This window comes from Shigella sp. SIG3 (genome assembly GCF_053555855.1).
The window spans coordinates 1-57,671 of sequence record NZ_JBQZXE010000006.1; the positions used below are offsets into that span (position 1 = coordinate 1).

50 protein-coding genes, 1 tRNA gene and 3 pseudogenes (1 of these 54 running past the window's edge) are annotated in these 57,671 nt (G+C 50.9%); 25 read left to right on the forward strand and 29 right to left on the reverse strand.

Annotated features, from left to right (window positions below; all coding sequences use genetic code 11):
• Positions 1 to 248 (forward strand): annotated as a pseudogene (locus tag ACUU1I_RS02615) (serine-type D-Ala-D-Ala carboxypeptidase); the annotation flags it as partial.
• Positions 249 to 294: 46 nt separating this feature from the next.
• On the opposite strand, the gene deoR reads toward ACUU1I_RS02615, so the two are convergent.
• Both deoR and ybjG read right to left on the reverse strand, forming a co-directional pair.
• Complete coding sequence (deoR, locus tag ACUU1I_RS02620) at positions 295 to 1,053, reverse strand: DNA-binding transcriptional repressor DeoR (RefSeq protein ID WP_000450128.1); 759 nt, start codon at positions 1,051 to 1,053, stop codon at positions 295 to 297.
• 57 nt (positions 1,054 to 1,110) lie between these two features.
• A complete protein-coding gene (ybjG, locus tag ACUU1I_RS02625; protein WP_001612704.1) occupies positions 1,111 to 1,707 on the reverse strand; it encodes an undecaprenyl-diphosphate phosphatase in 597 nt (198 codons plus the stop codon).
• Positions 1,708 to 1,991: 284 nt separating this feature from the next.
• Here ybjG and mdfA point away from each other — a divergent pair, with 284 nt between their 5' ends.
• Positions 1,992 to 3,218 (forward strand): multidrug efflux MFS transporter MdfA, encoded by a 1,227-nt coding sequence (mdfA, locus tag ACUU1I_RS02630; protein WP_001180095.1) that lies wholly within the window; start codon positions 1,992 to 1,994, stop codon positions 3,216 to 3,218.
• A 40-nt stretch (positions 3,219 to 3,258) separates the two neighbouring features.
• Here mdfA and ybjH read toward each other — a convergent pair.
• From ybjH to ACUU1I_RS02645, 3 genes and pseudogenes are all read right to left on the reverse strand, one after another.
• Positions 3,259 to 3,544 (reverse strand): annotated as a pseudogene (ybjH, locus tag ACUU1I_RS02635) (protein YbjH).
• Between the two features lie 85 nt (positions 3,545 to 3,629).
• On the reverse strand, positions 3,630 to 4,445 hold the full coding sequence (ybjI, locus tag ACUU1I_RS02640; protein WP_005067284.1) for a 5-amino-6-(5-phospho-D-ribitylamino)uracil phosphatase: 816 nt from the start codon (positions 4,443 to 4,445) through the stop codon (positions 3,630 to 3,632).
• Complete coding sequence (locus ACUU1I_RS02645; protein ID WP_000217836.1) at positions 4,445 to 5,653, reverse strand: MFS transporter; 1,209 nt, start codon at positions 5,651 to 5,653, stop codon at positions 4,445 to 4,447. The genes ybjI and ACUU1I_RS02645 overlap by 1 nt, the downstream gene beginning before the upstream one ends.
• A gap of 83 nt (positions 5,654 to 5,736) precedes the next feature.
• On the opposite strand from ACUU1I_RS02645, the gene rcdA reads away from it, so the two are divergent.
• A complete protein-coding gene (rcdA, locus tag ACUU1I_RS02650) occupies positions 5,737 to 6,273 on the forward strand; it encodes a DNA-binding transcriptional regulator RcdA (RefSeq protein WP_001297003.1) in 537 nt (178 codons plus the stop codon).
• A 174-nt stretch (positions 6,274 to 6,447) separates the two neighbouring features.
• Here the strand turns inward: rcdA and ACUU1I_RS02655 are convergent, their stop codons facing one another.
• The gene (locus ACUU1I_RS02655) at positions 6,448 to 8,133 is read right to left on the reverse strand and encodes an aspartate:alanine antiporter (RefSeq protein ID WP_001024866.1); all 1,686 of its coding nucleotides are present in this window, start codon (positions 8,131 to 8,133) and stop codon (positions 6,448 to 6,450) included.
• Positions 8,134 to 8,402: 269 nt separating this feature from the next.
• Here ACUU1I_RS02655 and ACUU1I_RS02660 point away from each other — a divergent pair, with 269 nt between their 5' ends.
• The gene (locus ACUU1I_RS02660) at positions 8,403 to 8,780 is read left to right on the forward strand and encodes an inner membrane protein YbjM (RefSeq protein WP_000681108.1); all 378 of its coding nucleotides are present in this window, start codon (positions 8,403 to 8,405) and stop codon (positions 8,778 to 8,780) included.
• A 29-nt stretch (positions 8,781 to 8,809) separates the two neighbouring features.
• Here ACUU1I_RS02660 and grxA read toward each other — a convergent pair whose 3' ends face one another.
• Positions 8,810 to 9,067: a glutaredoxin 1 gene (grxA, locus tag ACUU1I_RS02665; protein WP_001195240.1), complete on the reverse strand. Its 258-nt coding sequence runs from the start codon at positions 9,065 to 9,067 to the stop codon at positions 8,810 to 8,812.
• Between the two features lie 159 nt (positions 9,068 to 9,226).
• Here grxA and ACUU1I_RS02670 point away from each other — a divergent pair, with 159 nt between their 5' ends.
• The 10 genes and pseudogenes from ACUU1I_RS02670 to rlmC all read left to right on the forward strand — a co-directional run bounded on the left by ACUU1I_RS02670 (position 9,227) and on the right by rlmC (position 17,961).
• Positions 9,227 to 9,514, forward strand: a complete 288-nt coding sequence (locus tag ACUU1I_RS02670; RefSeq protein WP_001201564.1) for a DUF1418 family protein — start codon at positions 9,227 to 9,229, stop codon at positions 9,512 to 9,514.
• A pseudogene (gene nfsA, locus ACUU1I_RS02675) lies at positions 9,498 to 10,221 on the forward strand (nitroreductase NfsA). The gene ACUU1I_RS02670 and the pseudogene nfsA overlap by 17 nt, the downstream one beginning before the upstream one ends.
• A 60-nt stretch (positions 10,222 to 10,281) precedes the next feature.
• Entirely contained in the window at positions 10,282 to 11,184 is a 903-nt protein-coding gene (gene rimK / locus ACUU1I_RS02680; protein ID WP_000684330.1) for a 30S ribosomal protein S6--L-glutamate ligase, read from the forward strand.
• An 87-nt stretch (positions 11,185 to 11,271) separates the two neighbouring features.
• Positions 11,272 to 11,748, forward strand: a complete 477-nt coding sequence (locus ACUU1I_RS02685) for a type III secretion system chaperone family protein (protein ID WP_005067293.1) — start codon at positions 11,272 to 11,274, stop codon at positions 11,746 to 11,748.
• Positions 11,749 to 12,099: 351 nt separating this feature from the next.
• Positions 12,100 to 13,212, forward strand: coding sequence for a spermidine/putrescine ABC transporter substrate-binding protein PotF (gene potF, locus ACUU1I_RS02690; RefSeq protein ID WP_000126079.1), 1,113 nt, complete (start codon positions 12,100 to 12,102; stop codon positions 13,210 to 13,212).
• Between the two features lie 94 nt (positions 13,213 to 13,306).
• Positions 13,307 to 14,383 carry a putrescine ABC transporter ATP-binding subunit PotG gene (potG, locus tag ACUU1I_RS02695; protein WP_000996037.1) on the forward strand — a complete coding sequence of 359 codons (1,077 nt, stop codon included), beginning with the start codon at positions 13,307 to 13,309 and terminating at the stop codon, positions 14,381 to 14,383.
• A gap of 66 nt (positions 14,384 to 14,449) precedes the next feature.
• Positions 14,450 to 15,403: a putrescine ABC transporter permease PotH gene (gene potH / locus ACUU1I_RS02700; RefSeq protein WP_001093858.1), complete on the forward strand. Its 954-nt coding sequence runs from the start codon at positions 14,450 to 14,452 to the stop codon at positions 15,401 to 15,403.
• On the forward strand, positions 15,400 to 16,245 hold the full coding sequence (gene potI / locus ACUU1I_RS02705) for a putrescine ABC transporter permease PotI (protein ID WP_001061673.1): 846 nt from the start codon (positions 15,400 to 15,402) through the stop codon (positions 16,243 to 16,245). Before potH ends, potI begins: the two co-directional genes overlap by 4 nt.
• Before the next feature lie 59 nt (positions 16,246 to 16,304).
• Positions 16,305 to 16,793 (forward strand): YbjO family protein, encoded by a 489-nt coding sequence (locus ACUU1I_RS02710; RefSeq protein ID WP_000389260.1) that lies wholly within the window; start codon positions 16,305 to 16,307, stop codon positions 16,791 to 16,793.
• A gap of 40 nt (positions 16,794 to 16,833) precedes the next feature.
• The gene (gene rlmC, locus ACUU1I_RS02715; protein WP_001149748.1) at positions 16,834 to 17,961 is read left to right on the forward strand and encodes a 23S rRNA (uracil(747)-C(5))-methyltransferase RlmC; all 1,128 of its coding nucleotides are present in this window, start codon (positions 16,834 to 16,836) and stop codon (positions 17,959 to 17,961) included.
• A gap of 174 nt (positions 17,962 to 18,135) precedes the next feature.
• Here the strand turns inward: rlmC and artJ are convergent, their stop codons facing one another.
• The 6 genes from artJ to ACUU1I_RS02745 all read right to left on the reverse strand — a co-directional run bounded on the left by artJ (position 18,136) and on the right by ACUU1I_RS02745 (position 22,760).
• Positions 18,136 to 18,867 carry an arginine ABC transporter substrate-binding protein ArtJ gene (gene artJ / locus ACUU1I_RS02720; RefSeq protein ID WP_001295905.1) on the reverse strand — a complete coding sequence of 244 codons (732 nt, stop codon included), beginning with the start codon at positions 18,865 to 18,867 and terminating at the stop codon, positions 18,136 to 18,138.
• Positions 18,868 to 19,158: 291 nt separating this feature from the next.
• The gene (gene artM, locus ACUU1I_RS02725; protein WP_000464491.1) at positions 19,159 to 19,827 is read right to left on the reverse strand and encodes an arginine ABC transporter permease ArtM; all 669 of its coding nucleotides are present in this window, start codon (positions 19,825 to 19,827) and stop codon (positions 19,159 to 19,161) included.
• Complete coding sequence (gene artQ / locus ACUU1I_RS02730) at positions 19,827 to 20,543, reverse strand: arginine ABC transporter permease ArtQ (RefSeq protein ID WP_001001691.1); 717 nt, start codon at positions 20,541 to 20,543, stop codon at positions 19,827 to 19,829. The genes artM and artQ overlap by 1 nt, the downstream gene beginning before the upstream one ends.
• A 6-nt stretch (positions 20,544 to 20,549) precedes the next feature.
• The gene (gene artI, locus ACUU1I_RS02735) at positions 20,550 to 21,281 is read right to left on the reverse strand and encodes an arginine ABC transporter substrate-binding protein ArtI (protein ID WP_000756575.1); all 732 of its coding nucleotides are present in this window, start codon (positions 21,279 to 21,281) and stop codon (positions 20,550 to 20,552) included.
• Positions 21,282 to 21,298: 17 nt separating this feature from the next.
• The gene (artP, locus tag ACUU1I_RS02740) at positions 21,299 to 22,027 is read right to left on the reverse strand and encodes an arginine ABC transporter ATP-binding protein ArtP (protein WP_000027205.1); all 729 of its coding nucleotides are present in this window, start codon (positions 22,025 to 22,027) and stop codon (positions 21,299 to 21,301) included.
• 217 nt (positions 22,028 to 22,244) lie between these two features.
• Positions 22,245 to 22,760: a lipoprotein gene (locus ACUU1I_RS02745; protein WP_001270662.1), complete on the reverse strand. Its 516-nt coding sequence runs from the start codon at positions 22,758 to 22,760 to the stop codon at positions 22,245 to 22,247.
• Positions 22,761 to 23,408: 648 nt separating this feature from the next.
• On the opposite strand from ACUU1I_RS02745, the gene ACUU1I_RS02750 reads away from it, so the two are divergent.
• The 3 genes from ACUU1I_RS02750 (at position 23,409) to amiD (ending at position 26,539) form a co-directional block, all read left to right on the forward strand.
• Entirely contained in the window at positions 23,409 to 25,178 is a 1,770-nt protein-coding gene (locus ACUU1I_RS02750; RefSeq protein ID WP_005067311.1) for a pentapeptide repeat-containing protein, read from the forward strand.
• 210 nt (positions 25,179 to 25,388) lie between these two features.
• The gene (locus ACUU1I_RS02755) at positions 25,389 to 25,712 is read left to right on the forward strand and encodes a heavy metal-binding domain-containing protein (protein WP_001160737.1); all 324 of its coding nucleotides are present in this window, start codon (positions 25,389 to 25,391) and stop codon (positions 25,710 to 25,712) included.
• Positions 25,709 to 26,539 (forward strand): N-acetylmuramoyl-L-alanine amidase AmiD, encoded by an 831-nt coding sequence (gene amiD, locus ACUU1I_RS02760; protein ID WP_001255158.1) that lies wholly within the window; start codon positions 25,709 to 25,711, stop codon positions 26,537 to 26,539. The genes ACUU1I_RS02755 and amiD overlap by 4 nt, the downstream gene beginning before the upstream one ends.
• Here the strand turns inward: amiD and ACUU1I_RS02765 are convergent.
• The 8 genes from ACUU1I_RS02765 to aqpZ all read right to left on the reverse strand — a co-directional run bounded on the left by ACUU1I_RS02765 (position 26,536) and on the right by aqpZ (position 36,805).
• On the reverse strand, positions 26,536 to 27,549 hold the full coding sequence (locus ACUU1I_RS02765; protein ID WP_005067316.1) for an NAD-dependent epimerase/dehydratase family protein: 1,014 nt from the start codon (positions 27,547 to 27,549) through the stop codon (positions 26,536 to 26,538). The genes amiD and ACUU1I_RS02765 overlap by 4 nt on opposite strands.
• 98 nt (positions 27,550 to 27,647) lie before the next feature.
• Positions 27,648 to 29,078 (reverse strand): SDR family oxidoreductase, encoded by a 1,431-nt coding sequence (locus tag ACUU1I_RS02770; RefSeq protein ID WP_001136549.1) that lies wholly within the window; start codon positions 29,076 to 29,078, stop codon positions 27,648 to 27,650.
• Positions 29,079 to 29,088: 10 nt separating this feature from the next.
• Positions 29,089 to 30,090: a low-specificity L-threonine aldolase gene (gene ltaE / locus ACUU1I_RS02775; RefSeq protein ID WP_000566361.1), complete on the reverse strand. Its 1,002-nt coding sequence runs from the start codon at positions 30,088 to 30,090 to the stop codon at positions 29,089 to 29,091.
• Positions 30,091 to 30,126: 36 nt separating this feature from the next.
• Complete coding sequence (gene poxB, locus ACUU1I_RS02780) at positions 30,127 to 31,845, reverse strand: ubiquinone-dependent pyruvate dehydrogenase (protein WP_000815384.1); 1,719 nt, start codon at positions 31,843 to 31,845, stop codon at positions 30,127 to 30,129.
• A gap of 132 nt (positions 31,846 to 31,977) precedes the next feature.
• Complete coding sequence (gene hcr / locus ACUU1I_RS02785; protein ID WP_000178655.1) at positions 31,978 to 32,946, reverse strand: NADH oxidoreductase; 969 nt, start codon at positions 32,944 to 32,946, stop codon at positions 31,978 to 31,980.
• An 11-nt stretch (positions 32,947 to 32,957) separates the two neighbouring features.
• A complete protein-coding gene (gene hcp, locus ACUU1I_RS02790) occupies positions 32,958 to 34,610 on the reverse strand; it encodes a hydroxylamine reductase (protein ID WP_000458819.1) in 1,653 nt (550 codons plus the stop codon).
• 143 nt (positions 34,611 to 34,753) lie between these two features.
• The gene (gene lysO, locus ACUU1I_RS02795) at positions 34,754 to 35,653 is read right to left on the reverse strand and encodes an L-lysine exporter LysO (RefSeq protein ID WP_000491142.1); all 900 of its coding nucleotides are present in this window, start codon (positions 35,651 to 35,653) and stop codon (positions 34,754 to 34,756) included.
• Between the two features lie 456 nt (positions 35,654 to 36,109).
• The gene (gene aqpZ / locus ACUU1I_RS02800; protein WP_005067324.1) at positions 36,110 to 36,805 is read right to left on the reverse strand and encodes an aquaporin Z; all 696 of its coding nucleotides are present in this window, start codon (positions 36,803 to 36,805) and stop codon (positions 36,110 to 36,112) included.
• A 424-nt stretch (positions 36,806 to 37,229) separates the two neighbouring features.
• Between aqpZ and ACUU1I_RS02805 the strand changes: the two genes are divergently transcribed.
• Positions 37,230 to 38,888, forward strand: a complete 1,659-nt coding sequence (locus ACUU1I_RS02805) for an ATP-dependent endonuclease (protein WP_000599806.1) — start codon at positions 37,230 to 37,232, stop codon at positions 38,886 to 38,888.
• On the opposite strand, the gene ACUU1I_RS02810 is transcribed toward ACUU1I_RS02805, so the two are convergent.
• Positions 38,885 to 39,841, reverse strand: coding sequence for a VirK/YbjX family protein (locus ACUU1I_RS02810; RefSeq protein WP_005067329.1), 957 nt, complete (start codon positions 39,839 to 39,841; stop codon positions 38,885 to 38,887). The two genes, ACUU1I_RS02805 and ACUU1I_RS02810, sit on opposite strands and share 4 nt — an antisense overlap.
• 150 nt (positions 39,842 to 39,991) lie before the next feature.
• Here ACUU1I_RS02810 and macA point away from each other — a divergent pair, with 150 nt between their 5' ends.
• Both macA and macB read left to right on the forward strand, forming a co-directional pair.
• The gene (gene macA, locus ACUU1I_RS02815; protein WP_000746448.1) at positions 39,992 to 41,107 is read left to right on the forward strand and encodes a macrolide transporter subunit MacA; all 1,116 of its coding nucleotides are present in this window, start codon (positions 39,992 to 39,994) and stop codon (positions 41,105 to 41,107) included.
• Positions 41,104 to 43,050, forward strand: coding sequence for a macrolide ABC transporter ATP-binding protein/permease MacB (gene macB / locus ACUU1I_RS02820; RefSeq protein WP_000188162.1), 1,947 nt, complete (start codon positions 41,104 to 41,106; stop codon positions 43,048 to 43,050). The genes macA and macB overlap by 4 nt, the downstream gene beginning before the upstream one ends.
• Before the next feature lie 72 nt (positions 43,051 to 43,122).
• Here macB and cspD read toward each other — a convergent pair whose 3' ends face one another.
• Positions 43,123 to 43,347: a cold shock-like protein CspD gene (gene cspD, locus ACUU1I_RS02825; protein ID WP_000410785.1), complete on the reverse strand. Its 225-nt coding sequence runs from the start codon at positions 43,345 to 43,347 to the stop codon at positions 43,123 to 43,125.
• A 149-nt stretch (positions 43,348 to 43,496) separates the two neighbouring features.
• Between cspD and yljB the strand changes: the two genes are divergently transcribed.
• The 3 genes from yljB (at position 43,497) to clpA (ending at position 46,297) form a co-directional block, all read left to right on the forward strand.
• Positions 43,497 to 43,571 carry a protein YljB gene (yljB, locus tag ACUU1I_RS02830; protein ID WP_001406719.1) on the forward strand — a complete coding sequence of 25 codons (75 nt, stop codon included), beginning with the start codon at positions 43,497 to 43,499 and terminating at the stop codon, positions 43,569 to 43,571.
• Between the two features lie 98 nt (positions 43,572 to 43,669).
• Positions 43,670 to 43,990: an ATP-dependent Clp protease adapter ClpS gene (gene clpS, locus ACUU1I_RS02835; RefSeq protein WP_000520781.1), complete on the forward strand. Its 321-nt coding sequence runs from the start codon at positions 43,670 to 43,672 to the stop codon at positions 43,988 to 43,990.
• Positions 43,991 to 44,020: 30 nt separating this feature from the next.
• Entirely contained in the window at positions 44,021 to 46,297 is a 2,277-nt protein-coding gene (clpA, locus tag ACUU1I_RS02840) for an ATP-dependent Clp protease ATP-binding subunit ClpA (RefSeq protein ID WP_000934041.1), read from the forward strand.
• Between the two features lie 402 nt (positions 46,298 to 46,699).
• Here clpA and ACUU1I_RS02845 read toward each other — a convergent pair.
• The 6 genes from ACUU1I_RS02845 to trxB form a co-directional block, all read right to left on the reverse strand.
• Positions 46,700 to 46,787: transfer RNA gene (locus ACUU1I_RS02845), tRNA-Ser, on the reverse strand.
• 253 nt (positions 46,788 to 47,040) lie between these two features.
• Positions 47,041 to 47,259 (reverse strand): translation initiation factor IF-1, encoded by a 219-nt coding sequence (gene infA / locus ACUU1I_RS02850; protein WP_001040187.1) that lies wholly within the window; start codon positions 47,257 to 47,259, stop codon positions 47,041 to 47,043.
• 284 nt (positions 47,260 to 47,543) lie between these two features.
• On the reverse strand, positions 47,544 to 48,248 hold the full coding sequence (gene aat / locus ACUU1I_RS02855; RefSeq protein WP_001241678.1) for a leucyl/phenylalanyl-tRNA--protein transferase: 705 nt from the start codon (positions 48,246 to 48,248) through the stop codon (positions 47,544 to 47,546).
• 41 nt (positions 48,249 to 48,289) lie between these two features.
• Positions 48,290 to 50,011, reverse strand: coding sequence for a heme ABC transporter ATP-binding protein/permease CydC (gene cydC, locus ACUU1I_RS02860; RefSeq protein ID WP_001202237.1), 1,722 nt, complete (start codon positions 50,009 to 50,011; stop codon positions 48,290 to 48,292).
• Positions 50,012 to 51,778, reverse strand: a complete 1,767-nt coding sequence (cydD, locus tag ACUU1I_RS02865; RefSeq protein WP_001043574.1) for a heme ABC transporter permease/ATP-binding protein CydD — start codon at positions 51,776 to 51,778, stop codon at positions 50,012 to 50,014.
• A 122-nt stretch (positions 51,779 to 51,900) separates the two neighbouring features.
• Positions 51,901 to 52,866 carry a thioredoxin-disulfide reductase gene (gene trxB, locus ACUU1I_RS02870; protein ID WP_000537402.1) on the reverse strand — a complete coding sequence of 322 codons (966 nt, stop codon included), beginning with the start codon at positions 52,864 to 52,866 and terminating at the stop codon, positions 51,901 to 51,903.
• 544 nt (positions 52,867 to 53,410) lie between these two features.
• On the opposite strand from trxB, the gene lrp reads away from it, so the two are divergent.
• On the forward strand, positions 53,411 to 53,905 hold the full coding sequence (lrp, locus tag ACUU1I_RS02875) for a leucine-responsive transcriptional regulator Lrp (protein WP_000228473.1): 495 nt from the start codon (positions 53,411 to 53,413) through the stop codon (positions 53,903 to 53,905).
• 134 nt (positions 53,906 to 54,039) lie between these two features.
• Positions 54,040 to 57,671: the 5' portion of a DNA translocase FtsK gene (gene ftsK, locus ACUU1I_RS02880; protein WP_000077023.1), read on the forward strand. 475 nt of this gene lie beyond the right edge of the window; only the first 3,632 of its 4,107 coding nucleotides appear in the window; its start codon is at positions 54,040 to 54,042; its stop codon lies beyond the right edge, outside the window.

Here is a 57,671-nt window from a genome sequence, read left to right on the forward strand (position 1 = left end):
CCGTGACCATACCGCGTGGGCAGCTGAAAAACCTGAAGGCGAGCTACACGTTAACGGAACCGCAGCTTACCGCACCGCTGAAAAAAGGTCAGGTTGTCGGGACCATTGATTTCCAGCTTAACGGTAAATCCATTGAGCAGCGTCCGCTGATCGTGATGGAAAATGTGGAAGAGGGCGGATTCTTTGGTAGGATGTGGGATTTCGTGATGATGAAATTCCATCAGTGGTTCGGCAGCTGGTTCTCTTAATCTTCTGATAACCGGATGGCGCGAAACGTCATCCGGTTATACGTCATTAATACATCAACTTAATACGGTGCGTCTGCGCGTACTTCACATACTCATCTTCCGGGCAACAATCACTCACCACAATATCAAAGCGTTTCAGGTCACCCATGCGCGCCGGACGCACCTTGCCAAATTTACTGTGGTCGACAACCAGCACATGCTTTTGCGCCATCGACATGGCCCAGTGTTTTACCGGCAACTCTTCAAGATTAAAACAGGTAGCGCCTTTACTGACATGCACGCCCGCCGCGGAATAAAAAGCGATATCCGGGCAAAAATTATTCAACGTTTGCTGAAAATCGATGGGTTTGAAAATGGCGTTGCTGGCGTGAAATTCACCACCGCACAGAAATGCGCGGCAATGGGGTTTCTCTTTCAGCGCCAGAAAGGTATTTAGCGAATAACAAACGGCGGTAAAAGGGATTTCATTATCAATCGCTTCAATAAGCCACGGCGTGGTGGTGCCACAGTCAAAAAAGAGGGTCTGATCGGGTTCTACCAGTGTCGCAGCCAGTTTTGCCGCCCGGCGTTTTTCTTCCACCAGGCGGGATTTTTGATCGCTTAACAGGTAATGGCTGGCACTGCGCGGTTCCAGAACAATATAGCCGCCGAGCAAAACGACGGGCGCACTGTGGTTGTTCAGATCGCGACGAATCGTCATCTCCGAAACCCCAAGCAGGGCGGCGGCGTCTTTAAGATGTAACTTATCGCTGCGTTTTAATTCTTGCAGCAGCTGCCCGATACGCTCTTCGCGACGTGTTTCCATAATCCCTCTGAATAGTTATTGAAGCGAGCCGCTCAATACTACACTTTTTAGCAGAGATCAGTCACGCACCCAGCCTTTGCGGATCGGTAATGCAAAACAGACGCGATACCACGATTGCAGACGTTGATAGAGTTTATGCCCCATCGCTTGCCAGATAATCTGGGCACTAAGGCAGCCAATCATACCTGCCAGCAATCCACCGAGCATATCCAGCGGCCAGTGGACGCCAAGATAAACGCGCGACCAGGCAATGACGACGGCCAGCACCATTAAAAGTGAGCCGGACCACAGGCGATGCCAGCATAAAAATGCCAGTGCAAAGGTGAAAATCACCGTACCGTGATCGCTCGGGAATGAGTCATCCGCCGCATGATGCAGGAAGTTATAGCCGATATTTTCGACAAAGGGTCGGTCGTGCGGAAAAAGATGTCCCATCGTCCAGGACACAAACAGGCTGACCGCCAGCGCGATAGCGATTTTTATCACCAGTTGCCGTTGTGCTGTAAGCCCCCACAACCAAAGTACCGCGGCCAGCAACGGCACCACGGTAATCAAATCTTTAGCAATAAAAATCGCCAACGAGATCATCCACGGAGCCGAGTCTGGCGTCGCGTTAATAAGAGAGAATAGAGAGAGATTCAAATTTTCCAGCATAACTTCCCGACGCAAAGTGATTAAAAGGGAGCCAATACAGGCAAGTCGTTGAGAATAAAGTGCAGGTTAAACTGGGTAAAGCGGCATCGTCTTATTTCCCTCAAGCGGCCTGTTTACGGTGGGTGATTGTAACGGGCATAGGTTAAATAAAACTTAAAGAAAGCGTAGCTATACTCGCAATAATGTAAGAATGTGCTTAACCGTGGTTTCAGCTACAAAATTCGCTTTCTCGTTAGCTGCGCTTTTATTAAACTCTGCGCGATTATTATTGGCGAAGAAATTGCATGCAAAATAAATTAGCTTCCGGTGCCAGGCTTGGACGTCAGGCGTTACTTTTCCCTCTCTGTCTGGTGCTTTACGAATTTTCAACCTATATCGGCAACGATATGATCCAACCCGGTATGTTGGCCGTGGTGGAACAATATCAGGCGGGCATTGATTGGGTTCCTACTTCGATGACCGCGTATCTGGCGGGCGGGATGTTTTTACAATGGCTCCTGGGGCCGCTGTCGGATCGTATTGGTCGCCGTCCGGTGATGCTGGCGGGTGTGGTGTGGTTTATCGTCACCTGTCTGGCAATATTACTGGCGCAAAACATTGAACAATTCACCATGTTGCGCTTCTTGCAGGGCATAAGCCTCTGTTTCATTGGCGCTGTGGGATACGCCGCAATTCAGGAATCCTTCGAAGAGGCGGTTTGTATCAAGATCACCGCGCTGATGGTGAACGTGGCGCTGATTGCTCCGCTACTTGGTCCGCTGGTGGGCGCGGCGTGGATCCATGTGCTGCCTTGGGAGGGGATGTTTGTTTTGTTTGCCGCATTGGCAGCGATCTCCTTTTTCGGTCTGCAACGAGCTATGCCTGAAACCGCCACGCGTATAGGCGAGAAACTGTCACTGAAAGAACTCGGTCGTGACTATAAGCTGGTGCTGAAGAACGGCCGCTTTGTGGCGGGGGCGCTGGGATTCGTTAGCCTGCCATTGCTGGCGTGGATCGCCCAGTCGCCGATTATCATCATTACCGGGGAGCAGTTGAGCAGCTATGAATATGGCTTGCTGCAAGTGCCTATTTTCGGGGCGTTAATTGCGGGTAACTTGCTGTTAGCGCGTCTGACCTCGCGCCGCACCGTACGTTCGCTGATTATTATGGGCGGCTGGCCGATTATGATTGGTCTGTTGGTCGCTGCTGCGGCAACGGTTATCTCATCGCACGCGTATTTATGGATGACCGCCGGGTTAAGTATTTATGCTTTCGGTATTGGTCTGGCGAATGCGGGACTGGTGCGATTAACCCTGTTTGCCAGCGATATGAGTAAAGGTACGGTTTCTGCGGCGATGGGAATGCTGCAAATGCTGATCTTTACCGTCGGTATTGAAATCAGCAAACATGCCTGGCTGAACGGGGGCAACGGACTGTTTAATCTCTTCAACCTTGTCAACGGAATTTTGTGGCTGTCGCTGATGGTTATCTTTTTAAAAGATAAACAGATGGGAAATTCTCACGAAGGGTAAAAAAATGCCTGATTGATTTGTGCGATCAGGCATTCTCGAATTAATGGTGATGGTCGTCAATCTGGTGTTCGATAACCATCCCTTCACCTACGCTGGCAAGATGGCGAACATAAGGATGCGGGCGGTAAGCCGGAGCTGGCACAGGAGCCACATAGACGGTTTGCGGCACAGTCGCGACGCTGACACGCTTGTGGAACGCTGACTGAATCAGGAACCACAACCACTTTGTATCCACTCGGCACATCGACGGTGACACTTTGCGCCATCGCCACACCAGTAAAGCCCATTAAAAGCGCGCCCAACAGTAGACAATTTTTCATAATCATTTCGCCTGAAATAATGCAGCGGGTTAATTTCCGCGAATTATGCAGCCTTCATTCAGGCATTGTGTTGCCGGGCGTGCTGCCGTTTTTATTGGTCAAATGGCGCTTCGTGTTTAAGAACTTTATCGATCACATCCAGTACGCCTTCACGGTTATTGGAGCCTGCCCGGTATTTTGCCGCTGCGACGACCGCGCTGCCGGCATTTTTCATTGCAAAACTAAAGCCTGCCTGACGCAGCATCTCAATATCGTTACCGCCATCGCCAAAGACCACCACTTCGCTGTCGTCTATTCCCCATAATTTCTGCAGTTGGCGAAGGCCATTGGCTTTATGTACGCCGGGGATAATCAGATCGATGCTGCCGTTGCCGGTGTGGACTGGCACCATAATATCGCCGATGGCCTCATGTAATGCTTTTTGTACTTGTGGAATCAGTTCATCGGAAAGATTCAGGCCAAACTTAAAGAAAATATCTTCTAAGTTGTCAAAGTTATCGACGTATTCCAGACGGTGATAATACATTTCCGCCACCGTTTTCATGGCATCGTCATATTTTTTGAGTGTATAGGCGCTATTTTTTCCGCAGGCAATAATTTCCACTTCCGGGCGCGTCAGCAAATGTTCCACGACAGTAGCAAACGCATCCTTCGACAGCTCGCCATTAAAAACATCTTTGCCTTCACTCACTACCCAGCCGCCGTTTTCAGCCACAAAGGCAATTTCATTCGCAATTTCAGGGAAGAAAGAGATCAACTGATAATATTGATTCCCGCTGGCGACCACAAAGCGAATGCCTTGTGCTTTCATTTGCTGATACTGAGCCATAAACCGCTCACGGTTATAGGTTTTTTGATCGCTTAAGAAAGTACCATCCATGTCTACCGCAATTAATTTAATACTCATCAACTATTCTCCATCGCCGTCTGCGTTTTGGTATCGGGTTTGGCGACGGCTTTCGCGACAATAGCCGCGAGAATAACCAGCGCCAGTACAACCAGCATTGCACTACGTAATCCATAATGTTCGCCGAGATAGCCCAGCAGCGGCGGCCCGACGAGGAAAGCCAGATAACCGGTCGTTGCTACCACACTGACGCGGGTTGGTGCATCGGGGCCGGTATCGCTGGCGGCAGAAATGGTCAGCGGGAAGCCCAGCGAGGCACCCAGTCCCCAAAGTACAACAGACACTCCTGCGACCCAGGCGCTATCGACAAAAATAATCAGCCCAATACCCAACGCCCCCATTAGTGCACTGGCCCGAACCACGGCAACGCGACTGTAACGGTCGATGAACCAACCGCCGGTGAAGCGTCCAACGGTCATCCCCAGGGTAAAACCGGCATAAATCAGTGAGCCGGAAGTGGGGCTAAAACCGTGACCATCAACCATTAATAAGGGTAACCAGTCGTTGGCAGAACCTTCGGCAAAGGCCATCGCCAGCACTACAACACCAATCAACAGCAACTGGATATCGCGATAAAAAGGAATGCCTTTTTCGCCATGCTGGGTGCCATCGGCAGCATTTTTGCCCGTACCGTCAGGGATTGCCTGAATGGCGATATAAATAGGCGCGATACCTACCAGCGCCGCCAATAAAATGTGCACCGTTGCCGGAACGCCAAAGGCCGTCAGTGCCATCCCGACACCAGCGCCTGCCAGCGTGCCCAGGCTATAAAAACCGTGCATCATCGGCAAAACCGTTTTATTCATTTCTCGCTCAACGGCGGCACCTTCAACGTTTATCGCCACTTCCGCAGAACCAAAACTTGCCCCAAAGACGCCGAGACCAACGGCAAAGAGCAGGGGCGATGTCAGCCAGAGTGCCAGACTTAATATCATCATCCCGATCAATGCGCAGGACATCGTGACCAGGATGACATTACGTGTCCCAAAGCGTTTCACTAACCACGCCGAGCAGAGAATACCGCTCATCGAACCGATCGACAGACCAAAGAGAACACCGCCCATTTCAGCGATCGAGACAGAGAGAATATCGCGGATAGCAGGCGTACGGGTTGCCCAGGACGCCATTAACAGGCCTGGCAAAAAGAAGAACATAAACAGCGCCCTGGTTCGGCGTTTCAATGCATTACGTGAAGAATTTACGGTCATAGATCACGTCAAAATAAGAAGAGGGAAGACAACATTAGCAAGGTTGTGTACATTTGTACACAATTGCAGACAGAGGAAATGACATGCGTCGCGCTAACGATCCGCAACGGCGAGAAAAAATTATCCAGGCCACGCTGGAGGCGGTGAAACTTTACGGAATACATGCTGTTACGCACCGCAAAATTGCTACCCTTGCCGGGGTACCGTTGGGATCGATGACCTACTATTTTTCAGGAATTGATGAGTTGTTGCTGGAAGCGTTCAGCAGTTTTACTGAGATTATGTCCCGGCAATATCAGGCATTTTTTAGCGATGTTAGTGATGCTCAAGGCGCATGCCAGGCTATCACCGATATGATCTACAGCTCACAGGTTGCAACGCCGGATAATATGGAGCTGATGTACCAGCTCTACGCGCTGGCTAGCCGAAAACCGCTATTAAAAACGGTAATGCAAAACTGGATGCAGCGCAGTCAGCAAACGCTCGAACAATGGTTTGAACCCGGAACCGCCCGCGCGCTTGATGCGTTTATTGAGGGGATGACGCTGCATTTTGTCACCGACCGTAAGCCGCTATCGCGCGAGGAGATTTTGAGGATGGTTGAGAGGGTTGCAGGGTAGTAGATAAATTTTAGATAACAAAAAACCCATCAACCTTGAACCGAAATGGCGGGGTTGATGGGCTCCACAAAATGGGGACATCAAAGAAAAGCAGTGGCACTAATTAAGACTGATGCCCTGCGGAAAAGTTCTGCGGTTGTGCAAAAAAATTTCATTTTCAGGGCAACTTCAGTTTTATCCTAATCCTGGCCATACCATGACGATGATTGTCCCTGCCAGCGTCAGCAGGACGTTGGTGATTGCGTAGGTGCCCGCATAGCCCAGCGCAGGGATGTTACTGCGAGCTGTATCACTGATGATCTCCATTGCCGGCGCGCAGGTGCGTGCGCCCATCATTGCGCCGAACAACAGTGCGCGGTTCATTCGCAATACATAAGCACCGAACAAGAAACAGATAACCACGGGCACAAGACTGACAATTAATCCGGCAATCAACATCTGACCGCCAATCGCGCCCAGGCCGTTATTAATACCGCTACCGGCGCTCAGACCAACGCCTGCCATAAACACCATCAAGCCGAACTCTTTCACCATGCTTAATGCACCTTGCGGAATGTAACCGAAGGTCGGGTGGTTAGCACGCATAAAGCCCAGCATAATTCCGGCGAATAACAACCCGGCAGCGTTCCCCATGCCGAAACTGAATGTGCTGAACTGGAAGGTGATCATCCCGATCATCAGCCCAATAACAAAGAAGGCGCAAAATGCCAGCAGGTCAGTGACCTGGCTGTGAATCGAGATAAAGCCGATGCGATCGGCGATGGTTTTTACGCGACGGGCATCACCGCTGACTTGTAAAACGTCACCTTTGTTAAGCACGACGTTGTCATCTATCGGCATCTCAATCTGGCTACGAATGACGCGGTTAAGGAAGCAACCGTGATCGGTCAACTTCAGTTGTGCGAGACGTTTACCTACAGCGTTATGGTTTTTAACGACCACTTCTTCAGTGACGATACGCATGTCGAGAAGGTCACGATCGAAAACTTCTTTACCGTTACGGAAGCTGGGATCGAGTCGGGCATGGGCGTCGGGATAGCCTACCAACGCTATTTCATCGCCCATTTGTAGCACGGCATCACCGTCTGGATTTGCCAGAATCCCGTTACGTCGAATACGTTCAATGTAGCAGCCGGTTTGTCGATAAATACCCAGTTCACGCAGATTTTTGCCGTCGGTCCAGGCCACCAGCTCCGGGCCGACGCGATAGGCGCGGATCACCGGTAAATAAACCTTACGGTTGGCATCAGTGTCCAGGCCACGTTCGCGGGCGATTTGCTGGGCGCTGGTCTGTAAGTCCTGATGCTGCAATTTCGGCAAGTAACGCGCACCAACAATCAAACTCACCAGACCGATTAAATAGGTTAAGGCATACCCGAGGCTCAGATTATCCAGTGCCAGTGAGAGCTGCCTGCTTTCCATGCCGGAATGATGCAGTGTATCGCCAGCACCGACCAGAACCGGTGTCGACGTCATAGAGCCTGCTAACATACCGGCCGTCAGGCCAATATCCCAGCCAAACAGCTTACCTAACCCTAAGGCGATCACCAGCGCACTGCCAACCATCACCAGTGCTAACATTAGGTAATTTTTCCCATCGCGAAAAAAAATGGAAAAAAAGTTCGGTCCGGCTTCGACCCCGACGCAGAAAATAAACAGCATAAAGCCAAGATTAAGCGCATCGGTGTTAATGCTGAAATGTTGTTGGCCTAATAACAGCGATACGACTAAAACGCCAATGGAATTACCCAGTTGGATCGAACCAAGTCGTAACTTTCCGAGACATAGCCCAAGCGCGAGGACCACAAATAATAACAGAATGTAATTCCCATTTAACAATTCGGCGACGTTTATATTCACGGAGGCTAACTTCTTGTTTACTAGTAAGCTGTTGAAAGAAATGGTAATTTACGATAATGTGTTTTACCAGAATTCAGGGTGCAGATTCATTCAGCGCACCTAAACGATAGTAAAGTAACAATATATTTTACTAGTGTAATCACATTAGGTATCAACGGCTATATGAATTGCGTTGGCCTATATTAGCATGGAATGCGAAGCGGCTTTATCTTACTGAACGCCACACTGGCGAAAAATGTGTTCGATAGACGCAGTGTCAGGAGGAACGAGTGAAACATAAACAACGTTGGGCGGGGGCAATCTGCTGTTTTGTCCTCTTCATTGTGGTGTGCCTTTTTCTGGCGACGCACATGAAAGGCGCTTTTCGGGCTGCCGGGCATCCTGAAATCGGCTTGCTGTTTTTCATTCTTCCTGGAGCAGTTGCCAGTTTTTTTTCACAGCGTAGAGAAGTCCTGAAACCTCTATTTGGCGCAATGCTGGCGGCACCCTGTTCAATGCTCATTATGCGGCTGTTTTTTTCACCGACGCGCTCATTCTGGCAAGAGCTGGCATGGTTACTAAGCGCGGTGTTCTGGTGTGCGCTGGGGGCACTGTGTTTCTTATTTATCAGTAGTTTGTTTAAACCACAGCACAGAAAAAATCAGTAAAGCCCTCAACGCGAGGGCTTGTCAGACGATCAGGCGTCCAGATTTTCTTTCACCCATGCAGCAAAATCGGTATAGCCGCCGATATGTTGCTGATCGACAAAAATCTGCGGCACGGTTTCTACGGGTTTACCTGCCTTTTGTTGTAGATCTTCTTTAGTGATCCCTTCCGCACGAATATCTACATACTGATACTGAAAATCATCGCGTTCATTGCTCAATTTCTCAGCCAGATCTTTTGCACGCACACAGTAAGGGCAACCCGAACGACCAAAAATAACGGTTTGCATTATTTCTCTCCTCATAGATTTATGCCTGTAATGATCACGCTAAAATGTATTCGCTGAAAGTAGGTTTAACCTGTTGCATTAATTGCTAAAAGCTATAACTGTTAAACACAATACAGTGAAAAGTTTTAGACTGAAGGCTCACTTTGCAGAGGGAAGCGTATGCGCGCGATCGGTAAATTGCCTAAAGGCGTGTTGATACTGGAATTTATCGGAATGATGCTACTGGCGGTGGCGCTGCTGTCGGTAAGCGACTCCCTGTCGCTGCCTGAGCCATTTTCTCGGCCAGAAGTGCAGATTCTGATGATTTTTCTCGGTGTTTTGCTCATGCTTCCCGCTGCGGTGGTGGTTATTCTTCAGGTGGTAAAACGTCTTGCCCCACAGCTGATGAACCGTCCACCGCAATATTCACGTTCAGAAAGAGAAAAAGATAATGACGCCAACCATTGAACTTATTTGTGGCCATCGCTCCATTCGCCATTTCACTGATGAACCCATTTCCGAAGCGCAGTGTGAGGCGATTATTAACAGCGCCCGTGCGACGTCCAGTTCCAGTTTTTTGCAGTGTAGTAGCATTATTCGCATTACCGACAAAGCATTACGTGAAGAACTGGTGACGCTGACCGGCGGGCAAAAACACGTAGCGCAAGCGGCGGAGTTCTGGGTGTTCTGTGCCGACTTTAACCGCCATTTACAGATCTGTCCGGATGCTCAGCTCGGCCTGGCGGAACAACTGTTGCTCGGTGTCGTTGATACGGCAATGATGGCGCAGAATGCATTAACCGCAGCGGAATCGGCTGGGATTGGGCGGGGTATATATCGGCGGCCTGCGCAATAATATTGAAGCGGTGACGAAACTGCTGAAATTACCGCAGCATGTTCTGCCGCTGTTTGGGCTGTGCCTTGGCTGGCCTGCGGATAATCCGGATCTCAAGCCGCGTTTACCGGCCTCCATTTTGGTGCATGAAAACAGCTATCAACCGCTGGATAAAGACGCACTGGCGCAGTATGACGAGCAACTGGCGGAATATTACCTCACCCGTGGCAGCAATAATCGCTGGGATACCTGGAGCGATCATATCCGCCGAACAATCATTAAAGAAAGCCGCCCATTTATTCTGGATTATTTGCACAAACAGGGTTGGGCGACGCGCTAAAACCGCCACGTCGATGTATGATACGCGGGCTTTTGACCAGGTCTGACAGAGAGGTGCAGGGTGAAAATTGCCATATTGTCCCGGGATGGAACGCTCTATTCGTGTAAGCGGCTGCGTGAAGCCGCTATACAGCGCGGTCACCTGGTTGAAATTCTTGATCCGCTTTCTTGCTACATGAACATAAATCCTGCGGCGTCTTCTATTCACTACAAAGGCCGCAAGTTACCCCATTTTGACGCAGTGATCCCGCGTATTGGCACCGCCATTACCTTTTATGGGACGGCGGCACTGCGCCAGTTCGAGATGCTGGGGAGCTATCCGCTCAATGAGTCGGTCGCCATTGCCCGGGCGCGTGACAAATTGCGTTCCATGCAACTGCTGGCGCGTCAGGGCATCGACCTGCCTGTCACGGGCATTGCGCATTCGCCGGATGATACCAGCGATTTAATCGACATGGTCGGTGGTGCGCCGCTGGTGGTCAAGTTGGTTGAAGGCACGCAGGGAATTGGCGTCGTGCTGGCGGAGACTCGTCAGGCGGCGGAAAGCGTGATTGACGCTTTCCGCGGTCTGAACGCGCATATTCTGGTGCAGGAATATATCAAAGAGGCGCAAGGGTGCGATATCCGCTGTCTGGTTGTTGGTGATGAAGTGGTCGCTGCGATTGAACGGCGGGCGAAAGAGGGCTATTTTCGTTCCAATTTGCATCGTGGCGGCGCGGCAAGCGTCGCCAGTATCACACCACAGGAGCGTGAAATCGCGATAAAAGCCGCGCGAACGATGGCGCTGGACGTTGCTGGTGTGGATATTCTGCGTGCTAATCGCGGGCCGTTGGTGATGGAAGTGAATGCGTCGCCGGGGCTGGAAGGAATAGAAAAAACCACCGGTATCGATATCGCGGGTAAAATGATCCGCTGGATCGAACGCCACGCTACGACAGAATATTGCCTGAAAACGGGTGGTTAGTCGCAATCACATTACTGATCATGGTTTTGCCTGCGCTTTTTGCGTAAGCTGTGCCGGTCTTTTTATCGAAAGAGGTTGTACAAAATTATGACATCGCTGGTCGTTCCTGGTCTGGATACGCTGCGTCAATGGCTCGATGGCCTGGGGATGAGTTTTTTTGAATGTAATAACTGTCAGGCTCTGCATCTGCCCCATATGCAGAATTTCGACGGTGTCTTTGATGCCAAAATCGATCTGATCGATAACACGATCCTGTTTTCTGCCATGGCGGAAGTCCGACCTTCAGCCGTATTGCCGCTGGCGGCGGATTTATCTGCCATCAATGCCAGTTCGCTGACCGTGAAAGCATTTCTTGATATGCAGGATGATAATCTGCCAAAGCTGGTGGTTTGCCAGTCTTTATCCGTTATGCAGGGCGTAACCTATGAGCAGTTTGCATGGTTCGTGCGTCAGAGCGAAGAGCAGATTTCGATGGTCATTCTTGAAGCTAATGCCCATCAACTGCTGTTACCGACTGACGATGAAGGGCAAAACAACGTTACCGAAAACTATTTTCTCCACTGATAATTCCTTTCGAGCACGCAGTCGCTGCCGCAGTGACTGCGCGCTGCAAAATTATCTGCTGTTTTTAACCTTTTCTTAAAGATTATTTCACTTCTCTTGTGTCGATTTGGCTTTATCACATAGAGCAAATACGCATAAAAATTTGTTAAATACCGTTTTTTAATCCGAGCTATAGTCTCAAACCCTGGCTAAAGTTATTCTTGCGATGCTTCTATATAGCGAGCAGTGCTGGCCGGGAGAGAGTTCTCTTTTCTTACACCGCGCCGATAAAAAAATATGCACGTTTATTGCATATCTTTCAGTGTGACAACTTTTGTTCGTTTGTTAACGAACTTTCAGAAGGAAAGAGATGTGACCGCCTTAAATAAAAAATGGCTATCGGGTCTGGTTGCGGGTGCTCTGATGGCCGTCTCTGTCGGCACGCTCGCGGCTGAACAAAAAACACTCCACATTTATAACTGGTCTGATTATATCGCCCCTGACACGGTGGCCAATTTTGAAAAAGAAACCGGTATTAAAGTCGTCTACGATGTTTTCGACTCTAACGAAGTACTGGAAGGCAAATTAATGGCGGGTAGCACCGGCTTTGACTTGGTGGTTCCATCTGCCAGCTTTCTTGAACGCCAGTTGACTGCGGGAGTTTTCCAGCCGCTGGACAAAAGCAAATTGCCGGAGTGGAAGAATCTCGACCCGGAGCTGCTGAAGCTGGTCGCCAAACACGATCCCGACAATAAATTTGCTATGCCCTATATGTGGGCGACGACCGGGATTGGCTATAACGTTGATAAAGTTAAAGCTGTGCTGGGCGAAAACGCGCCCGTCGATAGCTGGGACTTGATCCTCAAACCTGAAAATCTGGAAAAACTGAAAAGCTGCGGTGTCTCTTTCCTGGATGCGCCAGAAGAAGTTTTTGCTACCGTGTTGAATTATCTCGGCAAAGATCCCAACAGCACTAAAGCGGATGATTACACCGGACCGGCAACCGATCTGCTGTTAAAGCTGCGCCCGAACATTCGTTATTTCCATTCATCTCAATACATTAACGACCTGGCAAACGGCGATATTTGCGTCGCTATCGGCTGGGCAGGTGATGTCTGGCAGGCGTCAAACCGCGCGAAGGAAGCGAAGAATGGAGTGAATGTCTCGTTCTCGATTCCAAAAGAAGGGGCGATGGCGTTCTTTGATGTATTCGCCATGCCTGCGGATGCCAAAAACAAAGACGAAGCCTATCAGTTCCTGAATTACCTGCTGCGCCCGGATGTAGTAGCGCATATTTCCGACCATGTGTTCTATGTCAACGCCAATAAAGCAGCCACGCCGCTGGTGAGTGCGGAAGTCCGTGAGAACCCGGGTATTTATCCGCCTGCGGATGTTCGTGCGAAGCTGTTCACTCTGAAAGTGCAGGACCCGAAAATCGACCGTGTGCGCACCCGCGCGTGGACCAAAGTGAAGAGCGGAAAATAATCCGCAGCCTTAGATGCCGGGCGGGCGCACCACACCCGCCGGCAATTCGCACCATCATGGTGCGCTTGCACACATTCAATGCCGGAGAGCAGCCGTGAATGACGCTATCCCTCGCCCGCAGGCGAAAACCCGTAAGGTGCTGACGCCGCTATTAGAAATCCGCAACCTCACCAAATCCTACGATGGTCAACATGCGGTGGATGATGTCAGCCTGACCATCTACAAAGGTGAAATCTTCGCGCTGCTGGGCGCATCCGGCTGTGGCAAGTCCACGCTGCTGCGTATGCTGGCAGGTTTCGAACAACCTTCTGCCGGACAGATAATGCTTGATGGCGTCGATTTGTCACAGGTTCCGCCTTACCTGCGCCCCATCAATATGATGTTTCAGTCTTACGCGCTGTTTCCGCATATGACCGTGGAACAGAACATCGCTTTTGGCCTGAAACAGGACAAACTACCGAAAGCGGAAATTTCCAGTCGGGTCAATGAGATGCTCGGCCTGGTGCACATGCAGGAGTTCGCCAAACGTAAACCGCATCAGCTTTCTGGTGGTCAGCGACAGCGTGTGGCCCTGGCCCGAAGCCTTGCCAAGCGCCCGAAACTATTACTGCTCGACGAGCCGATGGGCGCGCTGGATAAAAAGCTGCGTGACCGGATGCAGCTTGAAGTGGTGGATATTCTGGAGCGCGTCGGTGTGACTTGTGTGATGGTCACCCACGATCAGGAAGAGGCGATGACCATGGCGGGGCGCATCGCCATTATGAATCGTGGGAAATTTGTCCAGATTGGCGAACCGGAAGAGATCTACGAGCATCCGACTACCCGCTATAGCGCCGAATTTATTGGCTCGGTAAACGTCTTTGAAGGCGTACTCAAAGAGCGTCAGGAAGATGGCCTGGTGCTTGATTCGCCGGGGCTGGTGCATCCACTGAAAGTCGACGCGGATGCCTCGGTGGTCGATAACGTGCCGGTACATGTGGCGCTGCGCCCGGAAAAAATCATGCTTTGCGAAGAGCCGCCCGCCAATGGTTGTAACTTCGCGGTGGGGGAGGTGATACACATTGCCTATCTCGGCGATCTTTCGGTGTATCACGTTCGTCTGAAAAGTGGGCAGATGATTAGCGCCCAGCTACAAAACGCCCATCGTCATCGTAAAGGGTTACCGACCTAGGGCGACGAAGTGCGTTTGTGCTGGGAAGTGGACAGCAGTGTGGTGCTGACGGTTTAAGGAGCAAAGATGAATACACTTGAACCTGCTGCCCAGTCGAAACCGCCGGGCGGATTTAAGCTGTGGTTGTCACAGCTGCAAATGAAGCATGGGCGCAAACTGGTCATTGCGTTGCCATATATCTGGTTGATCTTGCTGTTTCTGCTGCCATTTCTGATTGTCTTTAAAATAAGCCTGGCGGAGATGGCGCGCGCTATTCCACCTTATACCGAACTGATGGAGTGGGCTGACGGGCAACTGTCCATCACTCTTAATCTCGGTAATTTTCTGCAACTGACCGACGATCCGCTCTATTTCGATGCTTATCTCCAGTCGCTACAGGTGGCTGCGATTTCGACATTTTGCTGTTTACTGATCGGCTATCCGCTGGCGTGGGCGGTGGCGCACAGTAAGCCTTCGACCCGTAATATTTTATTACTACTGGTGATCCTGCCGTCGTGGACCTCGTTTCTGATCCGCGTTTATGCCTGGATGGGAATATTAAAAAACAACGGTGTGCTGAATAATTTTCTGCTGTGGCTGGGGGTTATCGATCAACCGCTGACCATTCTTCATACCAATCTGGCAGTTTATATTGGCATTGTTTACGCCTACGTGCCGTTTATGGTGCTGCCGATTTATACCGCGTTGATTCGTATTGATTATTCGCTGGTGGAAGCAGCGCTGGATCTCGGTGCACGACCGCTGAAAACGTTCTTTACTGTGATCGTGCCGCTGACTAAAGGTGGGATTATTGCCGGATCGATGCTGGTGTTTATCCCGGCTGTGGGCGAGTTTGTGATCCCGGAACTGCTCGGTGGCCCGGACAGCATCATGATCGGGCGCGTGCTATGGCAAGAGTTTTTCAATAACCGCGACTGGCCGGTGGCCTCGGCGGTAGCGATCATCATGTTGCTGCTGCTAATTGTGCCGATAATGTGGTTCCACAAACACCAGCAAAAAAGCGTGGGAGAACACGGATGAATAATTTACCGGTAGTTCGTTCGCCCTGGCGGATTGTGATTTTGCTGCTGGGCTTTACCTTTCTCTACGCGCCAATGCTGATGCTGGTTATCTATTCGTTTAACAGCTCGAAGCTGGTGACGGTGTGGGCCGGCTGGTCAACGCGCTGGTATGGTGAGTTATTGCGCGATGACGCGATGATGAGTGCGGTTGGTTCAAGCCTGACAATTGCTGCCTGTGCGGCAACGGCGGCGGCGATCCTCGGGACTATTGCGGCGGTGGTGCTGGTGCGCTTTGGCAGGTTTCGCGGATCAAATGGCTTTGCCTTTATGATCACCGCGCCGCTGGTAATGCCAGATGTCATCACGGGCTTGTCGCTGTTGTTATTATTCGTCGCGCTTGCTCATGCCATTGGCTGGCCTGCGGACCGCGGTATGCTTACCATCTGGCTGGCGCATGTCACTTTCTGTACGGCTTATGTGGCGGTCGTTATTTCGTCGCGTCTGCGGGAACTGGATCGCTCGATAGAAGAAGCCGCGATGGATCTCGGTGCGACGCCGCTGAAAGTGTTTTTCGTCATTACGCTACCGATGATCATGCCCGCGATCATTTCTGGCTGGTTACTGGCTTTTACTTTGTCGCTTGATGATCTGGTGATCGCCAGCTTTGTTTCCGGGCCGGGAGCCACCACGTTACCGATGCTGGTCTTTTCCAGCGTGCGGATGGGGGTGAATCCGGAAATCAACGCCCTGGCAACATTGATCCTCGGCGCGGTCGGAATTGTCGGATTTATCGCCTGGTATCTGATGGCGCGCGCAGAAAAACAGCGGATACGCGACATCCAACGTGCAAGACGTGGCTGAAGACACTAAAATTTGCCAACCTGGCTACATAATGCTGCGCATGTCGCGGCATTGTTTTCATGGAAGACGAAACGTTGGGATTTTTTAAGAAAACATCTTCATCTCATGCTCGCCTGAATGTGCCTGCGCTGGTGCAGGTGGCGGCGCTCGCCATTATTATGATCCGTGGCCTCGACGTGCTGATGATTTTCAATACGCTGGGCGTGCGCGGTATTGGCGAGTTCATTCATCGCAGCGTACAAACCTGGAGTTTAACGCTGGTCTTTTTAAGCAGTCTGGTGCTGGTTTTCATTGAGATCTGGTGTGCGTTTTCACTGGTGAAAGGGCGTCGCTGGGCGCGCTGGCTATATCTGCTGACACAAATCACCGCCGCAAGTTACTTGTGGGCGGCTTCGCTGGGGTACGGTTATCCGGAGCTGTTCAGCATTCCCGGTGAATCAAAACGTGAAATCTTCCATAGCCTGATGCTGCAGAAGCTGCCGGATATGCTCATCCTGATGCTGCTGTTCGTTCCCTCGACCAGTCGGCGGTTCTTCCAGTTGCAATAATGTGTATAATCGTCGCCCCTGATGATGTGAAGGTCAATGTATGCAGTGCGCACTTTACGACGCGGGTCGCTGTCGTTCCTGTCAGTGGATAACGCAGCCGATTCCAGAGCAACTCTCCGCTAAAACCGCCGATCTTAAAAATCTGCTCGCCGATTTTCCGGTTGAGGAATGGTGCGCGCCGGTGTCAGGCCCGGAACAAGGGTTTCGTAATAAAGCCAAAATGGTGGTGAGTGGTAGCGTTGAAAAAACACTGCTCGGTATGCTGCATCGCGATGGCACGCCGGAAGACCTTTGTGACTGCCCGCTTTATCCAGCCTCATTTGCGCCCGTTTTTGCGGCGCTAAAACCGTTTATCGCCCGAGCGGGGTTAACGCCCTACAACGTGGCGCGTAAGCGTGGCGAACTGAAATACATTCTGCTGACTGAAAGCCAGAGTGATGGCGGCATGATGCTGCGCTTTGTACTGCGTTCTGATACCAAGCTGGCGCAACTGCGTAAGGCGCTGCCGTGGTTACACGAACAACTACCGCAGCTGAAAGTTATTACCGTCAATATTCAGCCGGTACATATGGCGATTATGGAAGGGGAGACGGAGATCTACCTGACCGAACAACAGGCACTGGCGGAGCGTTTTAATGACGTACCGCTGTGGATCCGTCCGCAAAGTTTCTTCCAGACTAATCCGGCGGTCGCCAGCCAGTTGTACGCCACCGCGCGCGACTGGGTACGACAGCTGCCGGTTAAACATATGTGGGATCTGTTCTGCGGTGTGGGGGGCTTTGGTTTACACTGCGCGACGCCTGACATGCAGTTAACCGGGATCGAAATTGCGCCAGAGGCCATTGCCTGTGCAAAGCAGTCAGCCGCTGAACTGGGCTTAACTCGTTTACAATTTCAGGCGCTGGACTCCACTCAGTTTGCCACTGCTCAGGGGGAGGTGCCGGAGCTGGTGCTGGTTAACCCGCCGCGCCGCGGCATTGGTAAACCGCTGTGTGATTATCTTTCAACGATGGCACCGCGTTTTATTATCTACTCCAGCTGTAACGCCCAAACCATGGCGAAAGATATCCGCGAACTGCCAGGTTACCGCATCGAACGGGTACAGCTTTTTGATATGTTCCCGCACACCGCGCACTATGAAGTGTTGACGCTGCTGGTGAAGCAATAAAAAAGCCACAGGTGCGGCTTCAGATTGCTGATCAGGTGCGCTTTGTTCATGCCGGATGCGGCGTGAACGCCTTATCCGGCCTACAAAATCATGCTAAATCAATACATTGCAGAGTTGATGTGGGCCGGATAAGCGCAGCGCATCAGGCAATCTTACTTTTGTCATCAGTCTCAATTACTGCGGAAACCACTGGTCATTGATTTTCTGATATGTACCGTCAGCTTTAATTGCTGCCAGCGCGTTATTCAGTTTTTCCAGCAGAGCTTTGTTATCCGGACGTACAGCGATACCCAGGCCGGTGCCGAAGTATTGCGGATCGGTCACTTTTTCAGTCGCAACGCCCAGTTGCGGATTGGTTTTCAGCCATTCGTTTACCACCGCGGTGTCACCAAATACCCCATCAATACGACCATTTTTCAGATCGATAAAGGCATTCTGATAACTGTCATAGGAGACAGTTTTCACTTCCGGGTGCTGATCCTGAATATATTTCTGGTGCGTCGTACCGTTTTCCATCCCAATGCGTTTGCCTTTCAGGTCGGCAAACGTTTTGTAGGTATCTTTTTTGGCAATCACGACGGCTGAGTTTTCATAGTAGGGTGTGGTAAACGAAACCTGCTTGCTACGCTCCGGGGTGATATCCATACCGGAGATTACGGCGTCATATTTTCTGAATTTCAGTGACGGGATCAGGCTGTCGAACGCGTGATTAGTAAAAGTACATTCTGCCTGCATTTGTTTGCACAAGGCTTTTGCCAGATCGATATCAAAGCCGACAATCTCATTATTAGCACCTATAGATTCAAAGGGTGGATAGGTGGCTGAAACGCCAAAATTGATTTTCTCTGCGGCAGAAGCACCGAAAGTAAAGGAAGCAAGTAAAGCGGCAAGAACTAACTTTTTCATGATGGAACTCCCGTCTGTCAATCTTATGATTTTTGGCCGTGTCTGCGGCATGGGATAACAATGCCACCAAGTGAATTTATATGCAATAAACATGATTAAATAATTTAAATGAAATAAAAAAAGACGGATAACTTAGTTAGTTGTCCGTCTTCATTATAAGAATTTATGCACTATGTAGGCCGGATAAGGCGTCCACGCCGCATCCGGCACAGGCACCGTGCTGATGTCTGATGCGACGCTGGCGCGTCTTATCAGACCTACAAATCCCCCCGGCGAATGTACGCAGCTACATTAATTCCGCCGTTCGAATGCCAGTGCTTTGCGCTCGATCAGACGCATCATCAGCGTCAGCAGGCCGTTGACGACCAGGTAAATAATCCCTGCCGCACCGAACACCATTACATCGTAGGTGCGTCCGTACAACAACTGGCTGTATCCCATCACTTCCATCAGCGTAATGGTGTAAGCCAGAGAGGTACTTTTGAACACCAGCACCACTTCGTTGGAATAAGAAGAGAGCGAGCGTTTAAAGGCATACGGCAGCAGGATCGCCAGCGTATCTTTTTTGCTCATTCCCAGGGCGCTACAGGACTGCCACTGACCTTCTGGGATCGCACGAATTGCACCGTAAAACAGCTGCGTGGTATACGCCGCACTGTTCAGCGATAACGCAATCAGCGCACATAACCACGGTTCTGACAACAAATGCCACAGTGCCGGATACTCCTGCAACGTCGGAAACTGGCCCGGCCCGTAATAAATCAGGAAGATCTGCACCAGCAGCGGCGTACCGGTAAACAGCGTGATATAACCCCGCACCAGCCACACCAGCACCGGCGTTTTCAGCGTCAGGATGATGGTAAAAATCAATGCCAGAATCAGTGCCACAATCAGCGAGGCAACGGTTAGCGTCAGGCTGGTGTGCAGCCCTTTCATCAGCTCGGGTAAATACTCAAACATTAGCTGGGCCTCCGCTCAAAACGTGTCGCGCGCAGGTCAATGCGTTTGAGAATGTACTGACTGAGCAGGGTGATCACCAGGTAAATCGCCGCCGCCACAATGTACCAGGTAAATGGTTCCTGGGTACGAGTAGCAATGCTTTTGGTTTGTAACATTAAATCATTCACACTAATCAAACTGACCAGCGCGGTATCTTTCAGCAGCACCAGCCACTGGTTACCGAGGCCAGGCAGCGCATGACGCCACATCTGCGGCATCACCAGACGGAAAAAGATAGCCGATTTCGACAGCCCCAGCGCCTGACCAGATTCCCACTGGCCCACCGGTACAGCTTTCAACGCGCCGCGCAGCGTTTGCGAGGCATAGGCGGCATACAGCAGTGACAGAGCGATGACACCACAAAGGAACGGACTCACGTCGAAGTTCTCAATGTCCATCTGCACCGGGATCTGCACGAACCCAAGATTGATAGTGAAGCCATCCGAAAGCGTCAGCAGTAACTGCGAGGAGCCAAAATAGATAAACAGCACTACCAGAATTTCTGGCAGGCCACGCAGAATGGTTACCAGCGCTGAACCTGCCCACGCGACAGGACGCCATTTCGCTGACTCCCATACCGCAAAGAACATCGCCAGCGCCAGCCCGACAATCAATGCACAAACGGCAAGGCCGACGGTCATCCCGGCGGCGCTTGCTAAAGGAAAAAATTCATTCATCAGGAATTACTTCTGGAACCATTTGTTGTAGATGGTTTCGTAAGTGCCATCTTTCTTCACTTTTTCCAGCGCAGTGTTGAGTTTCTGCTGCAGTTCAGTGTTGCCCTGACGTACCGCGATGCCGAGGCCAGTACCGAAATAATCTTTATCGGTCACTTTATCGCCCACTGCCGCCAGTTTTGGGTTATCTTTCAGCCACTCAGTGACCACTGCGGTGTCACCAAATACGCTGTCGATACGCCCGTTTTGCAGATCCAGTTTTGCGTTCTGGTAGCTGTCATACGGAACGGTGGTGATTTCCGGGTGCTTATCCATAATGAACTTCTGGTGTGTCGTCCCGTTCTGAACGCCGACTTTTTTGCCTTTCAGCTGATCAACACTGGTGTATTTGCCTTGCTGACCCACAAACAGGGCAGAGTTGTCATAGTACGGGGTAGTAAACAGTACCTGCTTTTCACGCTCCGGAGTGATATCCATGCCCGCCATCACTGCTTCTACGCGACGGAATTTCAGGCTTGGGATCAGGCTGTCAAACGCCTGGTTAGAGAAAGTACAGGTTGCATCAATCTCTTTACACAGTGCCTGTGCCAGGTCGACGTCAAAACCAACGATCTGGTTGTTTGCATCAATCGATTCAAACGGAGGATAGGAGGCTTCGGTAGCAAAACGAATGGTTTCGGCAGCTGTGGCGGAAAGACTAAAACCTGCAATTAACGCGGCAATCAGAACTTTTTTCATTGTTGTTATCCCGAATCTTAGTGAGAGAGATAGTTTTTAAATGCTTCGGTTTGCGGCTCGGTAAAGCAGCTCGCGTCGCCTTGTTCTACGATATGACCATTTTCCATATACACCACTCGGCTGGCGGTTTTACGCGCCACTTCAACTTCGTGGGTGACGATCACCTGGGTAATATTCGTTTCTGCCAGCTCACGAATGATGCTGACGATTTGTGCCGTAATTTCCGGGTCCAGTGCGGCGGTCGGTTCATCGAACAGCAGTACCTGCGGTTCCATCATCAACGCACGGGCAATAGCAACACGCTGCTGCTGACCACCAGAAAGATGCAGCGGGTAACGATCGCTATAAGGTTTGAGACGCAGACGTTCCAGCAGTTTTTCTGCACGGGCCAGCGCCTGATCTTTACTCAACCCCAGTACACGGCAGGGCGCTTCAATCAGGTTTTGCTGCACGGTCAGATGCGGCCACAGGTTGTATTGCTGAAACACCATGCCAACGTTACGACGCAAATCGCGAATCGCTTTGTCAGAGGGTGTTTTGGTGAAATCGAAATGGTTGCCTGCAATGTTGAGCGTACCGGAGCGCGGCATCTCAAGCAGATTGAGTACACGCAGCAGCGAGCTTTTACCCGCGCCGCTGGGGCCAAGTAACACCAGCGTTTCGCCCTGTGGGCAATCCAGCGTGATATCGAACAGCGCCTGATGCGCGCCGTAGAAGCAATTAATGCCGTTTAATTGAATACTCATTGACACTCGTATACTGGCAGTCTGATAGCTATTGAGGTCGAAGATAGTACCTTTGACAGAATAATTATGCAATATTTATGCTTTAAAAGTTAAAAGCAAAGCGCATTATTCAATAAACATAGCACAAAATAACGGGGGCGGTGGTCGGTGAGCATAAATGTCGGCATTCCTCACGAAATGCCGGATAATTTACGTGGTTTATTGGTTGATCAAGGCGTTAGCGATTCTCGATGGACTGACGGAGCGTACCCGCCGTGGCATGAACGCTACCGCCTAAGTAGCGCACATCGTCGATGACCCAACACTGGCCTTCCTGAATCATTAACACTTCATCCTGCCAGCCCTGGTCACCCTGTTTGAGATCCACCCGCAATGGAATGTTACGGGCATCACGATTAGGGATAGTCGATGCACTGGCAACGTGGGCGCTGTCTGGCAAGGTGGTTCGACTGGAGAACGGATCGCTGCTTAACAATTCACGATGACTATTATCGCGGCTGGCATCGCTAAGTTGGGTTGCCAGTTTGTCACTCAAATAGGGGCGCAGGGCGGTAATGTCATTGCTGCGATGTTGAATGCGGTAGTCGTAGAATTGTTGAGCCACACTGTCAGGCCCTCCCTGGACACAGGAACCGGTGCGGGGGCCGTTATCTTTATAAGCTGGCGTGACGGTGGTACAGGCACTCAGCAGCAGTGCACATGGAATAAGTAGAGATAGTGAACGGTAGCGCATAATCATTTCCTTATTAGCTTGCTGTCTGCGTCACACTACGACCAAACGCTATCAGATTATTTAATACATTGTTTTTAATACAATTCTGAAACAATCTGAACACCTGATTGGGTTTGAGTCCATTGCTGGCTACCCACTCAAGGTTGCTCGTAGCTGACTTACTTAAATTACCCAAACAATAGACAGTGTAAACCATTTGTGAGGTTGAGCGTGTTATATGGCTGAAATGATCATTTAAGGTAAATATGATAGTTCTGAAATGGTGGTATAAATCCTCCTGTAGAGGTTAAGAGCATCTGCAAGAAGCCAGTTTCACATTTATAACGCGTGATAAATGAATGCGGTTATTGTCTAATCATTACAAAATTTTTCACATGCGATAAGAGATCCTGCGATTAAGATGATTGCCAAAATTACGTTGTATTTTTGAAAATGAGCGAAATTTGATAGTCCCAGCTTTGACTCTCGATAATATTATTTATGCTACAATTGTGGGTAAAGAATTTAAGCTAATGAATTTGAGTGAAGAATAAATTAAATTGCTTCAGTATTTCGTTAATTAATATGAATACAAAAGGTGTTGTGCTTTTATAATTATAAAGCGCGAGGAGTTCGGTGGATTATCGTTTTTCTTGGATGATTTTTAATATGATAAACAATATATCTGATCAAGCATCATCATTTCCAGGCACACAACTAAATCAAAGTGATAATTTCCTGGATTCACTGAGGGAATTTTTCGCGATATTAAATTCCAGTCGTAAGGGTGAGTTGTCTACATGGGATACCATCTACTTGCATCTGATATTAGCAATAAATGCTGACAGTGATCTCATAAAAAATGATGTGTTGCTCGCGGAAAATATTCCATCAGCGAATTACCAATTTAATACATTTTTTAGCAATGCTTTCGAGATTGATGTTAAAAAATATCTGGGTAAATCAGAAGATAACGAAGTTGAAATAAAAGCGGGTAATGAAAGAATCTCTATTGGAATACGTAATGTATCGAATGGAAAACTTGAAAGACAACAGTTTCTTTTCCCACTGGACTATGAGAATAAATTACAAGAACAATTAGATAAGTATTTTACGATTGAATCGCACCCATTATTATACAGGTATACCATTGGTAGTAAGATTGCGAATGTGATTTTTGAAAAGTTATACAGTCGTATTGACTTTAACAAAGAACAATATATATCCTTTATAAAGGACGCATTTATTCATTTTTATGATTATAGCAGGCGATATGCTATTAGTGAGAATATCGATAAAGACGCTGTAACAAACAATATCGCATTGATGAGCACTTTTTATGACAGTGATAATACGTCAGGTGAGGTTTTAAATAATGATTTTACAGAAGAAGAGTCATTTGAAACTGCGTTAGATGTAGAGCATGCAATAGTGCTTGGATTTGCTGATGATAATTTTGAAACAAAACCTGTTCATTATCAGGATTTATTAACACGATTTAGTGCCTTTCAAGATACCGTGTTTAATCTGTTTCCTGAAATGCACTCTTCGCATTACCACGATATTTGTAGCGTAAGTGTGGATATGACAAAGGGAACGCAATGCATGATTCACTTGATGGTGAATGAAGAAGTTTTCATGTCTCTGCCTGTTCCAGTTGCCACGATGGTACGTGAAGATGCAAGTAATTTAGTCAATCTTAAAACACTACTCAATGATGGTTGTTTCATTAAATATAGTCATTTTAATGACGTGGCATTAATAAAGCAAAACATAAGTAATCTCTATTTATCACACACTGTTGTGAATGAAAGCATATTGAAAAAATGTTGTTTTGAAAACGGCAGTTTAGGTGATGTTAAAATAACAAATAGCAATGTAATAAACAGTGCATTCAAAAATATTTCGTTTAGATCTGTTAAAATTAATAACGTAAATACTCATTCTTTAAAATTTATTAACTGCAATTTTTTCAATGTTGATATGATAAGAGTTAATCTCAGCAAATGTCTTTTTCATGAATGTAGTATGCATGGTGTCAAGATAAAACCCTGGTTGCCTGTAAAATGGACAAAAGAATTAATAAGTGATTATTTGTATGGCTGTTTACTATCTCTGTACTCTATCTGTGCAAGGGATATATATAATATGAACGCCGGGAATAACGTGAAGGTTGCTGCGGATGCTTTCCTTGAAATTATTTTCTCTCTTAAAAATAAATATTGTATTAAACTATTAAGCGCTCAGGATCGGGCGTTTATATACGAGTTTGCAAGAATGATCTTCGCTTATATTAATGACAAAAGCATTGAGATCTTATTACTTTCTTGTTTTGCGGCGGCTGACCAAAAAGCAATCCAGCGGTATAGACCTCAGTCACAAGATGGGGAAGACTTTAGGAGTCATTTACAATATAAGTTGCCTCTTTCCGCTCATTAATGTTGTTGGTGCAACATAATAAGACAGGTAAGCGGTACCCTATAATGAAACCAATATCGGGTTATGCAACGGATAATCGTAAAGACTTAAGTGGGTGTTTTTGACACAATGAGATGATTTCCTAAACTGATCAAAACCTTCTTCCCAACATGGCATATCAGTCCGATAATGCTTTAGAGATCGAAGGCTTAACAAACAAGGAGATCGATCATGCAATTTTCTACAACCCCAACTCTGGAAGGCCAGACCATCGTTGAATATTGCGGTGTGGTGACCGGCGAAGCGATTTTAGGTGCCAATATTTTCCGTGATTTCTTTGCCGGTATCCGCGATATCGTTGGCGGACGTTCCGGTGCGTATGAAAAAGAACTGCGTAAAGCACGGGAGATCGCCTTTGAGGAATTAGGCTCCCAGGCGCGGGCGCTGGGGGCCGATGCCGTAGTTGGTATTGATATCGACTACGAAACGGTCGGGCAAAACGGCAGTATGCTGATGGTTAGCGTCAGCGGTACGGCGGTGAAAACGCGTCGATGAGAAGAGTCTTCTGGCTGGTCGCTGCCGCTCTGTTACTGGCAGGGTGTGCAGGCGAAAAAGGCATTGTCGAGAAAGAGGGATATCAGCTTGATACCCGACACCAGGCGCAGGCGGCGTATCCGCGCATTAAAGTGCTGGTGATCCACTACACCGCAGATGATTTTGATAGCTCGCTGGCGACACTGACTGATAAGCAGGTCAGCTCGCATTATCTGATCCCTGCGGTGCCACCGCGATACAACGGTAAACCGCGCATCTGGCAACTGGTGCCGGAACAAGAACTGGCCTGGCATGCGGGGATTAGCGCCTGGCGCGGGGCAACGCGCCTTAACGACACCTCTATTGGCATTGAGCTGGAAAACCGTGGCTGGCAAAAATCATCCGGAGTGAAATATTTTGCCCCGTTTGAACAGGCACAGATTCAGGCGCTTATTCCGCTGGCGAAAGATATTATTGCCCGTTATCACATCAAGCCGGAAAACGTAGTGGCACATGCGGATATCGCACCGCAGCGCAAAGACGATCCGGGGCCATTATTTCCCTGGCAGCAACTGGCGCAGCAGGGGATTGGTGCCTGGCCGGATGCGCAGCGGGTGAACTTTTACCTTGCCGGGCGCGCGCCGCACACACCGGTAGATACCGCGTCATTGCTGGAGCTTTTGGCGCGCTACGGTTATGACGTAAAACCTGATATGACACCGCGCGAGCAGCGGCGCGTGATTATGGCATTCCAGATGCATTTCCGCCCGACGTTATATAACGGCGAAGCGGATGCAGAAACTCAGGCGATTGCCGAAGCATTGCTGGAGAAATACGGGCAGGATTAGCGCGGCAGTTTTCCGTGGTCGCGTAGCCAGGCGGCAGTTTTCTCGATGCCTTCATCCAGGGTGATGACCGGCTGATAACCTAACTCTTCCTGCGCACGCGTAATATCCAGCGTAAAGTCAAAATTCAACTTGGAGACGCCGTAGTGGGTCAGCGGCGGCTCTTTTGCTGACTTGCGGCCTAAACGCTCCATGCTGTGGGCGATCATATCCAGCATCGGGTAAGGGACGGAACGAATACGACAGTCAATATTCAACTCGTCGATCAGCTTCTGCACGATGCTGCGCAGTGTGCGATGCTCGCCGTTGGTGATGTTGTACACACGCCCGGAAGGTAGCTTATCGCAGGCTTCCTGGCTTGCCAGCCACATTGCGTGCACGGCATTTTCATAGTAGGTCATATCGACCAGCGCACTGCCGCCATGCGGTAACAGAATACTGCCGTAGTGGTGCATCATATGCGCCAGACGGGGAATAAAGACTTTATCGTGCGGTCCGAACAGACTTTGTGGGCGCAGAATAGTAAAGCGCGTTTGTGGATTCGCCTGCGAAAGCATATTGATCACTTCTTCGCTGGCTGCTTTGCTGCGGGCAAACTCGTTGGCGAAGCGGTGAGGGCGAAAATCTTCTTTAATATCGCGATGGTGGTGATAATCGAAGTACAGGGAGGGGGAAGAGATATGAATAAAGTTACGCACACCCCAGGCGACAGCCCATTCACCCAGGCGGCGAGTGGCGCGAACGTTAGCCAGATCGAAAGCCTGTTGTGTCCCCCAGGGTGAGGTAAAGCTGGAGCAGTGCCACAGCGTATCAATGCCCGCGAGCATCACTTTAGCTTGTGATGAAACCAGCTCGGTCAGATCCGTCAGAACAAACTCTGCGCCCATTTTTTCCAGCAATTTACCCATTGCTTCGTTGCGACCGCTCGCACGCACGCTGATGCCTTTCTGGCATAAAAACTCTACCGCGTTTCGACCTAAGCCGCTGGTGGCGCCGGTAACCAGTACCTTCATATCAATCCACTGTTGTTGAGAAAATGACGTGCGCATTCTTCCGTGATTTCCCCCATGATGCAATGGGAAACATGAAAGAATAACGCAGGTTTTGTCGATTAATCTGTGCTTTGTTCTGCCAGTCTGGCGATTTGTTTTGCCATTCCGCGAAAAATAAACAGATGCGCGGGGATCATCAATAACCAGTAAAACAGCCCCGGCATACCGTGCGGATGCCAGAAAGCGCGGACATCGATAGTACGATAGTCACCTTTATCTTCCAGGGTAAAACACAGTCGTCCCAGCCCCGGCGCTTTCATGCCAAATAACAACGTAAGTTGCTTTTTCGGTTCAACGACAATCACTTTCCAGCTATCCACCGCATCGCCGGTCTGTAAATATTCGCGCTCCGGGCGGCCTTTCGCCAGATTATGACCGATCGCGCGGTCCATCAACGCCCGTGTCTGCCACAAAATATTGCCAAAGAAATAACGCTCTTTACCGCCGATTTGGTTCACCACCAGCCATAAAGCCGCAAGGCTGGCGGACGTTTTAACGGTAAACCCCGCCTGTTTGGCGAAATAACCGTACTCCGGTCGCCAGCGGGCAAAGGCCTGAGCGTCGTAGCCCCAGTCGCTGGAGTTGACCAGTTTTTCTTCCTCTTTCAACGTGCTACGTACCGCGTCATCGAAAGCGATCAGCCGTTGTGGGATGAGTGCACGTAGCGCGGTATCATCTGCCAGCAGATCGTGTTTCAGCCCCTGAATCAACGCCCTGGCGGTGGTGGGCGGTACGGAAGTAATCACATTGAGAAACCACACCGAAATCCAGCGGGTGGGGAGGGGGATGGGGATCAACCAGCGGCGCTTACCGCTCACCGCCATAAAATGTTCAAACTGTTGCTGATAACTGAGCACCTCTGGTCCGGCGGCTTCGAAGATGCGGTGTTTGTTGGCTGGATGGTCTAACAGCGCCACCAGATAGTGCAGCAAGTTTTCCAGCGCGATGGGCGTGGTGCGTGAACGTACCCAGCGTGGCGGCGTTAACACTGGCAGGTTGTAGACCATATCGCGCATGACTTCGAACGCCGCTGAACCTGCGCCAACGATAATTCCGGCCCGAAGTTCGGTCACTGGTACATTCGCTTCACGAAGAATGTCCGCCGTAGCCTGACGAGCTCGCAGATGATCCGACTGCTCATGTGGCGGGGCCTGCAACGAACTGAGAAAGATTAATTGCTTAACTGGTACTTCACGTAGCGCATCGCGGACGTTGAGAGCCACCTGGCGCTCCTGAGCGATAAAATCGCCGCCTTCGCCCATGCTGTGCACCAGAAAATAGACGGTATCGATATCCTGCAACAGGGCAGGAAGGTTATCCGGCCAGCTGAGATCGACTTTATGGCAACTGACGTTTGCCAGTTGCAGCTTTGCAAGCCTGTCGACATGACGTGCCGCCGCCAGGATCTGATGCCCTTGCTGGCTGAGTGTGCGCACCAGATGCTGACCAATGTAGCCACTGGCACCGAGAACTAAAATGCGTTGCGGCACGTCTCTCTCCTTAACGCGCCAGGAATGCGCGCCAGTGGGCGGCGACTTCCGCCAGTTGTTCGCGCGAGACGTCAAGATGCGTCACCAGGCGGACAATCGGCGAGGCGTTAATCAGCACGTTTCTCGCTTTCATGTATTCGCCTAACGCGGCAGCATTTTCTTCCCCGACGCGAACAAACAGCATATTAGTGTCCTGACGCATCACATCCGCGCCTGCTTCACGCAGTTGCTCCGCCATCCAGGCGGCGTTGTCGTGATCTTCCTGCAACCGTGCGACGTTATTTTTCAGGGCATACATCCCGGCGGCAGCCAGAATCCCGGACTGACGCATCCCGCCACCGGCCATTTTCCGCCAGCGGATGGCACGTTTAATGTAATCACGATTACCGACGAGTAATGAACCGACTGGCGTCCCAAGACCTTTCGACAGGCAAATGGTGAACGAATCACAATATTGCGTGATCTCTTTCAGTTCGCAGCCGTAAGCCACCACGGCATTAAAGATGTGCGCACCGTCAACATGCAGCGCCAGATTGCGCTCGCGGGTAAATTCCCATGCTTCTTTCAGGTATTCACGCGGCAGCACTTTGCCGTTGTGGGTGTTTTCCAGACTGAGTAATTTGGTGCGGGCGAAATGGATATCGTCGGGTTTGATTTTCATCGCCACTTTATCCAGCGGTAGCGTGCCGTCGGCAGCCGCGTCGATGGGTTGCGGCTGAATACTGCCCAGCACCGCTGCGCCACCGGCTTCAAACAGATAGTTATGCGCGGCCTGACCGACAATATACTCTTCGCCACGTTCGCAGTGACTGAGCAGAGCGACCAGGTTGGCCTGAGTGCCGGTAGGCAGAAAAATGGCGGCTTCTTTACCGGAAAGCTCTGCTGCATAGTCCTGCAGAGCATTAACGGTAGGGTCGTCTCCGTAAACGTCGTCCCCAACCGGGGCGGCCATCATCGCTTCGAGCATGGCGCGGCTCGGTCGGGTAACGGTATCACTGCGTAAATCAATCATGGCATGTCCTTATTATGACGGGAAATGCCACCCTTTTTACCTTAGCCAGTTCGTTTTCGCCAGTTCGATCACTTCATCGCCGCGTCCGCTGATAATTGCGCGCAACATATACAGGCTAAAACCTTTGGCCTGTTCGAGTTTGATCTGCGGTGGAATGGCTAATTCTTCTTTGGCGACCACCACATCCACCAACACCGGACCGTCGATAGAGAAGGCGCGTTGCAGGGCTTCATCAACTTCAGAGGCTTTTTCTACACGGATACCCGTAATGCCGCACGCTTCGGCAATGCGGGCAAAGTTGGTGTCGTGCAGCTCAGTACCGTCTGTCAGGTAACCTCCGGCCTTCATCTCCATCGCCACAAAGCCCAGCACGCTGTTATTAAAGACGATAATTTTCACCGGCAGTTTCATCTGCACTACTGAGAGGAAATCGCCCATCAACATGCTAAAACCGCCATCGCCGCACATGGCGACCACCTGACGTTCCGGCTCGGTTGCCTGCGCACCCAACGCCTGCGGCATGGCGTTAGCCATCGAACCGTGGTTAAACGAACCTAACAGGCGACGCTTGCCGTTCATTTTCAGATAACGTGCCGCCCATACCGTTGGCGTGCCGACGTCACAGGTAAAGATGGCGTCATCGGCGGCAAAATGACTAATTTGCTGCGCCAGATATTGCGGGTGAATGGCTTTCTCGCTCGGTTTAGCTAAATCGTCCAGCCCTTTGCGGGCATCGCGGTAATCTTCCAGCGCTTTATCCAGAAACTTGCGATCGGTTTTTTCTTCCACCAGTGGCAGCAATGCGCGCAGGGTTGATTTGATATCGCCGACCAGCGCCATATCTACCTTGCTATGTGCGCCGATGCTGGCTGGATTAATATCAATCTGAATAATTTTGGCATCGGTCGGGTAGAACGCACGGTAGGGGAACTGAGTACCGAGTAGCACTAACGTGTCGGCGTTCATCATGGTATGGAAACCTGACGAGAATCCGATTAACCCGGTCATTCCAACATCATACGGATTATCGTATTCGACATGCTCTTTACCGCGTAGGGCATGAACAATAGGTGCTTTAATTTTCCCGGCAAACTCAACTAACTCTTTATGCGCCCCCGCGCAGCCGCTGCCACACATCAGGGCGATATTGCTGGAATAACGCAGCAGTTGCGCCAGTTTGCGTAACTCTTCTTCTTCCGGCGTCACGACTGGCTGTGGCGCATGATACCAGTGCGTGGTTGCCCCTTCTGGCGCAGGTTTTAACGCCACGTCGCCCGGTAACACAACAACGGAAACGCCACGGTTAAGCACCGCTTTGCGCATAGCAATTGCCAGCACTTGTGGGATCTGCTCCGGGCTGGAAACCAGCTCGCAATAGTGACTACATTCGCGGAATAGCTCTTGTGGGTGGGTTTCCTGGAAATAGCCGCTGCCAATTTCGCTGGAGGGAATATGAGCGGCAATCGCCAGTACCGGAACGTTATTGCGGTGGCAATCGAATAGGCCGTTGATCAAGTGCAGGTTGCCTGGGCCGCACGATCCGGCACAGACCGCCAGTTCTCCTGAAAGTTGTGCTTCAGCGCCAGCGGCAAACGCCGCCACTTCTTCATGGCGGGTGGACATCCACTCGATGGTGCCCATGCGATTAAGACTGTCGCTAAGACCGTTCAGAGAGTCGCCCGTGACTCCCCAGATGCGTTTCACGCCTGCCGATTCGAGTGTTTTGGCGATATAAGCTGCAACCGTTTGTTTCATGGTTCTCCATCTCCTGAATGTGATAACGGTAACAAGTTTAGTTCATCTGACGGAGGGGGAAGGGATGGGAGAGAAAGGAGGCACTAACGGTTAAATAGCCCGATGAAAGGAATATCATCGGGCATAAGGCGATTATGCGAGAACCAAATCCCCCTGCGGATGGCAGGAGCAGGCCAGTACGTAACCTTCAGCGATTTCGGCGTCGGTCAGCGTCATTGTACTGCTCACCGTATATTCACCGGAAACCACTTTTGTCTTACAGCAGCCGCAAACACCCGCACGGCAGGCAGCGACAACCGGAACGTTATTGCTTTCCAGCGCCTCCAGTAGCGTGGTGCCAACCGGGGCGTAAAATTCTCGTGCCGGTTGCAGTTTGGTGAATTTCAGACCGCTGGTCGCCGCTTCTGCTACTGGGGTGAAGAATTTCTCTTTAAAGAAACGCGTCACGCCGAGCGCTTTCACTTCCTGCTCTACCCAATCCATATACGGAGCCGGGCCGCAGGTCATCACGGTACGTGAAGCTAAGTCAGGTACATCTGCCAGCAGTTCGCGAGTGAGACGACCAGCGATAAAGCCTTCGGTAACGTTATTTTCTGCCACCAGCGTTACCGGATAGTTACGCCACTCATCGGCGAAAATAACATCCTGCGGCGTACGCACGTTGTAGATCACCCGCACATCGGCCTGTGGACGGTTCTTCGCAAGCCAGCGACGCATCGACATAATCGGCGTGACGCCGCAGCCTGCCGCCAGCAACAGGAATTTATCTTCTGCTTTATCGTCGCAGGTAAATTCCCCCATCGCGTCCGAAAGCCAGAGATAATCACCGCGTTTTACATCGCGCGTCAGCCACTGGGAGCCGACACCGTCATCAATCCGCCGCACGGTCAGGGTGATATATTCACTCACGCCTGGCGTGGAGGAAATGGTGTAAGCACGCAGCGTTTCCGCTGAGTTTCGCACGCTGACCAGTGCATATTGCCCGGCGCGATATGGGTAGTGATCGTGGCAAATCAGGGAAATCGTCCACACATCCGGCGTTTCTTGCGTAATGTGATGAACCTGCATCCGCCACGGGCATTGATTCGTTGGCATCGTCATCGACAAACTCCTTACGCGCTCAACAGTTGCTTCATGTCTTCTTCAACAGTGGTGATAGAACGCAGGCCGAATTTCTCGTTCAGCACCGCCAGCAGGTCTGGTGTCAGGAAACTAGGTGCAGTCGGGCCGGTGACGATATTTTTCACGCCCAGAGAAAGCAGCGTCAGCAGAATGACAATCGCTTTCTGTTCAAACCAGGAGAGCACCAGCGACAGCGGCAGATCGTTCACACCACAGCCCAGTTTCTCTGCCAGAGTGACAGCCAGAATAATTGCTGAGTAAGCATCGTTACATTGACCTGCATCTACCAGACGCGGCAGACCTTCGATATCGCCAAACTCAAGTTTGTTAAAGCGATATTTACCACAGGCGAGGGTCAGGATCAGGCAGTCATCCGGCACGCTGGTGGCGAAATCGGTGAAGTAGTGGCGCTCGCCGCGTGCGCCGTCACAGCCACCAAGCAGGAAGATATGACGCAGTTTTTCACGGCTAACCAGATCAATCAGCGTATCGGCTGCACCAAGCAGCGTCTGGCGACCAAAGCCCACGGTGATCAGGTGAGGAATTTCGCTGTACGGGAAGCCCGCCATTTGTTGCGCCTGGGCGATGACCGCAGAGAAATCTTCGCCATCCAGATGACGCACGCCAGGCCAGCCAACGATGCTGCGGGTCCAGATACGATCGTCATAAGCGCCTACGGTTGGGTCGATGATGCAGTTCGAGGTCATCACGATGGGGCCAGGGAAACGAGCGAACTCCACTTGCTGATTCTGCCAGCCGCTGCCGTAGTTACCGACCAGATGCTTGAATTTACGCAGCTCCGGGTAGCCATGCGCAGGCAGCATTTCGCCGTGGGTGTAGACATTAACGCCCGTGCCTTCGGTCTGTTCCAGCAGGTTGTAGAGATCTTTGAGATCGTGACCGGAAATCAGAATGCATTTACCCGCCGTCGCTTTGACGTTGACCTGGGTTGGCGTCGGGTGACCGTATTTACCGGTTTCGCCTGCATCCAGAATGCTCATCACTTTGAAGTTCATCTGGCCGATTTCCATTGAACACTCAAGAAGCGCGTTCATATCGGCAGGCCAGGTCCCCAGCCACGCCATGATTTTATGGTACTGGGCATAAATATCGTTGTCGTATTGACCGAGAACATGCGCGTGTTCCATATAGGCCGCCGCACCTTTCAGGCCATACAGGCACAGCAGACGCAGGCCGAGAATGTTTTCGCCAATCGCCGCTTTATCTTTGTTAGGGGTAAATTCTGCTGCCTGACGTTGCAGCTCGCCGAGATCATCGCTCACCAGTTGCAGGTCAGCCATCGGGTTATCGACGCGCGCGTTGGCATCTACAGCCAGGCATTGTGCTTTCAGCGCCTCGCGCAAGGCAATCGCTTCACGAGCGTAGCCGACAATACGCGGAGAATCGAAGTTAACGTTGGTCAGGGTTGAGAAAAAGGCACGTGGCGCGAAGCTGTCAACATCGTGGTTGATGATGCCGTATTCACGCGCTTTTACCGCCCAGGCAGAAAGCCCTTGCAGCGCCGCGATGAGTAAATCCTGAAGGTCAGAAGTTTCCGCCGTTTTACCACACATCCCCTGCGCGTATGAGCAGCCGTTTCCTGCCGGAGTACGGATAGTTTGTTCACATTGCACACAAAACATGATCACACCTTTTAAAGTTATATTTAATATACATGTTTAAGGTTAAGACGCTTAACGCGGGGATAAAAGGGATTTTTCATGCAACTTTAAGGGAGATTGATTTAGCGCAATTTTGGCGGCAGGGATCTACCGCCAGAGAGGTATTACGCAGAGAAAAAGGCGATGAGGATCGGCACTAACAGGCTAAGAATAAAACCGTGAACAATTGCCGCCGGGACCATATCCAGCCCGCCAGTACGTTGAAGAACGGGCAGGGTGAAATCCATTGATGTGGCACCGCATAAGCCCAGTGCAGTAGAGCGGCTGCGGCGAATCAGCCCAGGGATCAACATAATAGCAATCAGTTCACGGGCCAGATCATTAAAAAACGCCGCGCTCCCGATTACCGGACCAAAAGATTCGGTCAATAAAATACCGGAAAGAGAATACCAGCCGAAACCGGAGGCCATTGCCAGCGCGGTATTGATGGGGAGATCAAGAATAAAGGCGTTAATTAAACCACCAATTAATGAACTGACAACCACCACCACGGCGACAATCATTCCCCGGCGATTAAGGACAATCTGCTTTAAGGTCATGCCATTATTGCGCAACTGAATACCAACGAGGAAAAGTAGCAAAATTAACGTGTATTCACTGGCTTCGGTCGCGTGTTGTAAGAAAGCCAGTCCACTCAGACCAATGGCAAAACCAATCACTACTACGCCGCACAGTTTTAGCGACTCCAGCGCCATCGCAATACGCGACGGGAGTTTTTCTTGCTGATGGTGGTTGCGCCACGGCAGGCCTCGCTCCAGCCACATCAGGGCGGCAATATTACACAGTAAAATAACGGTAATACTGACGGCAGAATAATGCAGAATCGCCAACAGGTTACTGGCGAGGTTATCGAGAAACGCCAGACTGATACCCATAAAAAAGAGAATAAGGTAAACCATCCAGCTTAATAGCTGATTAATAACTTTTAACGCAGCTTGTTGGCGAAGCGGAATGAGGTAACCCACAATCAGGGGAACCAGAATGATTAACAGCCCAGAAAACATGAAAATCCAGTCCTTGCAAAGAAGAAGTCGAAATGCGCGATGACACACTACTGAAAGCGGAAGGACGAGTAAAGTTGCAATTAAAAGGAAATGTTATGCATCAGAGGGGGATTTTTAATCCTATCTGAGTGTTTAGCATTGTTGCGCTCCTTTCATGTGCAATGCCATATAAAGCCACTGGCGGAGGGAGCGCGCAGGGGGCAGCCAGTCGCCGCCGCCCCCTGCACCCCCGGGCTCTGGCGAACAAAATCGCCGCTGCGCGGTACCTTCAGCTTATCCCCTTCGGCAACCAGGTCGGGCGCGAGGTAACGTCCTGTAAGACGCGCCCTCAGCCCACATCCATGTGGGCTGCCCCGGCCTTCGGGGAACGCTTCAGCGATTTTGACGCCACCAATACCCGTGCGGTTTGTAATGTCGAAGATAAAACAACCAGGGCAGATAAAATGCCAATGCTAATTAATCACGCTTTTCCAGCAGAGTCCGGTAAATCAGACCACCGATAATGCCGCCGACAATTGGCACCACCCAGAAGAACCACAGTTGTTCTAATGCCCAGCCGCCCTGGAAGATAGCAACCGCGGTGCTGCGCGCCGGGTTAACAGAAGTGTTAGTCACCGGAATACTGATTAAGTGAATCAGGGTTAAGGCCAGACCAATAGCGATCGGCGCAAAACCTGCCGGAGCGAATTTGTCGGTTGCACCGTGGATCACTAACAGGAAGCCCGCACTCAATACCAGTTCAACTACCAGCGCGGAAAGCATGGAATAACCGCCTGGTGAATGCTCGCCATAACCGTTAGAAGCAAAACCGCTGGCTGCCGCGTCAAAACCCGTTTTACCACTGACAATTAAATACAGCAGCGCCGCTGCAACAATACCGCCGACAACCTGGGCAATCACGTAGCCAACGACTTCTTTTGCCGGAAAACGTCCGCCAGCCCATAAACCAATAGTGACCGCCGGGTTAAAATGACCACCAGAAATATGACCAACAGCGAAGGCCATCGTCAGAACGGTCAAACCAAATGCCAGCGCCACGCCGGCAAAACCAATGCCTAATTCCGGGAAGCCTGCGGCCAGTACAGCACTACCACAGCCACCAAAAACAAGCCAGAAAGTACCAAAACATTCAGCTGCTAATTTTCTGAACATATCCACCTCAATTAAAAATTGACCCTGTGAAAAATAGGGTCGTTTTATAGGGTCGTCGTAAAAAATGACGACGGAAATAATGCGCGGCTATTTTAAAAACGAAGGCGAGTCATTCACCAGATAAATAAATCCAGTAAATTTGATTTAGGGCAACAGCGGGTTGCCCCATATAGTCATTTGTCTGATTGACAGTGTAGTGCAAGCAAAAGATTTAATCCTTTAGGCGTAATAAAAAATAATTTATCATGCTAATTATTTGATTTTGTTGTTTTTGCGGGCTTATCAGCAAGAGGGAGTATAACGCGATTATTCGCTCATTTTTCAGACAATTGCCATGCTTAAATGTGATGTCATCACGTATTAGCAAGGCCTTTCCCGTTATACTGCCAGCGTAAAGGATAAGTCACATATTTCTGGAGGGGATATGATTCTTGAGCGCGTTGAAATTGTGGGTTTTCGCGGTATCAACCGTTTGTCGTTGATGCTCGAACAAAACAACGTCCTGATTGGGGAGAACGCGTGGGGTAAATCCAGCTTGCTGGACGCCTTAACCCTGCTGCTATCGCCAGAATCAGATCTCTACCATTTTGAGCGCGACGATTTCTGGTTCCCGCCGGGAGATATCAACGGGCGAGAACATCATCTGCATATTATTTTGACCTTCCGCGAATCGCTGCCAGGCCGACATCGGGTTCGCCGTTATCGGCCGCTGGAAGCGTGCTGGACGCCATGCACCGATGGCTATCACCGTATTTTTTATCGTCTGGAAGGGGAGAGTGCGGAAGACGGCAGCGTGATGACACTGCGCAGTTTTCTCGATAAAGACGGACATCCGATTGATGTTGAGGATATTAACGATCAGGCACGCCATCTGGTGCGTTTAATGCCGGTGCTGCGCTTGCGTGATGCCCGTTTTATGCGCCGTATTCGTAACGGCACGGTGCCAAATGTCCCCAATGTGGAAGTCACCGCGCGCCAGCTCGATTTCCTCGCCCGTGAGTTGTCCTCACATCCGCAAAATCTCTCTGATGGACAGATTCGTCAGGGACTTTCCGCAATGGTGCAGTTGCTTGAGCATTATTTCTCTGAGCAGGGGGCTGGACAGGCGCGATATCGTTTAATGCGGCGGCGGGCCAGCAATGAGCAACGAAGCTGGCGCTATCTGGACATCATCAACCGGATGATTGACCGACCTGGAGGGCGCTCGTATCGGGTTATTTTGCTCGGCCTGTTTGCTACTTTATTGCAGGCAAAAGGCACATTGCGACTGGATAAAGACGCGCGTCCGTTATTGCTAATTGAAGATCCAGAAACCCGCCTGCATCCGATTATGCTTTCCGTTGCCTGGCATCTGTTGAATCTTTTGCCTTTACAGCGTATTGCTACCACCAACTCTGGCGAGCTGCTTTCGTTAACTCCAGTGGAACATGTTTGCCGCCTGGTGCGTGAATCTTCTCGTGTTGCCGCCTGGCGTCTGGGGCCAAGTGGCTTGAGCACCGAAGACAGCCGCCGCATCTCTTTTCACATTCGTTTTAATCGTCCGTCATCGCTGTTTGCTCGCTGCTGGTTGCTGGTGGAAGGGGAAACGGAAACCTGGGTTATCAATGAACTGGCGCGTCAGTGCGGACATCATTTTGATGCCGAAGGGATCAAGGTCATTGAGTTTGCCCAGTCCGGGCTAAAGCCACTGGTTAAATTTGCCCGCCGAATGGGGATTGAATGGCATGTACTGGTCGATGGCGATGAAGCAGGGAAGAAATATGCCGCTACGGTACGCAGCCTGTTGAATAACGATCGGGAAGCCGAACGAGAACATTTAACGGCGTTACCGGCGCTGGATATGGAACATTTTATGTATCGCCAGGGATTTTCCGATGTGTTCCACCGCGTGGCGCAAATCCCGGAAAATGTACCGATGAATCTACGCAAAATTATCTCGAAAGCGATCCATCGCTCTTCCAAACCCGATCTTGCCATTGAAGTGGCAATGGAGGCAGGACGTCGTGGTGTGGACTCCGTACCAACGCTGCTGAAAAAAATGTTCTCACGCGTGCTGTGGCTGGCGCGCGGTCGCGCGGATTAACCGCGAAACATCGTGGCCATTTGTGGCTGAATAGCGTCGAGCATCTCATAGCGCCGACGGTATTCAGCCCGTTTTTTACTGGCGATTTCGGCAATCTCTTTTCGTGCTATCTGTGCTGGAAGGCGGTAATGGCGTTCAGCATCACATACGCCGCCAACCGACTCCCAGAACGCGTTGTAATCAGCATGGATCTTGCCTTCTTTATCGCGATAACGCAGGCTGCGGTAAATATGCGTTTCATTGCTGACGGCAATAATCTGCTCTACCTGCAAACGTTGGGCAAACAGACAGGCCGCTTCCATCACGAGGCGTTTGGGAAATAGCCCGTGGCAGGCTTTCGTCGCATTCTGGATTTCCTGATGTGGAATTTCCCATTTTGCGCCTTGCAGTCCGCCAATAAACATCGTTCTTTTCCCCTGATATTCACACAGGGTAAACGTGATCTCTGCCAGAGGAATACCTTCGCTGTTGCGGAACAGGATTGTGCTGTCACCTTCTTTATCCATTGAGATCATCATGGTCAGCTCAAGCGTGAACTGCTCACCGTTTTTGCCTTCCAGTTTAGCCAGTTGCAGCCCGGGGGTATTCAAATATAAGCTGAATTCTTCCGCCGACATACACCCGCGGAGTAACGCATAATGGTAACGTAACGCCTCCAGCAATTGCTTACGGCTAAGATTCGCCGCAAGGTAAGGGCGATGCAGACGCACAGGCAGTCGCGGCTGGCGCGTTAACAACACATTGAGATTAGGCCAGTGGGAAAGTTCGTTCATCCACTCAACGCTTAAACGCGGCATAATCAACGAGCGCAGCAAAAATTTCTGGCGAAAACTACAGCGATGCCAGAATTTACCCGGCCGACACTGTCCACGTGCCAGACTAAGAAAAAGTGACAGGCTGCTGAGAGATTCAGATGGCGTAAAGGTCCGTTCAGTTAGCTGCGACATATTCATGAAATCAATGGTTATACATGACGTCGATTTCACCATTGCGTATCTTAACCAAACATCAATAGTGTGATTACTAACGTAAATTTTAGGGTTTTGTTGATATTTCGTTGAAGTTAATGACCCGGATTGGCATGTGGAGTATTCAGAATATTTATGAAAAAGCGGAAAACCGTGAAGAAGCGTTACGTTATTGCGCTGGTGATAGTCATCGCCGGACTGATTACGTTATGGAGAATTCTTAACGCACCCGTGCCGACTTATCAGACACTGATTGTGCGCCCCGGTGATTTACAGCAAAGCGTGCTGGCGACCGGAAAGCTGGACGCGCTGCGTAAGGTTGACGTAGGCGCGCAGGTCAGCGGTCAGTTGAAAACGCTGTCGGTGGCGATTGGCGATAAAGTAAAAAAAGACCAGCTTTTAGGGGTCATTGATCCTGAACAGGCTGAAAACCAGATCAAGGAGGTCGAAGCAACGCTGATGGAGCTACGCGCGCAGCGGCAGCAGGCGGAAGCGGAGCTGAAACTGGCGCGGGTGACGTATTCCCGTCAGCAACGTCTGGCACAAACGCAAGCGGTTTCACTGCAGGATCTCGATACCGCCGCGACGGAGATGGCTGTGAAACAGGCGCAAATTGGCACCATTGACGCGCAAATCAAGCGCAATCAGGCCTCTCTCGATACGGCTAAAACCAATCTCGATTACACCCGTATCGTTGCCCCGATGGGCGGGGAAGTGACGCAAATCACCACTCTGCAAGGCCAGACGGTGATTGCCGCACAGCAAGCACCGAACATTCTGACGCTGGCAGATATGAGCACTATGCTGGTAAAAGCGCAGGTTTCTGAAGCGGATGTAATCCACCTGAAGCCGGGGCAAAAAGCCTGGTTTACGGTGCTTGGCGATCCACTGACGCGCTACGAGGGGCAAATCAAGGATGTGCTACCGACGCCGGAAAAGGTAAACGACGCTATTTTCTATTACGCCCGTTTTGAAGTACCCAACCCCAATGGTTTGCTGCGGCTGGATATGACCGCGCAAGTGCATATTCAGCTCACCGATGTGAAAAATGTGTTGACGATCCCTCTGTCGGCGTTAGGCGATCCGGTTGGCGATAATCGTTATAAAGTCAAATTGTTGCGTAATGGTGAAACACGCGAGCGTGAAGTGACGATTGGCGCACGTAACGATACCGATGTTGAGATTGTCAAAGGGCTGGAAGCGGGCGATGAAGTGGTGATTGGTGAGGCCAAACCAGGAGCTGCACAATGACGCCTTTGCTCGAATTAAAGGATATTCGTCGCAGCTATCCTGCCGGTGATGAGCAGGTTGAGGTGCTGAAGGGCATCAGCCTCAATATTTATGCGGGTGAGATGGTCGCGATTGTTGGCGCTTCGGGTTCCGGTAAATCGACCCTGATGAATATTCTCGGCTGCCTGGATAAGGCCACCAGCGGCACCTATCGCGTAGCCGGTCAGGATATTGCCACGCTGGACGCCGATGCGCTGGCGCAACTGCGCCGCGAGCATTTCGGCTTTATTTTCCAGCGTTACCATTTGCTTTCGCATTTAACCGCCGAGCAGAACGTTGAAGTACCCGCCGTCTATGCCGGTCTTGAGCGGAAACAGCGACTGCTTCGTGCCCAGGAGTTGCTGCAACGGCTGGGGCTGGAAGACCGTACAGAGTATTATCCGGCACAGCTTTCGGGTGGTCAGCAACAGCGCGTCAGCATCGCGCGGGCATTGATGAACGGCGGTCAGGTAATTCTTGCCGATGAACCGACCGGCGCACTGGACAGCCATTCTGGCGAAGAGGTGATGGCGATCCTGCATCAGCTGCGCGATCGCGGGCATACGGTGATTATCGTCACCCACGATCCGCAGGTCGCTGCTCAGGCCGAGCGGGTGATCGAAATTCGCGACGGCGAAATTGTGCGCAATCCTCCCGCCATTGAAAAAGTGAATGTTGCTGGCGGGACGGAGCCTGTTGTCAATACAGTGTCTGGCTGGCGGCAGTTTGTCAGCGGTTTTAACGAGGCGCTGACGATGGCATGGCGGGCGCTGGCAGCGAATAAAATGCGTACTTTACTGACCATGCTGGGGATTATTATCGGTATTGCGTCGGTGGTTTCCATTGTCGTGGTGGGTGACGCCGCCAAACAAATGGTGCTGGCGGATATTCGTTCTATTGGTACGAATACTATTGATGTCTATCCCGGGAAAGATTTTGGCGATGACGATCCGCAATATCAGCAGGCGCTGAAGTACGACGACTTAATCGCCATCCAAAAACAACCGTGGGTCGCCTCAGCCACACCTGCCGTCTCGCAAAACCTGCGCCTGCGTTATAACAATGTTGATGTTGCTGCCAGTGCCAATGGCGTGAGCGGCGATTATTTTAATGTCTATGGCATGACCTTCAGTGAAGGAAACACCTTTAATCAGGAGCAGCTGAACGGTCGTGCGCAGGTCGTGGTTCTCGACAGTAATACTCGCCGCCAGCTTTTCCCCCATAAAGCAGATGTGGTTGGCGAGGTGATTCTGGTCGGCAATATGCCCGCCAGAGTCATTGGTGTGGCGGAAGAAAAACAGTCGATGTTTGGTAGCAGTAAAGTGCTGCGTGTCTGGCTACCTTACAGCACGATGTCCGGGCGAGTTATGGGCCAGTCGTGGCTTAACTCCATTACTGTCAGGGTGAAAGAAGGATTTGACAGCGCCGAGGCGGAACAGCAACTCACGCGTTTACTTTCACTGCGCCACGGTAAGAAGGATTTCTTTACCTGGAACATGGACGGCGTCTTGAAAACTGTTGAAAAGACCACACGTACTTTACAACTGTTTCTGACGCTGGTGGCGGTGATTTCGCTGGTGGTGGGCGGTATTGGTGTAATGAATATTATGCTGGTGTCAGTGACCGAGCGGACGCGGGAAATTGGCATTCGCATGGCTGTAGGTGCGCGAGCAAGCGATGTTTTGCAACAGTTCCTGATCGAAGCCGTACTGGTTTGCCTGGTCGGTGGCGCGTTGGGAATAACACTGTCACTGTTAATTGCTTTCACCTTGCAGCTTTTCTTACCCGGCTGGGAGATTGGTTTTTCACCGTTGGCGCTGCTGCTGGCGTTTCTCTGCTCGACGGCCACCGGGATTTTATTTGGCTGGTTACCCGCACGAAATGCGGCACGACTGGATCCAGTAGATGCTCTGGCACGGGAGTAATTTTTGAGATAAAAATGCCAGCCGATCGGGCTGGCATTTTGCCTTTAGGATGTACACAATGAGACAGAAGAGCTATGCGACTGCCGCTTCTACTTCGACGGGCACAATAACACTGGCGTGATTGCCTTTTGGCCCCTGGTGGACATCAAACTGAACGGATTGTCCAGCTTTTAGCGTTCTGTAACCATCCATCTGAATGGTGGAATAATGAGCGAAAATATCTTCGCCGCCGCCTTCAGGGCAGATGAAACCAAAACCTTTGGCATTGTTGAACCACTTAACAGTACCCTTTTCCATGCTTCGACATCCTTCGCAAATCTTATACAAGTAAGATGGAATAAACCGGGGTCAGAGAGGGGGCTGTTCAAAACCTCGCCAACTCTAGAAATACAATTTAGAGAATTAGGGCGAGCCGTCAAGCATTTGACAGGGGCCAGGGGGCAGGTATGAATCAAAAATTTGAAGCAGTTAACGCTATTGACAGGAATGTGACAGATGTCGCTGATGCCAACGATAGATGATAGTTATCTATCATGTGGAGTAGATTGGTCAGGCAAATAAGCTCTTGTCAGCGGCAGGGCGTTCTGCCGATAACCGTAACCGAAGATGATAACTGACAATGGGTAAAACGAACGACTGGCTGGACTTTGATCAACTGGCGGAAGAAAAAGTTCGCGACGCGCTAAAACCGCCATCTATGTATAAAGTGATATTAGTCAATGATGATTACACTCCGATGGAGTTTGTTATTGACGTGTTACAAAAATTCTTTTCTTATGATGTAGAACGTGCAACGCAATTGATGCTCGCTGTTCACTACCAGGGGAAGGCCATTTGCGGAGTCTTTACCGCCGAGGTTGCAGAAACCAAAGTGGCGATGGTGAACAAGTACGCGAGGGAGAATGAGCATCCATTGCTGTGTACGCTAGAAAAAGCCTGAATGCAGGCATAAAAATTGGGGGAGGTGCCTATGCTCAATCAAGAACTGGAACTCAGTTTAAATATGGCTTTCGCCAGAGCGCGCGAGCACCGTCATGAGTTTATGACCGTCGAGCACTTGTTACTGGCGCTGCTCAGTAACCCATCTGCCCGGGAGGCGCTGGAAGCGTGTTCTGTGGATTTGGTTGCGCTCCGTCAGGAACTGGAAGCCTTTATTGAACAAACCACACCCGTTCTGCCTGCCAGTGAAGAGGAGCGCGACACACAGCCGACGCTGAGTTTTCAGCGTGTACTGCAACGTGCGGTCTTCCATGTCCAGTCCTCCGGTCGCAATGAGGTTACCGGTGCAAACGTTCTGGTCGCTATCTTCAGCGAACAGGAGTCGCAGGCGGCATATCTGTTGCGTAAACATGAAGTCAGCCGTCTCGATGTGGTGAACTTTATCTCTCATGGCACGCGTAAAGACGAGCCGACACAGTCTTCTGATCCTGGCAGCCAGCCAAACAGCGAAGAACAAGCTGGTGGGGAGGAACGTATGGAGAATTTCACGACGAACCTGAACCAGCTTGCGCGTGTGGGCGGAATCGACCCACTAATTGGTCGTGAGAAAGAGCTGGAGCGTGCTATTCAGGTTCTCTGCCGTCGCCGTAAAAACAACCCGCTGCTGGTGGGGGAATCTGGTGTCGGTAAAACCGCGATTGCAGAAGGTCTTGCCTGGCGAATTGTTCAGGGTGATGTGCCGGAAGTGATGGCTGACTGTACGATTTACTCTCTCGATATCGGTTCTCTGTTAGCGGGCACAAAATATCGCGGCGACTTTGAAAAACGTTTTAAAGCGTTGCTCAAGCAGCTGGAGCAGGACACTAACAGCATCCTGTTTATTGATGAGATCCACACCATTATCGGTGCGGGTGCAGCGTCTGGTGGTCAGGTCGATGCGGCTAACCTAATCAAACCGTTGCTCTCCAGCGGTAAAATTCGCGTAATTGGTTCGACAACCTATCAGGAGTTCAGCAACATTTTCGAGAAAGACCGTGCTCTGGCGCGTCGCTTCCAGAAAATTGATATTACTGAACCGTCGATCGAAGAAACTGTTCAAATCATCAATGGCCTGAAACCGAAGTATGAAGCGCACCACGACGTGCGTTATACCGCAAAAGCGGTGCGTGCGGCGGTAGAGCTGGCGGTGAAATACATTAACGATCGTCATCTGCCGGATAAAGCCATTGATGTTATCGACGAAGCGGGCGCTCGCGCACGTCTGATGCCGGTAAGCAAACGCAAGAAAACCGTTAATGTGGCGGATATTGAGTCCGTGGTGGCCCGTATTGCACGCATTCCAGAGAAGAGTGTTTCTCAGAGTGACCGCGATACCCTGAAAAACCTCGGCGATCGCCTGAAAATGCTGGTCTTCGGCCAGGATAAAGCCATTGAGGCGCTGACTGAAGCCATTAAGATGGCGCGTGCAGGTTTAGGTCACGAACATAAACCGGTCGGTTCGTTCCTGTTTGCCGGTCCTACCGGGGTCGGGAAAACAGAGGTGACGGTACAGCTTTCGAAAGCGTTGGGCATTGAGCTTCTGCGCTTTGATATGTCCGAGTATATGGAACGCCATACCGTCAGCCGTCTGATTGGTGCGCCTCCGGGATACGTTGGTTTTGATCAGGGCGGTTTGCTGACCGATGCGGTAATCAAGCATCCACATGCGGTGCTGCTGCTGGACGAAATCGAGAAAGCGCATCCGGACGTGTTCAATATTCTGTTGCAGGTGATGGACAACGGTACGCTGACCGATAACAACGGACGCAAAGCGGACTTCCGTAACGTGGTGCTGGTGATGACCACTAACGCCGGGGTACGGGAAACTGAGCGCAAATCCATTGGTCTTATCCACCAGGATAACAGCACCGATGCGATGGAAGAGATCAAGAAGATCTTTACACCGGAATTCCGTAACCGTCTCGACAACATTATCTGGTTCGATCATCTGTCAACTGACGTGATCCATCAGGTGGTGGATAAATTCATCGTCGAGTTGCAGGTTCAGCTGGATCAGAAAGGTGTTTCTCTGGAAGTGAGCCAGGAAGCGCGTAACTGGCTGGCCGAGAAAGGTTACGACCGGGCAATGGGCGCACGTCCGATGGCGCGTGTCATCCAGGACAACCTGAAAAAACCGCTCGCCAACGAACTGCTGTTTGGTTCGCTGGTGGACGGCGGTCAGGTGACGGTTGCGCTGGATAAAGAGAAAAATGAGCTGACTTACGGATTCCAGAGTGCACAAAAGCACAAGGCGGAAGCAGCGCATTAATCTGATTGTCAGGTAGGTTGGTGAAGTCCGTAATCTCGTCAGGGGTTACGGACTTTTTATTTATGGGGTGGAACGGTGAAAACCCTATTTTTGGAGGTGAAGGTAAGTTGTTGATAATTAGTGCTGCTGGAAGGTAAGGATAAAAAAGGGTGCTGCAGGAGAATGGGATGGTTTTGCTTTATTAACAACGGGCTAAACGTGTAGTATTTGAGTTCACTGCCGTACAGGCAGCTTAGAAATCGACGGGGTGCGGTAAAACCTTTGCGAACGCGTTCACTGCCGTACAGGCAGCTTAGAAATTCACAGGTAACATACTCCACCCGCCCACCATGTTCACTGCCGTACAGACAGATAAAATGCGAAAAAAAAGCTCGCACTTTCGTACGAGCTCTTCTTTAAATATGGCGGTGAGGGGGGGATTCGAACCCCCGATACGTTGCCGTATACACACTTTCCAGGCGTGCTCCTTCAGCCACTCGGACACCTCACCAAATTGTTTTGCTACCAAACCTCATGGGTGGCAACGGGGCGCTACTATAGGGAGTTGGAGTAAAACGGTCAAGAAGAATTTTAATGATAATTATTGTTTGCTCATACTGTAAACAACTTGTGCAGTATATCTACATCGAGACAAGTTATGGACTTATACTTCCAAAGTACTTCATACATATCACAAAATAAAAAGGCCGGTTAAACCGACCTTTTACTCGTTCTTTCTCTTCGCCCATCAGGCGGTAAAACAATCAGCGACTACGGAAGACAATGCGGCCTTTGCTCAGGTCGTACGGGGTCAGTTCAACAGTCACTTTGTCGCCCGTCAGGATGCGGATGTAGTTTTTGCGCATTTTACCGGAGATGTGTGCAGTAACCACGTGACCGTTTTCTAACTCTACGCGGAACATGGTATTAGGCAACGTTTCAAGAACGGTACCTTGCATTTCAATATTGTCTTCTTTGGCCATCTAATCCTCTGGGGTATCACTACCGTAATTTGAACCGGCAAGATAATGCCGAAGTTCTGTAAATAAGTAAAGATTTGCGCGCTAAATCGCAACAAACAGGTTCGGCACATTACTCCGAAAACACACGGCTAAGCCGCACCAAAAGCGCAACGTATAAGGGAGCGGTGAGATAAACGATGGGCGTTACCTGACGCGAAAAATTCCTTATCGGCAGCGGGGTAATGAGCGTAACCAACTCTGCGACCGCAATTATAACACTCTGGGGAGAAATGTGCCGAAAACATTCATTCTTGTGGTGAAAACAAGCACCGTGGTACCCAGAAATTATTCGGCAATCGTCCGAGGCGCATTTGATTGAGATAATTAAGGTAATCCCGGCGGGGAATTTCGCAGGCACCAAGCGATGCTGTGTGATCGTTAAGGACCTGGCAGTCGATAAGCTTACCGCCATGACCGATAAATTCCTCACAGAATACCAGAAGCGCCGTTTTAGACGCATTTTCCATCCGGCTGAACATGGACTCGCCACAAAATAGCGTTCCCTGGGCCACGCCGTACATACCGCCGACAAGCTCATCTTCACGCCAGACTTCAATGGAGTGGGCATGACCGAGTTCGTGAAGGCGATGGTAGGCTTCGACCACGCCACGCGTGATCCAGGTTCCTTCTTCGCGATCGCTGGCACAGCCTTCAATGACCTGACCAAAAGCGTAATTCATCGTGACACGATAGGGCGAGCGTTTATGAAATCGCTTCATACTACGGCTGATATGCAGTGATTCTGGCCATAGCACCGCGCGGGGATCGGGCGACCACCAGAGGATGGGGTCGCCTGGAGAAAACCACGGAAAAATACCACGCTGGTAAGCCATTAACAGGCGCGCAGGGCTAAGATCGCCCCCAAGTGCCAGCAGGCCGTTAGGCTCACGTAATGCGCCTTCCGGGGAAGGGAAGGCTATTGAATGGCGAGAAAGCTGAACCAGGCGCATGACCGCAAAACTCCACGCAAGTCGGATCGTTCAATAATAGCTTACAAACCCTGCTTGAACTGGTAATAACGCCCCTGTCTGGCAAGCAGTTCTGCGTGAGTACCTTGCTCAATAATTTGCCCGTTGTCCATCACTATTATTTGTTGGAAACGAGAGAGTCCGCGAAGTCGATGGGTGACCATTAACACCGTTTTCTCACGCATCATTTTTGCAAGCAATTCAAGGATCTGGCTTTCGGTTGTGGCATCTAAGCCTTCGGTAGGTTCATCCAGCAACACCAGTGGCGCATCATGTAACAGCGCACGGGCGATAGCCAGACGGCGCAGTTCACCACCGGAGAGCTGGCGTCCGCCTTCACCTAACCAACTGTTGAGACCTGCATCCTCGAGCAGCTTCTCCAGACCAACGCGACGCAAGATCTCCGACAGAGCCTCATCACTACTGCCAGGCGAGGCGAGTAACAGATTATCACGCAGCGTGGCGCTAAACAGATGCACTCGCTGAGGAACAACGCTGATGGTCTGTCGTAGAGCCGCTTCATTCAGGCTGGCTATGGGGCTATCGTTAAGCAAAATCTCGCCCTGTTGCGGGTCCCATGCGCGGGTCAGCAGTTGTAACAGTGTTGATTTGCCGCATCCGGTTCGCCCGAGAATCGCTATATGTTCCCCGGCGTTTACCTGAAGAGAAATCCCTTTAAGTGCCTGTTGGGATTGCTCCGGATAAGTGAACTGAACATCCCGTAATGTCAGCGAAACGCGATCGGCAACACGAGTTTGGGTATCAGGGAAGGTGACCTCCGGTTTTTGATCCGTTAAGTCAGAGATACGTACGGCAGAGGCAATGACTTGCCCCAGATGCTGAAATGCACCCGTTACTGGTGCCAGTGCTTCAAACGCGGCTAACGCACAAAAGACAAACAGGGCAATTAATGCGCCGGGTTGAGCATTGCCGCCAACGCCGCCAGACGCCATCCACAGCATCAGGATCACCGCTAACGCGCCAATGAGCAGCATTATCGCTTGCGACAATGCGGTCAGTTCAGATTGACGGCGTTGCGCTTCCAGCCATTGAATTTCTGTATTCTCTAGTTGCGTGCGATAACGATCGCTGGCACCAAAAATGGTCAGCTCAGCTTGCCCTTGCAGCCAGGCCGTCAGTTGTTGGCGATACTGTCCGCGAAGATGAGTCAGATTTTGCCCGGTGCTTTTTCCCGCACGATAAAACAGCGGTGGCATCAGGAAAAGCGTCAGTAACATAACGCTGCCCAGCGTAAAGGCGAGGGTGAAATCAAGGAAACTTAACCCGATTGTCACCACCATAATCACCACAAAAGCGCCCACCAGCGGCGAGATAACGCGCAGGTAAAGATGATCGAGCGTATCAACATCCGCCACCACGCGGTTGAGCAATTCGCCCTGACGATAGCGCGCCAGTCCGGCAGGGGAGAGGGGCAACAATTTGCTGAAGGTGTAAATGCGCAGATGCTGCAACACGCGGAAAGTCGCGTCGTGACTTACCAGACGTTCAAAATAACGCCCGGCAGTACGGGTGATTGCGGCACCACGCACGCCCGCAGCGGGTAGCATATAGTTGAAGCTGTACAGTCCGGCAACCCCCGCAACCGCTGAGGCCGAGAGGAACCAGCCGGAAAGTGTCAACAGACCGATACTGGCGAGCTGCGTCACAATTGCCAGCACAATACCAAGACTTAACATCCATTTATGACGTTTATACAGTGCCAGATAGGGTAGCAAAGCGCGCATTTAAATCTCCTCCTGACGATGGGCCAGTAATGTGGCGAATGGGCCACCAGCCACACTTAATTCCGCGTAACGTCCTTGCTCAATAATCCGGCCATCCTGCATAACCCAAATGACATCCCAGTCAGCAAGATCTTCTAACTGGTGGGTGACCATTAACGTTGTCTGGCGCAGAGAGGCGGCATTCAGCGCCTCCATTACGCGCTGTTCACTGTGAGCATCAAGGCTGGCAGCGGGTTCATCCAACAGTAATAGCGAACAGGGATTTAGTAACGCACGGGCCACCGCCACGCGCTGCGCCTGCCCCACGGAAAGGCGGGCAGCCTGGTCGCCAACAGGTGTATCAACGCCTTGTGGCAGGAGCGGTAGAAACTCGCTGACCCAGGCGTTATCCAGCGCTGCTTGTAATTCTTGTTCGCTGGCATCAGGTCGCGCCAGTAGTACGTTATCCCGCAATTTTGCTGCCGGTAATTGTGGGTTTTGCCCAACCCAGGAGAGATGTTTACGCCATGATTCTGGTGATAAATCACGTAATTCTATCCCGTTGATTCGTAATGATCCCTGATATGAGAGAAAACCAGAAAGCGCGTTCAGCAGTGAGCTTTTACCTGAACCGCTGCGGCCAACCAACACTGCACGTTGGCCTGCTGGCAAAGTAAAGTTCAGCGGTCCGGCCAGCGTTTTACCTTCCGGCGACGTGATAAACAGATCCTCGGCCTCAATGGTCAGCGGATCGGTCAATGCTAATTCCGCCTCACCGCGCTGCGGATGGGCGAGCGGGGTTTCCATAAACGTTTTCAGACTGTCAGCTGCACCAACAGCCTGGGCTTTAGCATGATAAAACGTACCGAGATCGCGTAATGGCTGGAAAAACTCTGGCGCAAGGATCAGGGCCAGAAAACCTGCAGCCAGCGTCACCCCAGTATCGTAGTGACCAAAATCCAGCTCGCCGAGATAGGAAAAACCAAAGTAGACCGCCACCAGAGCAATTGACAGCGAGGTAAAAAATTCGAGAATGCCGGAGGATAAAAACGCCAGTCGTAGCACTTCCATTGTCCGTTGGCGGAAATCTTCCGAAGCAGAACGAATACTTTCAATTTCAGCTTCACCACGACCAAAAATACGCAATGTTTCCATGCCGCGCAGGCGATCGAGGAAATGCCCACTTAAGCGAGCAAGAGCGAGAAAGTTACGCCGGTTAGCATCGGCAGCCCCCATTCCAACCAGCGCCATAAACAACGGAATTAGCGGTGCTGTGCCCAGCAGAATGAGCGCCGCAGCCCAGTTAGAGGGGAAGATCGCCACCACAATCAGCAACGGCACCGACACTGCCAGCGCCATTTGCGGCAGATAGCGTGCATAGTAATCATGCATATCGTCAATTTGCTCGAGTACCAGCGTCGCCCAGCTCCCCGCAGGTTTACCCTGAATCCACGCTGGCCCTGCTTGTTGCAGACGGTCGAGAACCTGACGGCGGATGGCAAAGCGGATATGCTGCCCGGCGTGATAACCCACCCGTTCGCGTAACCAGACCACCCATGCGCGCAATACAAAGGTCAGAACCAGTAACGTAAAGGGAAGCAGCAGGGCTTCACGGGGAATATTCTCCATAATCATATGTTGCAGAATTCGCGCCATGAACCAGGCCTGGGCAATGATCAATATGCCGCTTACAAAGCCCAGCAGACGAGAAATATTCAGCCAACGTTGGGAGATGACGCTTTGCTGTTTTAACCAGCGGGTTAACTCTTTTTGACGAGATTTATTCATTGCACGCTTAGCAGGTGAGTTATCAGAATTATTTGCAGAGCAATGTTACAACGGGGAAAAAATAAAGGCGACCCATAGTCGCAAGGTGTCGCCTTCTTTACTTTTGTTACTGATTTGTAAAATTATTTTGCGTCAGCTAAACCATCGAGGTAGCGTTCCGCATCAAGTGCTGCCATGCAGCCAGTACCGGCCGAAGTAATGGCCTGGCGATAAATGTGATCCATCACGTCGCCTGCGGCAAAGACGCCAGGAATGCTGGTCTGGGTGGCATTACCATGAATACCCGACTGTACTTTGATGTAGCCGTTTTCCAGTTCCAGCTGCCCTTCGAAAATCGCAGTATTCGGGCTGTGACCGATAGCAACAAACAGACCGGCAACGTCGAGTGACTCGATGTTATCGCTGTTTTGCGTATCGCGCAGACGAACGCCAGTGACACCCATTTGATCGCCGGTCACTTCTTCCAGCGTACGGTTGGTGTGCAGAATGATGTTGCCGTTCTCCACTTTATCCATCAGACGCTTAATAAGGATTTTTTCCGCGCGGAAACCGTCACGGCGGTGAATCAGATGCACTTCCGAAGCGATGTTAGACAGATACAGCGCCTCTTCAACCGCGGTATTGCCGCCGCCGATGACCGCAACTTTCTGGTTGCGATAGAAGAAACCGTCGCAGGTTGCACAAGCAGAAACCCCACGGCCTTTAAAGGCTTCTTCAGAGGGCAGGCCGAGATAGCGTGCAGAAGCTCCGGTGGCAATAATCAGCGCGTCGCAAGTGTATTCGCCGTTATCGCCATTCAGACGGAACGGACGGTTTTGCAGATCCACCTTGTTGATATGATCAAAAATGATCTCAGTTTCAAACTTGGTGGCATGTTCGTGCATGCGCGCCATTAATAACGGACCGGTCAGATCGTTTGGATCACCAGGCCAGTTTTCCACTTCCGTGGTGGTGGTCAGTTGGCCGCCTTTTTCCATGCCGGTAATCAGCACAGGTTGCAGGTTGGCGCGCGCCGCGTAGACAGCAGCGGTGTATCCCGCCGGGCCTGAACCCAGGATAAGCAGTTTACTGTGTTTGGTCGTGCCCATGAGATCCCCATAGTTGTTGGCAGACAATGGGCAGGATTGTAGGGAATTTACAGACGTAAAAAAAGAGTATGACGATTTTGTTAACAATTTGTGCAATCGGCAGCATCGATAAGCAGGTCAAATTCTCCCGTCATTATCACCTCTGCTACTTAAATTTCCCGCTTTATAAGCCGATTAAATGATGAATAAACGCCCCTGTTAATGAATATCTGGCATGTTGTACTAAAAATTGATGTTTTGCTTTGACAATCCCCTGGTGTTTTGCGAAAACATTCGAGGAAGAAAAAAAACAGTATTCTTATATGCGCATAACCATGTATGTAAATACCATGTTTACCGTGCTAGTGAAATCTACGTATGGCGTGGACAGACGCCATTCGTGATGTCGATAGCTGCCACAAGGCAACGGTCTTCTCACCGTAGACCCAGGCATTGCGCGCCGTGAATCTTCATGATTTCGGTCTATCGTGACGGGTAGCGACTCTGAACAGTGATGTTTCAGGGTCAGACAGGAGTAGGGAAGGAATACAGAGAGACAATAATAATGGTAGATAGCAAGAAGCGCCCTGGCAAAGATCTCGACCGTATCGATCGTAACATTCTTAATGAGTTGCAAAAGGATGGGCGTATTTCTAACGTCGAGCTTTCTAAACGTGTGGGACTTTCCCCAACGCCGTGCCTTGAGCGTGTGCGTCGGCTGGAAAGACAAGGGTTTATTCAGGGCTATACGGCGCTGCTTAACCCCCATTATCTGGATGCATCACTTCTGGTATTCGTTGAGATTACTCTGAATCGTGGCGCACCGGATGTGTTTGAACAATTCAATACCGCTGTACAAAAACTTGAAGAAATTCAGGAGTGTCATTTAGTATCTGGTGATTTCGACTACCTGTTGAAAACACGCGTGCCGGATATGTCAGCTTACCGTAAGTTGCTGGGGGAAACCCTGCTGCGTCTGCCTGGCGTCAATGACACACGGACATACGTTGTTATGGAAGAAGTCAAGCAGAGTAATCGTCTGGTTATTAAGACGCGCTAACACGGAACAGGTGCAAAATCGGCGTATTTTGATTACACTCCTGTTAATCCATACAGCAACAGTACTGGGGTAACCTGGTACTGTTGTCCGTTTTAGCATCGGGCAGGAAAAGCCTGTAACCTGGAGAGCCTTTCTTGAGCCAGGAATACACTGAAGACAAAGAAGTCACATTGACAAAGTTAAGTAGCGGCCGCCGCCTTCTGGAGGCGTTGCTGATCCTTATTGTCCTGTTTGCCGTCTGGTTGATGGCTGCCTTACTAAGCTTTAACCCTTCGGACCCCAGCTGGTCGCAAACGGCCTGGCATGAACCTATCCATAATTTAGGTGGGATGCCCGGTGCGTGGTTGGCAGATACGCTGTTCTTTATTTTTGGCGTGATGGCTTACACCATTCCCGTCATTATTGTCGGCGGTTGTTGGTTTGCCTGGCGTCATCAGTCCAGCGACGAATACATTGATTATTTTGCCGTTTCGCTACGCATCATTGGCGTTTTGGCGCTCATCCTTACCTCCTGTGGTCTGGCGGCAATCAACGCTGACGATATCTGGTATTTTGCCTCCGGTGGCGTCATTGGCAGCTTACTAAGCACTACGCTACAACCACTGCTACACAGTAGCGGGGGAACTATTGCGCTGCTCTGCGTTTGGGCAGCGGGCCTGACGTTGTTCACCGGTTGGTCATGGGTGACCATTGCTGAAAAACTCGGCGGCTGGATTTTAAACATTCTCACCTTCGCCAGTAATCGTACCCGTCGCGATGATACCTGGGTCGATGAAGATGAGTATGAAGACGACGAAGAGTATGAAGATGAAAATCACGGCAAACAGCATGAATCACGCCGTGCCCGTATTCTTCGCGGCGCGCTAGCGCGTCGTAAACGGTTGGCGGAAAAATTCATTAATCCGATGGGGCGGCAAACAGACGCTGCGTTGTTCTCCGGTAAGCGGATGGATGATGACGAAGAGATTACCTACACTGCACGCGGTGTGGCTGCCGACCCGGACGACGTCCTATTTTTGGGCAATCGTGCAACGCAGCCAGAATATGACGAATACGATCCATTATTAAACGGTGCGCCAATTACCGAACCTGTCGCTGTAGCAGCTGCTGCTACCACGGCGACACAAAGCTGGGCTGCGCCGGTTGAACCTGTGACTCAGACGCCGCCTGTTGCCTCTGTTGATGTTCCACCTTCGCAACCTACAGTAGCCTGGCAGCCTGTACCGGGTCCACAAACGGGAGAGCCGGTTATTGCTCCTGCACCGGAAGGTTACCCACAGCAGTCACAATATGCGCAGCCTGCAGTGCAATATAATGAGCCGCTGCAACAACCAGTACAGCCGCAGCAGCCGTATTATGCACCTGCAGCTGAACAACCTGCGCAACAACCTTACTACGCTCCTGCGGCGGAACAACCTGTTCAGCAACCGTATTACGCAACTGCGCCGGAACAGCCTGCGCAACAGCCGTATTATGCCCCTGCGCCAGAACAACCGGTGGCAGGTAACGCCTGGCAAGCCGAAGAGCAGCAATCCATTTTTGCTCCACAGTCTACATACCAGACTGAGCAAACTTATCAGCAGCCAGCCGCTCAGGAGCCGTTGTACCAACAGCCGCAACCCGTTGAACAGCAGCCTGTTGTGGAGCCTGAACCCGTTGTAGAAGAGACAAAACCCGCGCGTCCGCCGCTTTACTATTTTGAAGAAGTGGAAGAGAAGCGAGCCCGTGAACGTGAACAACTTGCGGCCTGGTATCAACCGATTCCAGAACCGGTTAAAGAACCAGAACCGATCAAATCTTCGCTGAAAGCACCTTCTGTTGCAGCAGTACCTCCAGTAGAAGCCGCTGCCGCTGTTTCTCCGCTGGCATCTGGCGTGAAAAAAGCGACACTGGCGACGGGGGCTGCCGCAACCGTTGCCGCGCCAGTCTTCAGTCTGGCAAATAGCGGTGGACCGCGTCCGCAGGTCAAAGAGGGGATTGGCCCGCAGTTGCCACGACCGAAACGTATCCGCGTGCCAACTCGTCGTGAATTGGCGTCTTACGGTATTAAGCTGCCCTCACAGCGTGCGGCGGAAGAAAAAGCCCGTGAAGCCCGGCGCAATCAGTATGATTCTGGCGATCAGTATAACGATGATGAAATCGATGCGATGCAGCAGGATGAACTGGCACGTCAGTTCGCCCAGACACAGCAGCAACGCTATGGCGAACAGTATCAACATGATGTGCCCGTAAACGCAGAAGATGCAGATGCTGCGGCAGAGGCTGAACTGGCTCGTCAGTTTACGCAAACTCAACAACAACGTTATTCCGGCGAACAACCGGCTGGGGCGAATCCGTTCTCGCTGGATGATTTTGAATTTTCGCCAATGAAAGCGTTGCTGGATGATGGTCCACACGAACCGCTGTTTACGCCAATTGTTGAACCTGTACAGCAGCCGCAACAACCGGTTGCACCACAGCAGCAGTATCAGCAGCCACAACAGCCGGTTGCGCCACAGCCGCAGTATCAGCAGCCACAACAGCAGGTTGCGCCGCAGCCACAATATCAGCAGCCGCAACAACCGGTTGCGCCACAGCAGCAATATCAGCAGCCGCAACAACCAGTTGCGCCGCAGCCGCAGTATCAACAGCCGCAACAACCGGTTGCACCGCAGCCGCAGTATCAGCAGCCACAACAGCCAGTTGCGCCACAGCCGCAGGATACCCTGCTTCATCCGCTGTTGATGCGTAATGGCGACAGCCGTCCGTTGCACAAACCGACGACGCCGCTGCCTTCTCTGGATTTGCTGACACCGCCGCCGAGCGAAGTGGAGCCGGTAGATACCTTTGCGCTTGAACAAATGGCGCGTCTGGTGGAAGCGCGTCTGGCTGATTTCCGTATTAAAGCCGATGTCGTTAATTACTCTCCGGGGCCAGTTATCACTCGCTTTGAACTTAACCTGGCTCCTGGCGTAAAAGCGGCGCGCATTTCTAACTTGTCACGGGACCTTGCCCGTTCACTTTCGACGGTGGCGGTGCGTGTCGTTGAAGTTATTCCTGGCAAACCCTATGTAGGTCTGGAGTTACCAAATAAAAAACGACAAACCGTTTATCTGCGCGAAGTTTTGGATAACGCCAAATTCCGCGATAATCCGTCGCCATTAACCGTGGTGCTGGGTAAAGATATCGCCGGTGAGCCGGTGGTTGCCGATCTGGCGAAAATGCCGCACTTGTTGGTTGCGGGGACTACCGGTTCCGGTAAATCTGTCGGTGTGAACGCGATGATCCTGAGCATGCTTTATAAAGCACAGCCAGAAGATGTGCGTTTCATCATGATCGACCCGAAAATGCTGGAGCTTTCGGTTTATGAAGGCATTCCGCACCTGTTAACGGAAGTCGTTACTGATATGAAAGATGCCGCCAACGCGCTGCGCTGGTGTGTTAACGAGATGGAGCGTCGGTATAAACTGATGTCTGCGCTGGGTGTGCGTAATCTGGCGGGTTATAACGAAAAAATTGCTGAAGCCGATCGCATGATGCGTCCGATTCCAGACCCGTACTGGAAGCCGGGTGACAGTATGGATGCCCAGCATCCGGTGCTGAAAAAAGAACCATACATTGTCGTGTTGGTTGACGAATTTGCCGACCTGATGATGACGGTAGGTAAAAAAGTGGAAGAGCTGATAGCACGTCTGGCGCAAAAAGCCCGTGCCGCGGGTATCCACCTCGTACTGGCAACTCAGCGTCCATCGGTTGATGTTATTACTGGTCTGATTAAAGCGAATAT

Excerpts from the sequence above, each read along its gene's own strand:
- ybjI (WP_005067284.1), bottom strand. The coding sequence starts at position 4,445 with ATGAGTATTAAATTAATTGCGGTAGACATGGATGGTACTTTCTTAAGC.
- ltaE (WP_000566361.1), bottom strand. The coding sequence starts at position 30,090 with ATGATTGATTTACGCAGTGATACCGTTACCCGACCGAGCCGCGCCATG.
- lrp (WP_000228473.1), top strand. The coding sequence starts at position 53,411 with ATGGTAGATAGCAAGAAGCGCCCTGGCAAAGATCTCGACCGTATCGAT.
- rcdA (WP_001297003.1), top strand. The coding sequence starts at position 5,737 with ATGCGTCGCGCTAACGATCCGCAACGGCGAGAAAAAATTATCCAGGCC.
- ACUU1I_RS02765 (WP_005067316.1), bottom strand. The coding sequence starts at position 27,549 with ATGAAGGTACTGGTTACCGGCGCCACCAGCGGCTTAGGTCGAAACGCG.
- potH (WP_001093858.1), top strand. The coding sequence starts at position 14,450 with ATGAATACACTTGAACCTGCTGCCCAGTCGAAACCGCCGGGCGGATTT.
- cspD (WP_000410785.1), bottom strand. The coding sequence starts at position 43,347 with ATGGAAAAGGGTACTGTTAAGTGGTTCAACAATGCCAAAGGTTTTGGT.
- lysO (WP_000491142.1), bottom strand. The coding sequence starts at position 35,653 with ATGTTTTCTGGGCTGTTAATCATTCTGGTTCCCCTGATTGTGGGTTAC.
- ybjG (WP_001612704.1), bottom strand. The coding sequence starts at position 1,707 with ATGCTGGAAAATTTGAATCTCTCTCTATTCTCTCTTATTAACGCGACG.
- macB (WP_000188162.1), top strand. The coding sequence starts at position 41,104 with ATGACGCCTTTGCTCGAATTAAAGGATATTCGTCGCAGCTATCCTGCC.
- artQ (WP_001001691.1), bottom strand. The coding sequence starts at position 20,543 with ATGAATGAATTTTTTCCTTTAGCAAGCGCCGCCGGGATGACCGTCGGC.
- artJ (WP_001295905.1), bottom strand. The coding sequence starts at position 18,867 with ATGAAAAAGTTAGTTCTTGCCGCTTTACTTGCTTCCTTTACTTTCGGT.
- infA (WP_001040187.1), bottom strand. The coding sequence starts at position 47,259 with ATGGCCAAAGAAGACAATATTGAAATGCAAGGTACCGTTCTTGAAACG.
- ACUU1I_RS02805 (WP_000599806.1), top strand. The coding sequence starts at position 37,230 with ATGATTCTTGAGCGCGTTGAAATTGTGGGTTTTCGCGGTATCAACCGT.
- ACUU1I_RS02755 (WP_001160737.1), top strand. The coding sequence starts at position 25,389 with ATGCAATTTTCTACAACCCCAACTCTGGAAGGCCAGACCATCGTTGAA.
- trxB (WP_000537402.1), bottom strand. The coding sequence starts at position 52,866 with ATGGGCACGACCAAACACAGTAAACTGCTTATCCTGGGTTCAGGCCCG.
- hcr (WP_000178655.1), bottom strand. The coding sequence starts at position 32,946 with ATGACGATGCCAACGAATCAATGCCCGTGGCGGATGCAGGTTCATCAC.
- ACUU1I_RS02710 (WP_000389260.1), top strand. The coding sequence starts at position 16,305 with ATGGAAGACGAAACGTTGGGATTTTTTAAGAAAACATCTTCATCTCAT.
- artM (WP_000464491.1), bottom strand. The coding sequence starts at position 19,827 with ATGTTTGAGTATTTACCCGAGCTGATGAAAGGGCTGCACACCAGCCTG.
- aqpZ (WP_005067324.1), bottom strand. The coding sequence starts at position 36,805 with ATGTTCAGAAAATTAGCAGCTGAATGTTTTGGTACTTTCTGGCTTGTT.
- ACUU1I_RS02750 (WP_005067311.1), top strand. The coding sequence starts at position 23,409 with ATGATAAACAATATATCTGATCAAGCATCATCATTTCCAGGCACACAA.
- hcp (WP_000458819.1), bottom strand. The coding sequence starts at position 34,610 with ATGTTTTGTGTGCAATGTGAACAAACTATCCGTACTCCGGCAGGAAAC.
- ACUU1I_RS02685 (WP_005067293.1), top strand. The coding sequence starts at position 11,272 with ATGACATCGCTGGTCGTTCCTGGTCTGGATACGCTGCGTCAATGGCTC.
- potI (WP_001061673.1), top strand. The coding sequence starts at position 15,400 with ATGAATAATTTACCGGTAGTTCGTTCGCCCTGGCGGATTGTGATTTTG.
- ACUU1I_RS02670 (WP_001201564.1), top strand. The coding sequence starts at position 9,227 with ATGCGCGCGATCGGTAAATTGCCTAAAGGCGTGTTGATACTGGAATTT.
- rlmC (WP_001149748.1), top strand. The coding sequence starts at position 16,834 with ATGCAGTGCGCACTTTACGACGCGGGTCGCTGTCGTTCCTGTCAGTGG.
- artI (WP_000756575.1), bottom strand. The coding sequence starts at position 21,281 with ATGAAAAAAGTTCTGATTGCCGCGTTAATTGCAGGTTTTAGTCTTTCC.
- grxA (WP_001195240.1), bottom strand. The coding sequence starts at position 9,067 with ATGCAAACCGTTATTTTTGGTCGTTCGGGTTGCCCTTACTGTGTGCGT.
- poxB (WP_000815384.1), bottom strand. The coding sequence starts at position 31,845 with ATGAAACAAACGGTTGCAGCTTATATCGCCAAAACACTCGAATCGGCA.
- cydC (WP_001202237.1), bottom strand. The coding sequence starts at position 50,011 with ATGCGCGCTTTGCTACCCTATCTGGCACTGTATAAACGTCATAAATGG.
- amiD (WP_001255158.1), top strand. The coding sequence starts at position 25,709 with ATGAGAAGAGTCTTCTGGCTGGTCGCTGCCGCTCTGTTACTGGCAGGG.
- clpS (WP_000520781.1), top strand. The coding sequence starts at position 43,670 with ATGGGTAAAACGAACGACTGGCTGGACTTTGATCAACTGGCGGAAGAA.
- artP (WP_000027205.1), bottom strand. The coding sequence starts at position 22,027 with ATGAGTATTCAATTAAACGGCATTAATTGCTTCTACGGCGCGCATCAG.
- macA (WP_000746448.1), top strand. The coding sequence starts at position 39,992 with ATGAAAAAGCGGAAAACCGTGAAGAAGCGTTACGTTATTGCGCTGGTG.
- clpA (WP_000934041.1), top strand. The coding sequence starts at position 44,021 with ATGCTCAATCAAGAACTGGAACTCAGTTTAAATATGGCTTTCGCCAGA.
- mdfA (WP_001180095.1), top strand. The coding sequence starts at position 1,992 with ATGCAAAATAAATTAGCTTCCGGTGCCAGGCTTGGACGTCAGGCGTTA.
- ACUU1I_RS02810 (WP_005067329.1), bottom strand. The coding sequence starts at position 39,841 with ATGAATATGTCGCAGCTAACTGAACGGACCTTTACGCCATCTGAATCT.
- ACUU1I_RS02645 (WP_000217836.1), bottom strand. The coding sequence starts at position 5,653 with ATGACCGTAAATTCTTCACGTAATGCATTGAAACGCCGAACCAGGGCG.
- aat (WP_001241678.1), bottom strand. The coding sequence starts at position 48,248 with ATGCGCCTGGTTCAGCTTTCTCGCCATTCAATAGCCTTCCCTTCCCCG.
- deoR (WP_000450128.1), bottom strand. The coding sequence starts at position 1,053 with ATGGAAACACGTCGCGAAGAGCGTATCGGGCAGCTGCTGCAAGAATTA.
- cydD (WP_001043574.1), bottom strand. The coding sequence starts at position 51,778 with ATGAATAAATCTCGTCAAAAAGAGTTAACCCGCTGGTTAAAACAGCAA.
- ACUU1I_RS02745 (WP_001270662.1), bottom strand. The coding sequence starts at position 22,760 with ATGCGCTACCGTTCACTATCTCTACTTATTCCATGTGCACTGCTGCTG.